49 protein-coding genes and 1 pseudogene (1 of these 50 running past the window's edge) are annotated in these 57,218 nt (G+C 65.5%); 21 read left to right on the forward strand and 29 right to left on the reverse strand.

The window, feature by feature from the left end:
• Window positions 1-164: 164 nt before the first annotated feature.
• A complete protein-coding gene (gene mrcB / locus B1C78_RS05495) occupies window positions 165-2,522 on the reverse strand; it encodes a penicillin-binding protein 1B (RefSeq protein WP_077278150.1) in 2,358 nt (785 codons plus the stop codon).
• Window positions 2,523-3,737: 1,215 nt separating this feature from the next.
• On the opposite strand from mrcB, the gene B1C78_RS18040 reads away from it, so the two are divergent.
• The 5 genes from B1C78_RS18040 to B1C78_RS05520 all read left to right on the forward strand — a co-directional run bounded on the left by B1C78_RS18040 (window position 3,738) and on the right by B1C78_RS05520 (window position 6,822).
• A complete protein-coding gene (locus tag B1C78_RS18040; protein ID WP_425443961.1) occupies window positions 3,738-4,406 on the forward strand; it encodes a P-loop nucleotide/nucleoside kinase family protein in 669 nt (222 codons plus the stop codon).
• 60 nt (window positions 4,407-4,466) lie between these two features.
• Window positions 4,467-4,775: a segregation and condensation protein A gene (locus tag B1C78_RS05505; RefSeq protein WP_077278152.1), complete on the forward strand. Its 309-nt coding sequence runs from the start codon at window positions 4,467-4,469 to the stop codon at window positions 4,773-4,775.
• Window positions 4,776-4,840: 65 nt separating this feature from the next.
• Entirely contained in the window at window positions 4,841-5,665 is an 825-nt protein-coding gene (locus tag B1C78_RS05510; RefSeq protein WP_077278153.1) for a hypothetical protein, read from the forward strand.
• Window positions 5,643-6,191 (forward strand): C40 family peptidase, encoded by a 549-nt coding sequence (locus tag B1C78_RS05515; protein WP_077278154.1) that lies wholly within the window; start codon window positions 5,643-5,645, stop codon window positions 6,189-6,191. Before B1C78_RS05510 ends, B1C78_RS05515 begins: the two co-directional genes overlap by 23 nt.
• A 136-nt stretch (window positions 6,192-6,327) precedes the next feature.
• Window positions 6,328-6,822 carry a DUF302 domain-containing protein gene (locus B1C78_RS05520; protein ID WP_077278196.1) on the forward strand — a complete coding sequence of 165 codons (495 nt, stop codon included), beginning with the start codon at window positions 6,328-6,330 and terminating at the stop codon, window positions 6,820-6,822.
• Between the two features lie 318 nt (window positions 6,823-7,140).
• Here the strand turns inward: B1C78_RS05520 and B1C78_RS05525 are convergent, their stop codons facing one another.
• Genes B1C78_RS05525 through B1C78_RS05535 form a run of 3 tightly spaced genes read right to left on the reverse strand, consistent with a single transcriptional unit; the run spans window position 7,141 to window position 10,270 of the window.
• Window positions 7,141-9,012 carry a thioredoxin domain-containing protein gene (locus B1C78_RS05525; RefSeq protein ID WP_245795325.1) on the reverse strand — a complete coding sequence of 624 codons (1,872 nt, stop codon included), beginning with the start codon at window positions 9,010-9,012 and terminating at the stop codon, window positions 7,141-7,143.
• A 56-nt stretch (window positions 9,013-9,068) separates the two neighbouring features.
• Window positions 9,069-9,521 carry a nuclear transport factor 2 family protein gene (locus B1C78_RS05530; RefSeq protein WP_077278156.1) on the reverse strand — a complete coding sequence of 151 codons (453 nt, stop codon included), beginning with the start codon at window positions 9,519-9,521 and terminating at the stop codon, window positions 9,069-9,071.
• Window positions 9,518-10,270: an SDR family NAD(P)-dependent oxidoreductase gene (locus B1C78_RS05535; protein ID WP_077278157.1), complete on the reverse strand. Its 753-nt coding sequence runs from the start codon at window positions 10,268-10,270 to the stop codon at window positions 9,518-9,520. The genes B1C78_RS05530 and B1C78_RS05535 overlap by 4 nt, the downstream gene beginning before the upstream one ends.
• Window positions 10,271-10,335: 65 nt before the next feature.
• Between B1C78_RS05535 and B1C78_RS05540 the strand changes: the two genes are divergently transcribed.
• Both B1C78_RS05540 and B1C78_RS05545 read left to right on the forward strand, forming a co-directional pair.
• Window positions 10,336-11,292 (forward strand): MerR family transcriptional regulator, encoded by a 957-nt coding sequence (locus B1C78_RS05540; RefSeq protein WP_245795326.1) that lies wholly within the window; start codon window positions 10,336-10,338, stop codon window positions 11,290-11,292.
• Window positions 11,289-12,719 (forward strand): cryptochrome/photolyase family protein, encoded by a 1,431-nt coding sequence (locus tag B1C78_RS05545; protein ID WP_077278159.1) that lies wholly within the window; start codon window positions 11,289-11,291, stop codon window positions 12,717-12,719. The genes B1C78_RS05540 and B1C78_RS05545 overlap by 4 nt, the downstream gene beginning before the upstream one ends.
• Window positions 12,720-12,911: 192 nt before the next feature.
• On the opposite strand, the gene dusA is transcribed toward B1C78_RS05545, so the two are convergent.
• On the reverse strand, window positions 12,912-13,925 hold the full coding sequence (gene dusA, locus B1C78_RS05550; RefSeq protein ID WP_077278197.1) for a tRNA dihydrouridine(20/20a) synthase DusA: 1,014 nt from the start codon (window positions 13,923-13,925) through the stop codon (window positions 12,912-12,914).
• 150 nt (window positions 13,926-14,075) lie between these two features.
• On the opposite strand from dusA, the gene B1C78_RS05555 reads away from it, so the two are divergent.
• Both B1C78_RS05555 and B1C78_RS05560 read left to right on the forward strand, forming a co-directional pair.
• A complete protein-coding gene (locus B1C78_RS05555; RefSeq protein WP_077278160.1) occupies window positions 14,076-15,248 on the forward strand; it encodes an MFS transporter in 1,173 nt (390 codons plus the stop codon).
• A 104-nt stretch (window positions 15,249-15,352) separates the two neighbouring features.
• Window positions 15,353-16,771: a Glu/Leu/Phe/Val family dehydrogenase gene (locus tag B1C78_RS05560; RefSeq protein ID WP_077278161.1), complete on the forward strand. Its 1,419-nt coding sequence runs from the start codon at window positions 15,353-15,355 to the stop codon at window positions 16,769-16,771.
• Window positions 16,772-17,026: 255 nt separating this feature from the next.
• Here the strand turns inward: B1C78_RS05560 and B1C78_RS05565 are convergent, their stop codons facing one another.
• The 5 genes from B1C78_RS05565 to B1C78_RS05585 form a co-directional block, all read right to left on the reverse strand.
• Entirely contained in the window at window positions 17,027-17,281 is a 255-nt protein-coding gene (locus tag B1C78_RS05565) for a hypothetical protein (RefSeq protein WP_139349817.1), read from the reverse strand.
• Window positions 17,282-17,332: 51 nt separating this feature from the next.
• The gene (locus B1C78_RS05570) at window positions 17,333-17,971 is read right to left on the reverse strand and encodes a TIGR04282 family arsenosugar biosynthesis glycosyltransferase (protein ID WP_077278162.1); all 639 of its coding nucleotides are present in this window, start codon (window positions 17,969-17,971) and stop codon (window positions 17,333-17,335) included.
• Complete coding sequence (locus B1C78_RS05575; RefSeq protein ID WP_077278199.1) at window positions 17,971-18,606, reverse strand: TIGR04283 family arsenosugar biosynthesis glycosyltransferase; 636 nt, start codon at window positions 18,604-18,606, stop codon at window positions 17,971-17,973. The genes B1C78_RS05570 and B1C78_RS05575 overlap by 1 nt, the downstream gene beginning before the upstream one ends.
• Before the next feature lie 236 nt (window positions 18,607-18,842).
• Window positions 18,843-19,817 carry a VTT domain-containing protein gene (locus B1C78_RS05580; RefSeq protein ID WP_139349818.1) on the reverse strand — a complete coding sequence of 325 codons (975 nt, stop codon included), beginning with the start codon at window positions 19,815-19,817 and terminating at the stop codon, window positions 18,843-18,845.
• A gap of 5 nt (window positions 19,818-19,822) precedes the next feature.
• Entirely contained in the window at window positions 19,823-20,665 is an 843-nt protein-coding gene (locus B1C78_RS05585; RefSeq protein WP_077278164.1) for a sterol desaturase family protein, read from the reverse strand.
• A 173-nt stretch (window positions 20,666-20,838) separates the two neighbouring features.
• Between B1C78_RS05585 and B1C78_RS05590 the strand changes: the two genes are divergently transcribed.
• Window positions 20,839-22,260 (forward strand): phospholipase D-like domain-containing protein, encoded by a 1,422-nt coding sequence (locus B1C78_RS05590; protein ID WP_077278165.1) that lies wholly within the window; start codon window positions 20,839-20,841, stop codon window positions 22,258-22,260.
• A gap of 230 nt (window positions 22,261-22,490) precedes the next feature.
• Here the strand turns inward: B1C78_RS05590 and B1C78_RS05595 are convergent, their stop codons facing one another.
• From B1C78_RS05595 to ald, 4 genes are all read right to left on the reverse strand, one after another.
• On the reverse strand, window positions 22,491-23,825 hold the full coding sequence (locus tag B1C78_RS05595; RefSeq protein ID WP_077278166.1) for a replication-associated recombination protein A: 1,335 nt from the start codon (window positions 23,823-23,825) through the stop codon (window positions 22,491-22,493).
• 201 nt (window positions 23,826-24,026) lie between these two features.
• Window positions 24,027-24,644, reverse strand: a complete 618-nt coding sequence (gene lolA, locus B1C78_RS05600; RefSeq protein WP_077278167.1) for an outer membrane lipoprotein periplasmic chaperone LolA — start codon at window positions 24,642-24,644, stop codon at window positions 24,027-24,029.
• A gap of 33 nt (window positions 24,645-24,677) precedes the next feature.
• Window positions 24,678-26,981 carry a DNA translocase FtsK gene (locus B1C78_RS05605; RefSeq protein WP_077278168.1) on the reverse strand — a complete coding sequence of 768 codons (2,304 nt, stop codon included), beginning with the start codon at window positions 26,979-26,981 and terminating at the stop codon, window positions 24,678-24,680.
• Between the two features lie 138 nt (window positions 26,982-27,119).
• Entirely contained in the window at window positions 27,120-28,193 is a 1,074-nt protein-coding gene (ald, locus tag B1C78_RS05610; protein ID WP_077278169.1) for an alanine dehydrogenase, read from the reverse strand.
• Window positions 28,194-28,374: 181 nt separating this feature from the next.
• Here ald and trxB point away from each other — a divergent pair, with 181 nt between their 5' ends.
• From trxB to B1C78_RS05630, 4 genes are all read left to right on the forward strand, one after another.
• Window positions 28,375-29,328 (forward strand): thioredoxin-disulfide reductase, encoded by a 954-nt coding sequence (gene trxB / locus B1C78_RS05615; RefSeq protein ID WP_077278170.1) that lies wholly within the window; start codon window positions 28,375-28,377, stop codon window positions 29,326-29,328.
• Between the two features lie 211 nt (window positions 29,329-29,539).
• The gene (locus tag B1C78_RS05620) at window positions 29,540-30,718 is read left to right on the forward strand and encodes a GNAT family N-acetyltransferase (protein ID WP_077278171.1); all 1,179 of its coding nucleotides are present in this window, start codon (window positions 29,540-29,542) and stop codon (window positions 30,716-30,718) included.
• Window positions 30,719-30,726: 8 nt separating this feature from the next.
• The gene (aat, locus tag B1C78_RS05625) at window positions 30,727-31,443 is read left to right on the forward strand and encodes a leucyl/phenylalanyl-tRNA--protein transferase (protein ID WP_077278200.1); all 717 of its coding nucleotides are present in this window, start codon (window positions 30,727-30,729) and stop codon (window positions 31,441-31,443) included.
• A 48-nt stretch (window positions 31,444-31,491) separates the two neighbouring features.
• A complete protein-coding gene (locus tag B1C78_RS05630) occupies window positions 31,492-33,873 on the forward strand; it encodes a serine/threonine protein kinase (protein WP_077278172.1) in 2,382 nt (793 codons plus the stop codon).
• 37 nt (window positions 33,874-33,910) lie between these two features.
• Here the strand turns inward: B1C78_RS05630 and B1C78_RS05635 are convergent, their stop codons facing one another.
• Both B1C78_RS05635 and rluB read right to left on the reverse strand, forming a co-directional pair.
• Window positions 33,911-34,579, reverse strand: coding sequence for an endonuclease III domain-containing protein (locus tag B1C78_RS05635; protein ID WP_077278173.1), 669 nt, complete (start codon window positions 34,577-34,579; stop codon window positions 33,911-33,913).
• A gap of 145 nt (window positions 34,580-34,724) precedes the next feature.
• Window positions 34,725-35,531 (reverse strand): 23S rRNA pseudouridine(2605) synthase RluB, encoded by an 807-nt coding sequence (rluB, locus tag B1C78_RS05640; protein ID WP_077278174.1) that lies wholly within the window; start codon window positions 35,529-35,531, stop codon window positions 34,725-34,727.
• 121 nt (window positions 35,532-35,652) lie between these two features.
• Between rluB and moaB the strand changes: the two genes are divergently transcribed.
• On the forward strand, window positions 35,653-36,201 hold the full coding sequence (gene moaB, locus B1C78_RS05645; RefSeq protein WP_217698006.1) for a molybdenum cofactor biosynthesis protein B: 549 nt from the start codon (window positions 35,653-35,655) through the stop codon (window positions 36,199-36,201).
• A gap of 100 nt (window positions 36,202-36,301) precedes the next feature.
• Here moaB and scpB read toward each other — a convergent pair whose 3' ends face one another.
• From scpB to B1C78_RS05675, 6 genes are all read right to left on the reverse strand, one after another.
• Complete coding sequence (gene scpB / locus B1C78_RS05650; RefSeq protein ID WP_077278176.1) at window positions 36,302-37,003, reverse strand: SMC-Scp complex subunit ScpB; 702 nt, start codon at window positions 37,001-37,003, stop codon at window positions 36,302-36,304.
• 120 nt (window positions 37,004-37,123) lie between these two features.
• On the reverse strand, window positions 37,124-37,987 hold the full coding sequence (locus B1C78_RS05655) for a segregation and condensation protein A (RefSeq protein ID WP_077278177.1): 864 nt from the start codon (window positions 37,985-37,987) through the stop codon (window positions 37,124-37,126).
• Window positions 37,984-39,201, reverse strand: coding sequence for a tryptophan--tRNA ligase (locus B1C78_RS05660; protein ID WP_077278178.1), 1,218 nt, complete (start codon window positions 39,199-39,201; stop codon window positions 37,984-37,986). The genes B1C78_RS05655 and B1C78_RS05660 overlap by 4 nt, the downstream gene beginning before the upstream one ends.
• A gap of 83 nt (window positions 39,202-39,284) precedes the next feature.
• Entirely contained in the window at window positions 39,285-40,661 is a 1,377-nt protein-coding gene (locus tag B1C78_RS05665; protein ID WP_139349819.1) for a DUF945 family protein, read from the reverse strand.
• 30 nt (window positions 40,662-40,691) lie between these two features.
• Window positions 40,692-41,390 (reverse strand): site-2 protease family protein, encoded by a 699-nt coding sequence (locus B1C78_RS05670; RefSeq protein WP_077278180.1) that lies wholly within the window; start codon window positions 41,388-41,390, stop codon window positions 40,692-40,694.
• A 73-nt stretch (window positions 41,391-41,463) separates the two neighbouring features.
• Window positions 41,464-42,087, reverse strand: coding sequence for an L-threonylcarbamoyladenylate synthase (locus B1C78_RS05675; RefSeq protein WP_077278181.1), 624 nt, complete (start codon window positions 42,085-42,087; stop codon window positions 41,464-41,466).
• A 127-nt stretch (window positions 42,088-42,214) separates the two neighbouring features.
• Here B1C78_RS05675 and B1C78_RS05680 point away from each other — a divergent pair, with 127 nt between their 5' ends.
• The 3 genes from B1C78_RS05680 to B1C78_RS05690 are packed head-to-tail and all read left to right on the forward strand — an operon-like array spanning window position 42,215 to window position 44,008.
• Window positions 42,215-42,853 (forward strand): septation protein A, encoded by a 639-nt coding sequence (locus B1C78_RS05680; RefSeq protein ID WP_077278182.1) that lies wholly within the window; start codon window positions 42,215-42,217, stop codon window positions 42,851-42,853.
• A complete protein-coding gene (locus tag B1C78_RS05685; RefSeq protein ID WP_077278183.1) occupies window positions 42,853-43,152 on the forward strand; it encodes a YciI family protein in 300 nt (99 codons plus the stop codon). Before B1C78_RS05680 ends, B1C78_RS05685 begins: the two co-directional genes overlap by 1 nt.
• A gap of 37 nt (window positions 43,153-43,189) precedes the next feature.
• Window positions 43,190-44,008 carry a peptidylprolyl isomerase gene (locus tag B1C78_RS05690; RefSeq protein WP_077278184.1) on the forward strand — a complete coding sequence of 273 codons (819 nt, stop codon included), beginning with the start codon at window positions 43,190-43,192 and terminating at the stop codon, window positions 44,006-44,008.
• Window positions 44,009-44,354: 346 nt separating this feature from the next.
• Here B1C78_RS05690 and B1C78_RS05695 read toward each other — a convergent pair whose 3' ends face one another.
• The 6 genes and pseudogenes from B1C78_RS05695 to smc all read right to left on the reverse strand — a co-directional run bounded on the left by B1C78_RS05695 (window position 44,355) and on the right by smc (window position 53,406).
• Entirely contained in the window at window positions 44,355-44,960 is a 606-nt protein-coding gene (locus tag B1C78_RS05695) for a DUF938 domain-containing protein (RefSeq protein ID WP_077278185.1), read from the reverse strand.
• Window positions 44,961-45,111: 151 nt separating this feature from the next.
• Complete coding sequence (locus B1C78_RS05700; RefSeq protein ID WP_077278186.1) at window positions 45,112-45,951, reverse strand: OmpA/MotB family protein; 840 nt, start codon at window positions 45,949-45,951, stop codon at window positions 45,112-45,114.
• Entirely contained in the window at window positions 45,911-46,702 is a 792-nt protein-coding gene (locus B1C78_RS05705) for a motility protein A (RefSeq protein ID WP_077278187.1), read from the reverse strand. Before B1C78_RS05705 ends, B1C78_RS05700 begins: the two co-directional genes overlap by 41 nt.
• Before the next feature lie 186 nt (window positions 46,703-46,888).
• Entirely contained in the window at window positions 46,889-48,916 is a 2,028-nt protein-coding gene (ligA, locus tag B1C78_RS05710) for an NAD-dependent DNA ligase LigA (protein ID WP_077278201.1), read from the reverse strand.
• A gap of 243 nt (window positions 48,917-49,159) precedes the next feature.
• Window positions 49,160-49,957, reverse strand: coding sequence for a cell division protein ZipA (zipA, locus tag B1C78_RS05715; RefSeq protein ID WP_077278188.1), 798 nt, complete (start codon window positions 49,955-49,957; stop codon window positions 49,160-49,162).
• Window positions 49,958-49,972: 15 nt separating this feature from the next.
• Window positions 49,973-53,406, reverse strand: a pseudogene (gene smc / locus B1C78_RS05720) (chromosome segregation protein SMC).
• Window positions 53,407-53,604: 198 nt separating this feature from the next.
• Between smc and queF the strand changes: the two are divergent.
• Both queF and B1C78_RS05730 read left to right on the forward strand, forming a co-directional pair.
• Window positions 53,605-53,994 (forward strand): preQ(1) synthase, encoded by a 390-nt coding sequence (gene queF, locus B1C78_RS05725; RefSeq protein ID WP_077278189.1) that lies wholly within the window; start codon window positions 53,605-53,607, stop codon window positions 53,992-53,994.
• 267 nt (window positions 53,995-54,261) lie between these two features.
• On the forward strand, window positions 54,262-55,542 hold the full coding sequence (locus B1C78_RS05730; protein ID WP_077278190.1) for an FGGY-family carbohydrate kinase: 1,281 nt from the start codon (window positions 54,262-54,264) through the stop codon (window positions 55,540-55,542).
• On the opposite strand, the gene B1C78_RS05735 is transcribed toward B1C78_RS05730, so the two are convergent.
• Complete coding sequence (locus B1C78_RS05735) at window positions 55,543-56,352, reverse strand: alpha/beta hydrolase (protein WP_077278191.1); 810 nt, start codon at window positions 56,350-56,352, stop codon at window positions 55,543-55,545.
• A 212-nt stretch (window positions 56,353-56,564) separates the two neighbouring features.
• On the opposite strand from B1C78_RS05735, the gene B1C78_RS05740 reads away from it, so the two are divergent.
• Window positions 56,565-57,218: the 5' portion of an AEC family transporter gene (locus B1C78_RS05740; protein ID WP_077278192.1), read on the forward strand. Its footprint extends 222 nt past the window's final position; the window shows 654 of its 876 coding nt (coding positions 1-654); it begins with the start codon at window positions 56,565-56,567; the stop codon falls past the right edge of the window.

The following is a 57,218-nucleotide window of genomic DNA, read 5'->3' on the forward strand; positions in this document are numbered from 1 at the left end:
GCAGCTCAGCCCGGATGAACAACGTATTGAGAGATCACAGCTAGCCTGTAGATACTCCGTTCCCGGTCAAGCCTTGTTGAGGTCGGGCTTCAGCCCGACAGGCGGTGCCTGACCTGGCGGCAGCTGTCGCCCTGAAGGGCGACCTACCCCGGCGGTGCATCGCTCTACTCGAACAGTTCCCGGAACCAGCGCAACGGGCCGCGCACGGCGGACGGGACATCATCCGCGCAGGGGGAAATCCCGGCCGGCGCGGAACCCGCCATGAAGGGCATCCACAGGGCACCCTCACAACCCTCCACCGCCCGCAGCCCGTTGGCCGGATCGATGAGCAGCCACTCCATCCCCTCGGGCCGGATCGGGTCCAGCCCGCGCCGGGAAATCCCCCGCATCAGGTCTGCCCACACGGGCAACGCACCGCTGGCCCCGGAGAGCCCCATGGGGATGTTGTCATCCCGCCCCACCCAGACCACGGACAGGACGTCGCCCGCATAGCCCGCAAACCACGCATCGCGGTTGTCGTCGGTGGTGCCGGTCTTGCCGGCCACCGGCAGGTCCGCCGGGAGCAGGCCGTTCAGCGCCGCACCGGTGCCGCGTCGCGTGACCTCGTGCAGGGCTGCAGTCACCAGGTACACGGCCGCGGGATCCGCCGCCTGGCGCAGATCCATGGGATAGCGATTCAGCAATCGCCCCTCGGCGTCCATCACCTCACGGATTGCCCGCGGCGGCGTTTCGAAACCGCCTGCAGCCAGGGACTGGTACATATGGGTCATTTCGAAGGGGGAGAACTCCACCGCGCCAAGCAACAGCGAGGGGTATGGCTGCAGCGAGCGCTTCACACCCAGGCGCTGCAGTTGCTCGATGACCGGCGCGAGTCCCAGGGACAGGCCCAGGCGGGCGGTGGCCACGTTGTAGGAATGTACCAACGCCTCCAGCGCGGGCACCAGCCCGTGGTGCTCGCGATCGTAATTGCGCGGTGTCCATTCGTCCCCGTTGTCCAGGCGCACGGTGAGTGGGCCGTCATCCAGGAGCGTCGCCAGGGTGTATTCCGACGGCCGGGACAGGGCCGCGAGGTACACGGCGGGCTTGAGGAGGGAACCCACCGGACGGCGCGCATTGATGGCGCGGTTGAAACCCGCATGGCGGGGATTGCGGTCCCCCACCACGGCCAGCACCTCGCCGCTGTCCACCGCACTCACCACCACGCCGGCCTGCAGCGTTCCCACCTCCAGGCCGCGCGTGCCCTCGATCCGGTTCAGGCGATCGGCCACCGCCCCTTCGCTGGCCAGCTGGATGCCCGGGTCCAGGGTGCTGAAGATGAGCAGGCCCTCGCTTTGCAGGTCCTGCTCCCGGTAATCCCGGCGCAGCTGGGCACGCACCAGATCCAGGAACGCCGGAAACGGCGTCACCCCCGAGGGTGGACGCACACTGACGCCCAGGGGACGTGTCCTGGCCCGGGCGGCCGCCTGTGGATTCAGGGCGCCCTGTCCTTCCAGGATCTCCAGGACCAGGTTACGGCGTGCCGTGGCCCGTTCAGCTCGCCGCCGGGGATCGTAGTAGGACGGACCGCGCACCATGGCCACCAGGAGGGCCAGCTGCTCCGGGTGCAGTTCGTCCAGGCGTCGCTGGAAATAGAACTGGCTGGCCAGCCCGAAACCGTGGATCGCCCGGTCCCCGTCCTGGCCCAGGTAGACCTCGTTGAGATAGGCCTCCAGGATCTCCGACTTTTCGTAGCGCCACTCCAGCAGCACCGCCATGATGGCCTCGTTGACCTTGCGCCTGAGCGTGCGGTCGTGGGTCAGGAAATAGTTCTTCACCAGCTGCTGCGTGATGGTGCTGCCCCCCTGCACGGTGCGTCCTGCGCGCAGGTTGGCCAGGGCCGCGCGGGCGATGGCGGAGAAATCCAGGCCGCGGTGCTCGTAGAACTTGCGGTCCTCCACCGCGATCAGGGCCTCCACCAGCAGTTCCGGTACCTCGTCGAGACGCACCAGCACACGGTCCTCACCGTGGCGCGGATAGATGTTGGCGATGAGCGCGGGCTCCAGGCGTGCCAGCGAAGCGGATTGGCCGGTCTCCAGCTCGGTAATGGCCCGGACGCGCCCGTCGCGCAGTTCCACGCTCAGCCGCCTGGGCGGTTCCGCTCCGTCCGCGAACGGGAAGCCCCGAGTGCTGATGAGAAAGCGGCCGCCTTGTTCCCGGAACTCGCCGCCGCGGATCGCGTCGCCGCGCCGATAGTGGATCAGTTCCAGTTCGCGGGTGAGTTGCGCGGGCTCCAGGGCGCGTCCGGGATAGAGTTCCAGCGGGCGGGCGAACACGCGAGCCGGGACGGCCCAGCGCTTGCCCTCGAACTGGCTGCGGATCTCGTAATCCAGGTAGACGGTGTAACCGCCAAGACCCAGGATACCCAGCAGCAGTCCAAGGAGCGCCCCGCGCCAGATACGCCGCGGCTGCCTTACCTTGCGGCGTCGGCGGGCTGCGGACTTGCGGCGTACGGGAGTCTTGCGGGCGGGTTTGCGGCGTGCCATGGCGCGGGCATTCTACATGGTTTGCAGGCCAATGATCCGTGCGCCCGGTCCCGGGACGTTCCGGTGAGCCCTGCTGTACCATGTTAGCGTCAATTCAAAGTCAAAAGCCGGAACGCAAAGGGCGCGAAGGGGTACGCAAAGGACGCAAGGGAAGTCATAGTTGAAAAAACCTTAGCGCCCTTCGCGCAACCCTTCGCGTTCCTTCGCGGTTGGCTTTTTGGCTTTTCAGCTTCATTCACCGATTCCACGGATTCCCGTTCCATCCAAACAGGCATTGTCCGCAGAAACATGACTGATCAGGAAGACCAACAGCGCCGGCTCATCGAGGCCCTGAAACAGCCGGAGGCCTATCCCCATCCGGCGGATTCGGTGGAGTGCATCGAGACGCACATCTCGTGGGTGTTCCTGGCGGGCGCGTACGCCTACAAGCTGAAGAAACCGCTGAACCTGGGGTTTCTCGATTTTTCCACCCTGGAGCGGCGGCGGTTCTTCTGCGAGGAGGAACTGCGCATCAATCGCCGGCTGGCCCCGGACCTGTACCAGGCCGTGGTCGGTTTCAGCGGTGAGCCGGAGGCACCGGACTTCGACGGGGCCGGCGAGCCATTCGAGTACGCGGTGCGCATGGCGCGTTTCGATCACACCCGTGAGATGGACAAACTGCTGGAACGCGGTGAACTGCCCCTGGCCTGGATGGACGAACTGGCCGAGTGCGTGGCGGATTTCCACGACCGCATTCCCCGTGCGCAACCGGACAGCAAGCTCGGGGCACCGGCGGCGGTCTGCGCCCCCATGAAGGACAACTTCGAGCAGCTGCGGCCGCGAATCCTGGTGCCGGAGAGACTCGAACAACTCCACCGACTCGGCCAGTGGACGCATGATGCCTGCAATCGACTGGAGACCACACTGGACGAACGCCACCGGCAGGGGTTCGTGCGCGAATGTCACGGCGACATGCACCTGGGCAACATGGCGCACGTGGACGGCAGGGTGCTGGTGTTCGACGGCATCGAGTTCAGTGAGGCCCTGCGCTGGATCGACATCATCAGCGAAGTGGCCTTCGTCACCATGGACCTGCTGGACCGGGACGCCACCCCCCATGCGCATCGCTTTCTCAATGCCTGGCTGGAACGCACCGGGGATTACGACGGCCTCAGGCTTCTGCGTTTCTACCAGGTCTATCGCGCCATGGTGCGAGCCAAGGTCTCCGGTATCCGCATGACCCAAGAGGGTCTGAGCGATGGCGAGCGCCGCCGCTCCGAGGAGAATTGCCACGACTACCTGGATCTCGCCGAGTCGCTCACGCGCCCCGGTTCGCCCGCCCTGTTCATCAACCACGGTCTGTCGGGTTCCGGCAAGACCACGCGCAGCCAGACCCTGGTCGAGGAACTGGGGCTGATCCGTGTCCGCTCCGACGTGGAGCGCAAGCGGCTCGCGGGGCTGGAAAGCGGGGATCGGGACCGAAGCGGAGTGGGCGCCGGCATCTACTCACGGGACATGGGCGAAAAAACCTACACGCATTTGCTCGACCTGGCCGGCAGACTCCTGGAGGCGGGCTTCGCGGTGGTGGTGGATGCCACTTTTCTGGAGCGCGGTCGGCGCGACCGCTTTGCCGGGCTTGCAGCGCGGCTCGGTGTGCCCTTCTGCATCCTGGATTACCGCGCCCCGGTGGAGGTGCTGCGAAAGCGCATCCGCGAGCGGGAATCCGAAGACAGAGATGCGTCCGACGCCGGCCTCGCCGTGCTGGAGCACCAGTTGCAGACCGCGGAGCCACCGGGTGCGGACGAGCCCGTGGTGGCCATCGATACGGAAAAGGACAGACTTCCGCTGGAGGACATCAAACGACGCATGGCGTCGCCGGATGCTATCATGGACCCTATTCCTTAACCGGCGCGTCCCGCGATCCCTCGCCTGACGTCGACGCCCAGCCCATACGGACACACCGCTATGACCGACCACGACCCCACCGAAGCCGAACTCACCAAGGAACAGCGCATCCTGCGCATCATGCAGACGGTGCTGACCGACGTCGCCCGGGATACGAACACGCCCCCGGGGATGAAGCACCCGCTCACGGACAAGACCATCCACAACATTCGCGACTGCCTGTCGCTGATCGTCGAGCGCCAGCAGGAACTGGCGGAGGCGCTGGGCCAGGAAATGAACATGCGGCCGCGTTACGTGGATGAGCCGAAGAAGGGCGATACCGTTGTGCACATCAACGTCGATACGCTGCGCAAAAATCCCAAATCCTGAGTTGAATGGTCCCGGCATCGCCCCACGGTGGACGTGTGGCGCGCGGCACAACATGGAGTGATCTCATGGCAGATAGGCGCCTGATTCCCGCAATGACACTCGTTCTGGCGCTTCTCCTTGCGCCCATCGCGCAGGCGGACATCGCGCTTCGCTACACCGACGAGGGCGGCGCGACGGGCAGCACGGTGATGATCAAGGGCAACATGGTGCGCATGGAGGAGCGGGAGGAGGACGGGTCCATGGTCTACAGCCTGTTCGACCGGGACGCCCGCACGTTGACCATGGTCATCGACGAAGAACGCAGTTACGCCCAGCTCACCGAGGACGGGCTGCGTTCGCAGGCGGGCGAGGTGCAGAGAATGCAGCAGGAGTTCCTGCAGCAGATGCGCCAGCAGATGGAACACATGCCGCCCGATCAGCGCCGCATGATGGAGCAGCAGATGCGGCAGATGGGCATTGACCCGGCGATGCTGTCCGGCGAGGACGTTCCGGTACCCGACATCGCCACCCTGGAGACCCGTCCCACGGGTGAGACGGACACCATTGGCGGCGTGCGCTGCGAGCGCCTGGACGTGTACCTGGAGGGAACGCGCACCAACGAACTGTGTGTGGCAAGGCCGGGCGACGTGGGCATGTCGGGCGGGGACTTTGCGACCATGCAGGTCCTGTTCGAATTCATGCACAGCCTCGCGGAGATCGCCATGTCCATGGGCGGTCCGTTTGCCGCCGACATGGGCACCGAGATGCTTCCCAAGGTGGACGGCGTGCCCGTCATGGTGCGCAACCTGGAGGACGGTACGGAGATCCAGCTGGAGTCCGTCTCGGGCGACACGCTGTCCGCTGACCTGTTCCGCATCCCGTCGGGCTATGAGCGCGTGGATCCGTTCTGATGCCCGTCAGGGCCGGACCCGCTCCGGCCTGGGCAACAGCCTCCGTCTGCTCGCCGCGACGGCGGCACTGGCCCTGCTGAATGCGTGTGCGACGCCCTCGGGACCTCCTGCCGCCTCGGCGCTGCAGGATCGCGCGGTAACGGCATCCGATGCCTCCCGTAACCAGGTGGTGGCCGTCGCGCTGGCACAGGTGGGCACGCCTTACCGCTTCGGGGGCGACACGCCCCGGGGGTTCGATTGCAGCGGGCTGGCGCGTTACGCGCACGGCGCGGCGGAGATCCGCATACCGCGCCAGACCCACGTCCAGTCCGAGCACGCGCGCCGCGTGGACATCAGCCGGCTGAAGCCCGGCGACCTCCTGTTCTTTCGTATCGACGACGACAAGCCTTCGCACGTGAGCATCTACGTGGGCGAGAACCGCTTCGTTCATGCGCCCTCCTCGGGCGGTCATGTGCACGTGGAACGGCTGGATCACCCTTACTGGGCCCCGCGACTGCTCCATGCCGGGCATTTCTTCGCGGAATAGCGATCTGTTCAGTCCCCGTTCATGGCCGTCGGGATAGGTTATTCTTGGCGGTCGACATTCCAACCCACAGTCCCCGTTCCGCGAGCACGGAGTTCATGGAACGCCTGGTGAAACCCGGAAACACATGGAGACCACAATGAAGCGCCTTATCGTCACCGTCCTCGTCCTGCTCGTCACGACCGCGTTCGTCCAGGCAACAGTGGCCAAAGAACCGGACCTGGAGACGGAGCACATGCGCGTGTACTCCATCGAAGGCGAGTTCGAGACCTACCGCGAGGCGCTGGAGATGGCCATCACCAACCGTGGCATCGTGGTCAACAACGTGGCCCACATCGCCGCGATGCTCCAGCGCACGGCCGCCGATGTGGGCGGTGAGTCCATTTACAAGGAAGGTCAGGCCTACGAGTTCTGCAGCGCCATCATCTCCCGCCGCACCATGGAAGCTGACGTGCACAACATCGTCTTCTGCCCGTACATCGTGGTGGTATACGTCACCGAGGCCGAACCAGATCGCGTGTACGTCTCCTACCGCCGCCCGCCCCTGGTGGGCGATGAGGCCTCGCAGAAATCCCTCCAGGCCGTCGAAGACCTCCTGGAAGAAATCACCCAGGAAACCCTGGACGCGTTCTAGTAATCGGGAGAAGTGGCGGGCTTCGAAAAGCGAACCGCGAAGGAACGCGAAGGCATGCGCGAAGGACGCAAAGTATTCTGGGGATGAGGCCATATGCAAACTCCCCATTGGACCCGGACATCGGGGCCATGGAAAGTCCGCCTTGATGACTCTCGCGAAGCCGCAAAGCACGCCAAGGAAATCATGGGTCTTAGAAACCCCTGGTCATGAAAGCATCAAGCTTTTCTTAGCGTACTTTGCGGCTTCGCGAGAGAACAATGTCTTTCTTCGCGTCCTTCGTGCATCCCTTCGCGTTCCTTCGCGGTTCGCTTTGTAAGGTTAGTTTTGGGACTCGTGGAGATAGAGGATCTGCGAGGCATGCACGAACGGTGACTCCAGAAGGTTGCGGGTGACGCGTCGTTCGGCGCGCTCGGCACGTTCGGCCAGTTCACGGTTTTCCGTGTGGCGGAGGATGCGCGCGGTGATTTCATGCATGGTCGCGCTGGTCGAGGGCAGCGGGGTGTCCTCCAGGTGCACCAGGCGGGGCGATCCGGGCAGCACCGGCACGCGGGTCGGGCGCCATCCATCCTCGTTGTGGAAGTATGTCCAGGCCGCGAGTGCCACTTCCGCGGCCTGTTCCCACACGTCGCGGTCATTCGTGTAGCTTGCCCAGTCGGCCAGACCCCGCGCCACGAAGGTATAGTCCTCCAGTTCGCCCTCGCCCACCGGCACGCCCTCGGCATCCAGGGCCCGCGGCAATTCACCGTCACGCCACATGGCCGCCATAACCCGTTCATGCAGGGCTGCGCCGGCGCGTGCCGCCGTTTCATCGTGGGGTGCCGCCCTGGCCAGAGCGGACAGGGTCAGACCGTTCCAGGCCACCACGACCTTGTCGTCCACCGGGAGCACGCGGGATGCCCGGGCTTCCAGCAAACGCGTGCGCGCCTCCTCCAGCAGCGCCTTCACCTGTGCTGTTTCGAGCCCCAGCATGTTCGCCACATCGCCAGGCTGACGTGCCTGAACGGGAAGGTAGCCATGCTCCAGGATGGGCGTGGTGTCGAAACCCCAGGCGGGCTCCACCACAGCCCAGGCCTCCTCGCCCACCCGTTCGCGGACTTCGTCTTTGTCCCACAGGTAATAGCCGCCCTCGACATCCTGGTCGTCCACGGCCGACAAACTGGACACGAAATCGCCCCGCCCTGTCGCCATGCGCTCAAGCATGAACTCAACCGTCTCGAGGCCAACGGCACGGTAGTCGTCCCGGTCGAGAGCCTCGGCCGCAAGGAGATAGAGTTCGGCCAGCAGGGCATTGTCATAGAGCATCTTCTCGAAGTGCGGCACCTGCCATTCCGGATCTTCCGTGTAGCGGTAGAAGCCGCCCCCGAGGTGATCCCGCAGGCCCCGGTGCATCATTTCGTCCAGCGTTACGGTGAGAAACTCCCGTACCCAGGGTTCATCACGGAGCCGCATCGATTCCACCAGCACGCGCAGTTGTGCCGCCTGGGGGAACTTGCTCTGGTTGCCGAAGCCGCCGCTCATCTTGTCCGCCATGCCCCGCTTGGCGTTGAGCATCCGGTCCAGCATCTCGTCCAGGCCCGCGTCCGGCACCGGCGCCTGACGCGTACGCTCCAGTTCGGCCAGTTCGCGGGCCGCCTCCCGGGTCACCACGCGCAGCTGGTCGCCTTCCTCCTGCCAGTGCCCATGAACCCGTTCCAGAAATCCGTCGAAGTCATCCGGTGTCATGTACACGGTGGCCACCAGCGGGTAGCCATCCGGCGTCAGGATGACGTTCAGGGGCCAGCCCCCGAAGCCGCGCGTCACGTGGATGAAGTTCATGAGGCGCCCGTCCAGCGCGGCATCCAGTTCGCGGTCCACCTTCACGGGCACGAAGTGCGTATTGATGCGGGCGGCGATCTCCTCGTTCTTGAAGCTCTCGCGTTGCATCACGTGACACCAGTGACAGGAGAAGTAACCCACAGACACCAGCAGCAGCCGGTTCGATTCACGTGCCAGCTCCAGCGTGGCGTCCTCCCATGCCTGCCAGAGCACCGGATCATCGTCGTGCAGCCTCAGGTAGGGCGAGGGGCTGTCACCCATGTTGTTGACCATGCCCAGGTCGTCAGCGACCAGCTTGGAGGGCGCCGCGAGGGCAAGCAGGAGAAAGGGCAGGAGAAGCCGAGACGTGGGAAGGCGCATGTTGATTCCTGTCATGTCTTTCTTTCTTGGGCTCTCGTGCAGGGACGCGATGGACCGCCGATTTCTTCCGTTCAGGCCCTTCCCGACGCCGAAAGGCGCCTGCGCAGCAGGCGCAGTATCCCGCCGAGCACGGGGATACGCTCGTACACCTGGGCCGCCGCATCCCAGTAATCCACGTGCTCCACCACGCGGCCCCGTGCGTCGAATTGGACACGACTGACCCCCTCGATGTTCAGGGCCATGCGACGGCCCGCGGCGGCGCCGTCCGTGAATCGCCAGCGTATCAGCGCGATGTTTCCGGTACGAGCCCGTTCCAGCACACGGAAGCGGGGTTCCGGACACACGCGGTACATGTGTTCGAACACCCCCCGGATATCGGGCACGCCACGCACATCGTTGAAGGGATCCCGAAACCGGGCATCCGGGGTGAAGTACGCGTCCAGTTCCCCGAGGCCCTCCGGGGTCAACGCCTCGAAGAAGCGAGCATAGTCCGCCAACCGACGGTCCAGGTCCGTGTCCGTCATGACGATGCCACCATGCGTCGCGTCAGGCGAAGGTAGAGGCCGTTCGGCAGGCAGCGCAGGAGCGACATGATCACGGCGAATCGCCAGGGAAACCGGATCTCGAAGCGGCGGTGCCTCAGGCCGCGCACGACGGCGTCTGCCGCCTGTTCGCTGGTCATCAGAAACGGCATGGAGAACCGGTTCCTGTCGGTGAGGGCCGTCCTCACGAACCCCGGGTTGATGAGACGCAGGGCCACCCCGTCCGCCGCCAGCTCCGGCTGCAGCGATTCCGCAAGGCTGATGAGCGCCGCCTTGGTCGCGCCGTAGGGCGCCGCACCGGGCAGACCGCGGTAGCCCGCGAGACTGGCGGTCACGAGAATCTGGCCCCTGCCCCGGGCCCGCATCGCGGGCATGATGGCCGCCAGGGCATGAACGACGCCCAGGTAGTTGACCTCCATGAGCTGTCGAAACAACGCCACGTCGAACTGGTCCAGCCGCATGGGCTGATAGTCGCCCGCATTCAGGATGCAGAGATCCACAGGACCCAGTGAGGTCTCCAGCGCCCGGACCAGCTCCCGGAGGCCTTGCGCATCGGTCACGTCGCCCGGCCAGGCGAAGAGCCGTTCGGGATGATCCGCACAAAGGGCCTCCAGTCGCTCCGCCCGCCGGGCGGTCACCGCCACCCGCCAGCCCGACCCGGCCAGCCGGCGCGCGGTCGCTGCGCCGATGCCGCTGCTCGCGCCCACGATCCAGGCCAGGGGTGTGTGCATAGGTGTTCCTCATGGGAGACAGCGCCGGGCGCCGCCAGGATGCTTGGACTGGATAGTTTATACAAATGTTGTACAATTCCGCTATGGCCGTCCCCATCGAACCCATCGACGACCTCCCGACGGAAGAGGGGTTGTTCCCCATCCGGACTGTCTGCAGCCTCACGGGCGTGCATCCGGTGACCCTGCGCGCCTGGGAGCGCCGCTACGGGTTGATTCGCCCGAAACGCACCCCCAAGGGCCACCGGCTCTACAGCGGCGAGGACATTGAGCTCATCCGGCACATCCTGCGCCTGCTGGACCAAGGCGTCTCCATCGGACAGGTCGGGCAGCTTCTGGATGCGCGCAAGGCCCCGGCCCCGCCCGAACCCGAAGCGAGCGGGCCGGGAGACCCGGCCTGGAACGCGTATCGCATGCGCCTTCGGGAAGCCGTGGGGATACTTGATGAGTCGGCCGTGTCTCAGGTTTGGGAGGACGCCCTGTCGCTGTTTTCCCTGGATACGATGATCCTGCAGCTGGCACTGCCGGTGCGGGACAGTCTGCGCGAGCGTCCGGCCAGCGACCAGGCGGCGGCAGCCGAACTGTCCTTTCTCAGCCGCTGGCTCCGGCAGACGCTGAACACCAGGCTCAGGCAGATGAGTCCGTCCATCGTCGGCCCCACCGTCGTCGTCGTGCCCCTGGACGAATCGCCGGATGACTTGTGCCTGTTGCGGTTTGCCCTCGCCTGCCGGCGCGAGGGCATCGGTGCGCGGTTGCTCGGTCCCGGCGTGCCGCTGGGTGGCTTGGGCACACTTGCGGGCAAGGCAAACGCCCGCGCCGTGATCCTCTACAGCGAGCGCACACCCGGCCACGCAACCCGCCTTTCTCGATTCTGCCAGTCATGGGACAGGGCCCACGGTGTGCTTTGCACCCTCGGCGGTGGCCTCGAGTCCCTGCCTCCAGGTCTGGGCGTTAAGGACATCGTGAGTCTGGGCACGGATCCCGACAAGGCCGCCGTCGCGCTCCATGAACACCTCGCACGATGAAAACTCTCCTCTGGTTCAGGCGCGACCTGCGCCTGACCGACAACCCGGCGCTGATTCGAGGTATCAGCGACGGCGACGTGATTCCCGTCTACATCCATGCACCGCAAGAGGAAGGCGACTGGGCACCGGGGGCGGCAAGCCGCTGGTGGCTGCATCACAGCCTGACGGCATTGAGGGCGGATCTGCGCAGCCGGGGTAGCGACCTGATCATTCGCCAGGGCGCGAGCCTCGCAATGCTGCAGTCCCTGATCCGCGAGACGGGTGCCGGACAGGTGCTCTGGAACCGGCTCTACGACCCGGCCCTGATCCGGCGGGACCAGGGCATCAAGGAGACCCTGCGAGCCGCCAGCGTCAGGGCCGAGAGTTTCAATGCCGCCCTGCTCTTCGAGCCGCGGACCGTGGCCAAACAGGACGGCGATCCCTACAAGGTCTTCACACCGTTCTGGAAGGCATGCCTCGCGCTGGGAGTCCCCGCTGACGTCAGATCGGCGCCGAAGCGGGTTCCGTCCCCGGCGGACCTCCCGGAGGGCGCCGATATCGACTCGATTGGACTGCTCCCTGATCTCGACTGGGATGCCGGATTTCCAGAACTCTGGACCCCCGGCGAGACCGGCGCCCTGGCGCGGCTTGCGGACTTCATGGACGAGGCGGTGGGGGATTACGACCACCTGCGCAACCGTCCCGACTGCGACGGCAGTTCCCGCCTTTCCCCTCACCTGCACTTCGGTGAGATCGGTCCGCGTCAGGTGGCGGCCGCCTGCCAGGTGGCCGGGGACCGACGTGACAGTAAGGGCGTCGACAGTTTTCTGCGGGAGATCGGCTGGCGGGAGTTCGCGCACCATCTTCTGTATCACTTCCCCGAAACAACGGACGAGCCCCTGGATCCGCGTTTCAGGGAGGTGCCGTGGACCGCGGTAGACAATAAGACACTCGCTGCGTGGCGGCGGGGCCGAACCGGGATCCCCCTGGTGGATGCAGCCATGCGCGCCCTCTGGGCCACAGGCTGGATGCACAACCGGGCACGCATGGTCGTCGCCTCACTGCTCACAAAGAACATTGGCGCGCACTGGTTGACGGGCGCTCAGTGGTTCTGGGACACCCTTGTGGACGCGGATCTAGCCAACAATACCCTCGGCTGGCAATGGACCGCCGGCTGCGGCGCCGACGCAGCACCCTACTTCCGGGTGTTCAACCCCGTGCTTCAGGGCGAGCGCTTCGATCCCAAGGGCGATTACGTGCGCAGGTGGGTACCGGAACTGGCCAGGCTCCCGGCCCGCTACATTCACAAACCCTGGGAGGCGCCGCAGGACGTACTGGAGGCGTCAGGCGTGCGCCTGGGGGACAGTTACCCGAGACCCCTGGTGGACCTTGCCGAAAGCCGCCGCCACGCGCTGGAACGGTGGGAAATGATCAAGTCGGCGGGATGAAATCTTGATTGCCACAGAGGCCACAGAGGTCACAGAGAAAAAACGACTGGATCGTTGGGGTGAGGAACGAACCCCAACGGACCATTACACGATGAGGGTCCTGTGCAATCAGGTCGGACTGCTTCACCACCGGTTTGCACGGGTAATGCTTTTCAAACTCTGTGACCTCTGTGCCCTCTGTGGCAAAAACAATCACGCACTTGCACTGAGCGTCTCGCCGTCGCCCGGGACGGGCACGCGAGCGGCGGCGGCCCGGATCACTTCGATGCCTGCACCGGTCCGGTGGGCGTTTTCGCTGAGATGGCGCCGCCAGGCGCGGGCGCCGGGACAGCCCTGGAACAGGCCGAGAATGTGGCGCGTCATGGCCTGCAACGGGACGCCTTCGTCCAGGCGCTCGGAGACATAGGGCAGCAGGTCCGCCACCACCTGGTGGCGCGTCGGCACCGGATGGTCGTCACCGAAGACGCGCCGGTCCACCTGCACCAGCATGTAGGGGTTGTGATAGGCCTCGCGCCCGAACATGACGCCGTCCAGGCGCCCGAGGTGTTCCGCTGCCGAGTCCAGATCCTGCAGGCCACCGTTGAGGATGATCTCCAGATCCGGGAAATCCGCCTTGAGCCGATGCACCACGTCGTAGCGCAGCGGTGGGATCTCGCGATTCTCCCTGGGGCTCAGGCCCTGAAGCCAGGCCTTGCGCGCATGGACGATGAACGTCCGGCAACCGGCGGCGCGGACCGTATCCACGAAGGACACCAGGTCCTCGTAGGCGTCGCGATCATCGATGCCGATGCGTGTCTTGACGGTGACGGGCACGGCGCAGGCCGCGTTCATCGCCGCCACGCAGTCCGCCACCAGTTGCGGCTCGGCCATGAGACAGGCACCGAAACGGCCGGACTGAACCCGGTCAGAGGGGCAGCCGACGTTCAGGTTCACCTGGTCATAACCCTGTGCCTCGGCGAGACGGGCACAGGCCGCAAGTTCCCCGGGCTCGCTGCCGCCCAATTGCAGGGCAACGGGATGCTCGTGCGGGTGATAAGCGAGCAGGCGCGAGGCATCGCCGTGCAACAGCGCACCCGTGGTCACCATCTCGGTGTACAGTAGCGTGTGACGGGTGATCAGGCGCAGAAAGTACCGGCAGTGCCGGTCCGTCCAGTCCATCATCGGCGCGACCGAAACCCTGTTGGGGGATGGCAATTTCCTGGGCATAAATACCAATAATAATAATATGATAAGCGACTTATTTAATGTACATTATTACTTAAGTGCGTGGCGCACACCTTCGTGACGCCCCCAAGGGTATCAGAACGGCCCTGCCGGCCGGGCCCGTGACTGTCCGGCACGCAGCGTGATGGTGCAATGACTCGGGCTGACTCACACACGGCCACAGTGCTTGCCCTGGGCAGCACCCAGACCCTGGCCTGGGGCACCACCTACTACCTGCCCGCGATCCTGGCCCTGCCCATGGCCCGTGAGTTCGACATCCCGGCCAGCTGGGTGTTCGGCGCGTTTTCCGCGGCATTGGTTCTTGCGGCCTTGTTCGGACCGCTTGCGGGACGCCGTATCGACCGCTACGGCGGCCGCCATGTGCTGGCCGGATCCAACGTGATATTCGCTTTTGGCCTGCTGGTCCTGGGCCTTGCCCAGGACCCTGCTTGGATGGTCACCGGCTGGCTCGTCATCGGGCTGGGCATGTCCATGGGGCTCTACGAGGGCGCCTTTTCCACTTTGGCCGCCATCTATGGACAGAAGGCACGCGGGGCCATCGTCGGCGTCACCCTCATGGCTGGCTTCGCGAGCACCGTCTTCTGGCCGATTACCGCCTGGATCGAGGCCGGGGCCGGGTGGCGGACGGCATGCCTCGTCTGGGCCGCCGCACACCTGTTCGTGGGGCTGCCGATCAACCGGTTTCTCCTGCCCCGCAAGGTCCAGCCCCCTGCGCCCCCGCGCGAACTGCATACCACGGGTTCCGTGGTGCTCGACCGCTCCCTGCTCCTGATCGCCTTCGTGTTCGCCATCGCCTGGTTCATCGGCACCGCCATGGCCGCCCACCTGCCGCGGCTGCTTCAGGATGCGGGCCTGACGCCCGCCGCAGCCGTGGGCGTCGCCGCGCTGATAGGGCCCGCCCAGGTCGCGGCCCGGCTGTTCGACTACCTGGTGCTGCGCCGTTTTCACCCTCTGCTTGCCAGCAAGCTGGCCAGTCTTGCGCATCCCTTGGGCGCCGCGGCCATCATGGTGCTCGGTGCGCCGGCCTCCGTGTTTTTCACCCTGCTCCACGGCGCCGGTCACGGCATCCTCTCCATCGCCAAGGGGACCGTGCCGCTGGCCATCTTCGGCCCCCGGGACTACGGCCATCGCATGGGGCTCCTGAGCGCGCCGGCGCGATTCGCCCAGGCCGGGGCGCCGTTCGTGTTCGCGCTGCTCATCGAGCGTTTCAACATGGGCGTGCTGGTGATCTCGTCCGCGCTCGGCCTGTGCGCGTTTGCGGCCCTGTGGATACTGGGCAGAACCGCGCAAACTCCGTCAAATTGACGGCTGCGATGTCAGACACCGGGGCGGTGCGGTCACGCACTGCCTGCACCGGCGATCTGCTAGGCTGTAGACACCCGAAGCCATACCACCCAGGAGGCAAGCACATGGCAGGAGATTCAGCGCCGTCCCCCAACTTCATGCAAAGCGTGGCCCTGATGGTGGACAAGGCGCTGGACGGCCTGGACCTACCTCCCGGTGTAGATCGGGCCCTGAAATCCTGCAACGCGATCCTGCAGGTCTCCTTCCCGCTGAAGATCCGGGGTGAGGTGCGCGTATTCACCGGCTGGCGCGCAGTGCACAGCACGCACCGCCTGCCCGCCAAGGGCGGTCTGCGCTACTCCCCCACCCTGGACCAGGAGACCACCGAGGCGCTGGCCGCGCTCATGACCTACAAGTGCGCGCTGGTGGACGTGCCCTTTGGGGGTTCCAAGGGGGGGCTGTGCATCGATCCCGGCCAGTATGACCGGGACGAGATGGAGCGCATCACCCGCCGATTCGCCCAGGAGATGGCCCGCAAGGGCTTCCTCAGCCCCGCCACCAACGTCCCTGCCCCCGACGTGGGCACCGGCCAGCGGGAAATGGCCTGGATCATGGATGCCTACAAGAACCTCTACCCCGAGGATCTGAATTACGCCGCCTGTGTCACCGGCAAGCCATTGCACTTCGGGGGCATCCGCGGCCGGCTGGAGGCCACCGGGCGCGGCATCCAGTTTGCGCTGCGCGAGTTTTTCCGGCATCCGTCCGCCATCCGTGACGCCGGGCTGACGGGTTCCCTGGAAGGCAAGCGCGTGGTCATCCAGGGCCTTGGCAACGTGGGTTATCACCTGGGCAAGTTCCTCCAGGAGGAGGACGGCGCCCTGATCACGGGGATCATCGAGCAGGACGGTGCCCTCGTCAGCGAGGCGGGTCTGCCGGTGGAGGATGTCCGACAGTTCATGACCAAGACCGGCGGCGTGAAAGGATTCCCCGGCGTGGAGTTCGTGGAGCCCGGTTCCATCGTGCTTGAACACGACTGCGACATCCTCGTGCCTGCCGCGCTCGAAGGGGTCATCCACGGCAACAATGCGCCGCGTATCAAGGCGCGGGTCATCGCCGAGGGCGCCAACGGCCCCATCACCTTTGACGCGGATCAGATCCTGCGCGAGAAAGGCGTCTCTGTCCTGCCCGATGTCTACATGAATGCCGGGGGCGTGGTGGTGTCCTATTTCGAGTGGATCCGCAACCTGTCCCACATCCGCCTCGGCCGGCTGCAGCGCCGCTTTGACGAGATGCGCGGCCAGCACATGGTCTCCGCACTGGAGCTGATGACCGGCGAGCAGGTCCCCGACTGGATGCACACCGCCCTGGTCCGCGGCGCGCGCGAAACCGACCTGGTCCATTCCGGCCTGGACGACACCATGCGCACCGCCTTCCAGGAGATCCTCGAGGCCAGCAACGACGGCGAATACGACTACCGCACCGCCGCCTACCGCATCGCCCTGCAAAAGATCGTACGCGGCAGTCTGGAACTGGCGGGAGTTTAGGTCTTATTAACCACGAAGCGCACGAAGGACACGAAGCTTTTTCTGGAAAAAAATGGATTGGGGGCCATTGGTGACATGGGCACCTGCCTCGCATATCTGCGACATGGAGAGGCCGCCTATAGGACTCTCGCGAAGGCGCGAAGCCCGCCAAGAAGACCGCAGTCTCAGAAACCCCTTCTCATAAGAGCACCAAGCCTTTCTTGGCGGGCTTCGCGCCTTTGCGAGAGAAAATGTCTTTCTTCGTGTCCTTCGTGGTTACATGGACCTTGTGGTCTGCTGTTGACGCCAGCGCATGCGCCAGAGCTTGAGGGCAAGCAGCACGATGGGGGCGGCGTGCATGAGCAGATCGAAGATGTCCAGGGGGCGGGTGAGCGTGCCCTGGAAGAGCATGCGCAGCTTTTCCGTCAGGTGCGGCTCCGGATAGAACGGTGACAGACCCAGCAATACGGCAAGAATGATCAGCGGCGTGAGCGACGCCGTGTCGATGATGGCAAGCAGTCGTTTTTTCATGGCGCGGCATTGTACCTGAGAAACCAAGGGGTCAGAGTTGTTGAAAGGTTTTCAACGACTCTGACCCCTTGGTTTCCTTGGCGGATCGGCCAGGTCCGGGAAGCGCTCCAGATCCAGATCCTCCGGGCGATCCAGGTCGGGGAGCACCTCCAGACAACGGACATCCAGCCCGAGATCCTCGGCCCGCTTGCATGTCTCGACGAACACCCGGTCCGTGCCCCAGGGCATGTCCCTGAACAGTTCGGCCTCGGCCCGTCCGGCGCCGATCAGCACGTAACCGCCGTCCTCGGCCGGTCCGAGCACCAGGTCGGCCCCGGCGTCCAGCCAGGTCATGGCCCGGCGCAGATGATCAGCTGTCAGTGCCGGGCAATCCGTACCCGCGAGCACGGCATGTGTGCCGGCGCCGCGGGCATCGTTCAGGGCGCCATGCATGCGTGCCCCCAGGTCCCCGCCCGCCTGCAGGCGAAGGCGCACGTTGTAGCGCCTGGCACACTCGGTGAAGAAATCATCGCTCATGTCCGGCGTGCACCAAAGCTCCACCTCCGCCGGCGCCGCACTCCGGGCGGTCTCCAGGGTCCGGTGGATCAGGCGTTCGTGCAGGAGCGCCGCGCCCGCCGGACCGAGCGCGGGAATCAGGCGGGTCTTGGTCTCTCCCGGCCGGGGGGCCCGCGCAAACACCTGGATACGCATCAGCGGTACCAACGGGCCAGTGTTTCCGGGCTCGCACCCAGCGCATAGGCGCCGCGCAGCCACCACATGAGCACGATGGTGCGCAGGATGCCTCGCGTTTCCCAGCGTCGGCTGGACGTGATCAGGCGCCGCCTCAGGCAGGCCGGGCGCCCGGCGTGGCGCTTGAGGCGCCGGCTCATGTCGATGTCCTCCATGAGCGGGATCTCCGCAAATCCCTTCACGGCATGAAAGACCTCGGCATGCATGAACAACCCCTGGTCACCGGTGGCAATGCCGGTCAGGCGCGAGCGCAGGTTCATGAGGGTTTCAACCACGCGCAACAGCGGATGGGCGCCGGACAATCGGACGTCGAACCGGCCCCAGGCCCGTCTGGCCAGGGCGGCCTCCATGAGCCGGTCGGCATCGGCGGGAACGCCGGAATCGGCGTGCAGGAACCACAATGCCCGACCGCGCGCCAGCCGGGCACCCGCATTCATCTGTAGGGCACGCCCGCGTGCGTGCTCCAGTATCCGGTCCACGCGGCCCTCTGCCCGTTTCAGCGTGTCGTCGCTGCTGCCGCCGTCCACCAGGATCACTTCACAGCCCCTTGAACGCAGGGGTTCAAGGGCGTCCAGCAACGCATCTAGCCCGCATATCTCACCACCGTTCGTAGCGAGGGCGTCGAGATGCCGCTGTGACGGGGCGCGCGGACCGGAAGACGGCGCAGGCGTAGCCGACACTACGTCAAGCCGGCTGGAGGGAGCACGCCCCGTCACAGCGAGCAGATCGGCGGCCGCAGTAGAAGGGCGGTGAGATATGCGGGCCAGGTTATGCCCTTCATTCAGGACCGGAATGATGACGGACAGCCACGGCGGCTCCTCGATCGCTGCACTCACACGCCCTTCCCACCTGTCACCGGCAGACCCGCCCGGGTCCAGGCCTCCATGCCACCCTGCACCACTCTCGCCTCGGACACACCGGCTGCCGCCAGGGCCCGCTGGGCTTTCGCCGAACGCCGGTCGGTGCGGCAGATCAGCGCCACCGGCCCGGCATGGGCCTCGGCGACGCGTTGCGGGTCGGCCAGCAGCTCGTCCAGGGGCAGTAAAACCGCGCGGTCCACGTGGCCCTCGGCGAACTCGGCGGGGCTGCGCACGTCCAGGAGGGTCACACGTTCCTGCGCCAATGCCTCGTGGAGTTCAGTGACCGTGAGATCCCGGCCCCTGCGAAGGCGCGTGACCAGGCGCGGCAGGAACAACGCCACGGCCAGCAGGGCCAGCGCGATCAGGATCGTGCGGATGAGGTTCTCGCCACCGGCAATCGCTTCGCGCCCCGCATACCCAAGGTAGGTATAGGCGATGGCGCCCGGCGCCATGCACACGAAGGTGGCCAGCACGTAGGGAACGATGGGAATGCGGGTCAGGCCCAGGGCATAGTTCAGGAGATTGTAGGGAAACAGCGGCACCAGGCGCGTGAAGGCAACGAAACGCCAGCCCTCCTGTTCCACGCCCCGGATGAGCGTGGCGAGCCGCCCGCCCGCGCGCCGGCTCACCCAGTCCGAGGCCGCATAGCGGGACACGAGAAAGGCCAGGATGGCGCCCACCGTGGCCCCGGTGAGGCTGTAGAGGCTGCCCCACACCGGGCCGAACAGGGCACCGCCTGCCAGCGTCAGCACGGAACCCGGCAGAAAGAAAACCGCGGCCAGCGCATAGATGCCCATGAAGAGCCAGGGCGCCCCGGGCCCGAGCCCCCCGATCCAGACCTCCAGCGCGTCCACCGTGAGCCGGTCCCGGAAGGTCACGGCCACCGCGATCCCCGCGATGACCACCGCCACCAGCGCGATGCGAAGCCCGAAACGTCGCCTGTCCACGCGCGTCACTCCCAGCGCCGCCGGTTGATGGCGTAGTCGGTGACCTTGCCCACAAACGGCATGAGCAGCATTCCCTTCAGGCCATCGCACTGTCGGGGGTCACGGAAGGTGGAGATGCCGATGGTCATGCCGTCGTGCCCTTGCCGGGGCTGTGCACGGTAGGTTCCGAACAGTCGATCCCACCAGGGCAGGTTGAAGCCAAAATTGGAGTTGGTCTCGTCATCCTCCACGGAATGATGTACCCGGTGCATGTCCGGTGTCACGACGATCAGCCGCAGCCAGCGGTCCAGCCCGATGGGCAGGCGAAGGTTGCTGTGGTTGAACATGGAGGTGGCATTGAGCGCGATCTCGAAGATGATCACGGCCAGCACCGGTGCACCCAGCACGGCGATCACGCCGAACTTGATGATCATGGACAGGATGATCTCCAGGGGGTGAAAACGAAGCCCCGTGGTGACGTCGAAATCCAGGTCCGCATGGTGCACGCGATGCAGCCGCCACAGGGCCGGCACCGCGTGCACCATCACGTGCTGCAGCCAGATCATGAAGTCCAGCACGATCACCGAAACCAGCACCGCAACCCAGTAGGGAAACTCAAAGGTGTTGAATATCCCCCACCCCGCCGACTGGGCGAACAGCGCCATGCCCACGGCGGCGGCGGGGAACAGCAGACGCAGCAGGACGGTGTTGATCACCACGATGCCCAGATTGCTTGTCCAGCGCTGAAGTCGCGACAGGGAGCGCCCCCGTCGAGGCCACCACGCCTCGGACAGCGCCAGCAGCAGAAGGATGCCGAGAAAGAACCCGAGCCGCAGCGTGGCCTCATGGTTCATGACCCATTCACTCATGATCCGGTGTCTCCCGTCACTGATCAGCCGATTCGTGAGCCGATTGTAGTTTTAAACCAAGTCTTATTCAAGAGATCGTTTGACGATTTCATGTACACGCATAATCCACCCGGGATCGCGCCTGATTGCGTACCTTCCCAATTCACGATTCCCACTTCAAACTTCAAACGGTGTTGCCGGAGACCCTACAGGCCATCATCGCCAGCGTAAGCGCCCTGCTCGTGCTGGCCTTCGCGCTGTTCAGTGCCGCCCATGCGGTGCTCAACAAGCGTGACACCCGTGCCGTCATCGCCTGGGTGGGGCTGATCATGCTGCTGCCACTGGGCGGCTCCATTCTCTACTGGTTGCTGGGCGTCAACCGCATCAAGCGCAAGGCCCGGGCACTTCGCGAATCCGCCGGCCGGGGCGTCCTGCCCCTCGTCGTTGAACCGGCCCGCGTGGGCGAACGCTGGCGCGCGCTGGCGTCCGTGGGTGATGCCCTGGGGCTTTTTCCGCTGTGTGCCGGCAACCGCCTCGCTCCGCTGGTCAACGGCGACGAGGCCTATCCGCAGATGCTGGAGGCCATCGACGCCGCCGAACACAGCATCTCGCTCGCCACATACATCTTCGACCACGATGCCGCCGGCATCCACTTCAGGGACGCGCTGGCCCGGGCGCGGGCGCGCGGTGTGCAGGTACGGGTGCTCATCGACGGGGTGGGTGCGCGCTACAGCCGGCGCAGCATGGTGCGAGAGCTGCGGCGCGTCGGTGTCCCGACCCGGCTCTTCCTGCCCATGCACCTGCCCAGGAGCCTGGCCGCCTTCAACCTGCGCAATCACCGCAAGCTGCTTATCGTGGACGGCCGGCTCGGGTTCACGGGCGGCATGAACATACGCGCCGGCAACCTCCTGGCTGACCCCGGCCGCCATCCCATCCAGGATCTACAGTTTCGTGTGGAGGGGCCTGTGGTTGCGCAGATGCAGCGGGTCTTTGCCGGCGACTGGCATTTCTCCTCCGGTGAGTACTTGCAGGGCGATGCCTGGTTTCCGCATCTGGGGGTGGCCGGCGATGTCTTCGCCCGGGGCGTGCCGGACGGACCCGACGAGCATTTCGAGACGCTTCGCCTGATCATCCATGCCGCCATCGCCGAGGCCCGCCAGCGGGTCACGGTCATGACGCCCTATTTCCTGCCGGACGATGCGCTGATCGCGGCCCTCAACGGTGCCGCGTTGCGTGGCCTGCGCGTGGATATCCTGCTGCCCGAGCGCAACAACCTGCGCCTGGTGCAGTGGGCCTCACAGGCCCTCTACTGGCAACTCCTGGAACGGGGCTGCCGCATCTGGCTCACGCCACCGCCCTTCGACCACACGAAACTCATGCTGGTGGACGGCGAGTGGATCCTGCTGGGCACGGCCAACTGGGACCCGCGCAGCCTGCGCCTGAACTTCGAGTTCAACGTGGAATGCCTGAATCCGGCGTTGGGGGGACACCTGGAACGGTGGGTCGAACAGCGCCGCGCCGCCGCCCGCGAGATCACCCTGGAAGAGGCCGACGCCCGTTCCCTGCCCGTTCAACTCCGCGACGGCGCGGCCCGCTTGCTGACGCCGTATCTTTGAGCTTATTGCTTTTTGGGAGACCAAAAGCGAACCGCGAAGGACGCGAGGGTATGCGCGAAGGGCGCAAAGGAAAACTCCTGTCGAAAACCCTTGCGGCCTTTGCGCATACCTTCGTGTTCCTTCGCGGTCCGCTTTTCAGGCGCACGTGTCAGGACCCGCACCGCACTCGCCACCCCGCAGAATGGCGGGAAGCAAGGAGTCGCCACTTCCCACTTCCCAATTCACCCTTCTCACTTCATACGGGCCTGCCGGTTGCGCCGCCGGAAGTCCTCCAGCTTTTCGCGGATACGCGTCTCCAGCCCGCGATCCACCGGTTGGTAGTAATGCCGCTCCGGCATGTCATCGGGGAAATAGCGCTCGCCCGCCGCAAAACCGTCAGGCTCGTCGTGCGCGTAACGGTAGTCCTTGCCGTAGTCCAGTTCCTTCATGAGTTTCGTGGGCGCGTTGCGAAGGTGCAGGGGCACCTCCAGACTGCCCAGCTCGCGCACGTCGGCCATGGCCCGGCCGTAGGCGGTGTACACGGCGTTGCTCTTGGGTGCGCAGGCGAGATACACCACGGCCTGCGCCAGTGCCAGCTCACCTTCCGGCGAGCCCAGGCGCTCATAGACGTCCCATGCCTGCAGGGCGAGCGTGAGTCCCCGGGGGTCGGCGTTGCCGATGTCCTCGCTTGCCATGCGCACGATACGCCGCGACAGGTACACCAGGTCACAGCCGCCGTCGATCATGCGGCACAGCCAGTAAAGCGACGCGTCCGGATCGGATCCGCGCACCGCCTTGTGCAGGGCCGAGATCTGGTCGTAGAACATCTCACCGCCCTTGTCGAAGCGGCGCAGCCCCTGGCTGGTGACCTCGTCCAGCGTGGCCTCGGTGATCTGCGCCCCCTCGTCGCCTTCTTCCGCCAGATCGGCCGCGATCTCCAGAAGGTTCAGGGCCCGGCGGGCATCGCCGTCAGCGGCCTTCGCCAGGCGATCGCGCAGTTCGTCGGCCATGTGCAGATGGCGCCCGCCCAGGCCCCGCTCGGTGTCGCTCAGCGCGGCGTCGATGATGGCGCGGATATCCGCCTCGGTGAGCGCCTTCAGCACGTAGGTGCGTACACGCGAAAGCAGCGCGTTGTTCAGCTCGAAGGAGGGGTTCTCGGTGGTGGCGCCCACGAAGGCGATGGTGCCGTCCTCCACGTGGGGCAGAAAGGCATCCTGCTGCGCCTTGTTGAAGCGATGCACCTCGTCCACGAACAGCACGGTGGGTTGGCCGCGCATCTGACGGTGTTCTCGCGCCCTGTCCACCGCCGCGCGGATGTCCTTCACGCCTGAGAGCACGGCGGAAAGCGTCAGGAACTGCGCGCCGCAGTAATGGGCGATCATGCGCGCCAGGGTGGTCTTGCCAGTGCCCGGCGGACCCCAGAAGAGCATGGAGTGCAGCCGATCCTCCTCGATGGCCCGACGCAACGGCTTGCCCGGCGCCAGCAGGTGCCCCTGCCCCGCGAACTCGTCCAGCGTCCGCGGCCGCATCCGGTCCGCCAGCGGACGACCCGTCTCCACGGCAACGGCATCAAAAAGATCGGTCATGGTTCAATCATAGCCGCCCCGGGCGCGGCGGGGTCGGAATCAACGGTCAGGCTTTTAAAGCCGACCGCGAAGGAACGCGAAGGTATGCGCGAAGGACGCGAGGAAAAATCATTCGCAAGAAAACCTTGTGCCCTTGGCGCATACCTTTGCGTCCTTCGCGGTGGGCTTTTTCATTTTTTCCCACTTCCCAATTCCCACTTCTCAATTCCGTATCACGTCCACCCCTTCCGGGGCCTCGAAGCGGAAGGTGCGGGAGGGAAATCCGGGGTTGAGGCGCATGTCGGAGAAGCGGATGCGGGTCTGCTGTCCGAACTGGTCGTACAGCACCATCATGCCGATACGCCGATCGTCCATGCCGATGAGGATGCGGGTGAAGTCGGCATCCCGGTCGTGGGGTTCGAGTTCCACCCAGTTCAGGCCGGCGCGTTCACCCACCACCTCGATGTGAAACGATTCGTGCAGCGGGCGTTCCTCCGAGAGCAGGGCGATGGGCGCGCCCGCCAGCACCTGTTCCATGGGCCGCGCCGTGGCCTGGGCGAGGTCCTCGTCATAGGTCCAGAGGAACTGGCCGTCCGCGACGATGAGCTGCCGGTACGGCGTCTCGTAGTCCCAGCGGAACCGGCCGGGGCGCTGCAGCTGCACCTGGCCCTCGGATTTCTGCAGTACCTCGTCCTGTTCGTTGATCACCAGCTGTTCGAATCGCGCCTCGAAACCGGTCACGTCGTTGAAGAAACGATCCAGCTGGGCGCGGGCGTCATCGGCCATGGCCGGTGCGACCACGGACAGCGCCAACAGGAACGTCGTCAGGTATCGGAGCATGCGTGTTGTCTCGAATTGAAAGGATTGAACGTCTCAGTCGTCGCGTCCACCGGGCGCCAGCACCTCGCGGTTACCGTTGGACTGCAGCGCGCTGACCACGCCGGCGGCCTCCATGTCCTCGATCATGCGCGCGGCGCGGTTGTAGCCGATCTTGAGGCGCCGCTGCACATAGGAGATGGACGCCTTGCGGGATTCCAGCACGATGGCCACGGCCTGGTCGTAGAGCGGATCGCTCTCCGGGCCGCCTTCCACCGGTTCCAGCCCCGGGATCGCTGCGGCGCCCGACTCCGGTTCCTCTAGGACCTCGTCCAGGTATTCCGGTTCACCCTGGCTGCGCAGGTGGTCCACCACCTGGTGCACCTCGTGGTCGGCCACGAATGCCCCGTGCACACGCACGGGGTGGGCAGTGCCGGGGGGCAGATAGAGCATGTCGCCGTGGCCGAGCAGCTGTTCCGCACCCATCTGGTCCAGGATGGTGCGCGAATCCACCCGGGAGGAGACCTGGAAAGCCACGCGGGTCGGGATGTTGGCCTTGATCAGGCCGGTGATGACGTCCACGGAGGGCCGCTGTGTGGCCAGGATGAGGTGAATGCCGGCGGCGCGCGCCTTCTGGGCGAGACGGGCAATCAATTCCTCCACCTTCTTGCCCACCACCATCATCATGTCGGCGAACTCGTCCACCACCACCACGACGAACGGCAACGGCCTGAGCTCCGGGGCCGGCGCCTCCTCGTCGAATTCCAGCTGCGGCTTGTGGAAGGGATCGCGCAGGGGTTCGCCCTTTTCCGCCGCCTCCTTCACCTTGCGGTTGTAGCCGGCGATGTTGCGCACGCCCAGGTGCGACATGAGGCGGTAACGGCGTTCCATCTCCGCCACGCTCCAGCGAAGGGCGTTCGAGGCGTCCTTCATATCCGTCACCACCGGCGCGAGCAGATGTGGAATGCCCTCGTACACCGAGAGCTCCAGCATCTTGGGATCGATCAGGATCAGGCGTACCTGGTCCGGTCGCGCCTTGTAGAGCAGCGACAACAGCATGGCGTTGATGGCCACGGACTTGCCGGAGCCCGTGGTGCCCGCCACCAGCAGGTGCGGCATGCGCGCCAGGTCCGCGACAATGGGCACACCGCCGATGTCCTTGCCCAGCGCCAGCGTCAGGGGCGAGGCCGAGTTCTCGAACACCTGTGACTGAAGGATCTCCGAGAGCACCACCAGCTCGCGCTGCTCGTTGGGGATCTCCAGCCCCACCGTGGATTTGCCGGGAATCACCTCCACGATGCGCACACTGATCACCGACAGTGCGCGCGCCAGGTCCTTGGCCAGCCCGCTGATGCGGCTCACCTTCACACCCGCCGCCGGCTGCAGTTCGAAGCGCGTGATCACGGGCCCCGGGTGCACGGCCACCACCTCCACATCCACGCCGAAATCCTTGAGCTTGATCTCCACCTGGCGTGACATGGCCTCCAGGCTGGCCTCGGAATAACCACCCTCGTGGGGCGTTGCCTGATCCAGCAGCGCAAGGGGCGGCAGCGCGTCCGAGCGTGCCCCCTTGAACAGCGGAATCTGCTTCTCCCGCTGGACCCGTTCGCTGGGCGGCAGCTTGCTGACCACCGGTTCGATGCGTGGTTTCGGCCGGGCGCGTACCTTCTCGGTCTCCGCCCGGACAACGGTCTCCCGGGCCTCTCGCGCCTTGCGCCCTGCCCGGCGCTCCAGGGCCTCGACGACGCGCTCACGCACGGTGTTCATGAACACCAGGGTGTAATGACCGACGGTGTCCATGACGGCAAACCACGACAAGCCCGTGAAGAGCGTGACACCGGCCAGGAACAGGGCCAGCAGCAGCAGCGTGGTGCCTACCATGCCGAAGCCCGAGATCAGCAGAACGCTCAGAACCTCTCCGAGAATGCCACCGGCATTGAGCGGCAGCACGCCGGGTCCGAAATGCATGGTGGCAAGGCCGCAGCCGGAGGCCAGGGTCAGCACGAACCCGGCCCAGCGAATGCCCAGCGTGCGCAGGTCCAGTTCCCCCGTGTCCGCTCGCCCCCGGTAAAGCAGCCAACCGCTGTAGCCGACGATCACCGGCGCCAGATACGCCAGGTAACCAAACAGGTAGAAGAACACATCCGCAAACCAGGCCCCCACCCGGCCGCCCAGATTGGTCACCCGAAGCCCGCTGCCGGTGTGGGACCAGCCGGGATCCGCCGGGTTGAACGTGATCAGGGCGATGAGCAGGTACGCGGCTGCCGCGCCAAGCACCAGCAGTGCCCCTTCCCGCAGCCCACGCCCCACATGCGCCGAAAGCGGCCTGCCGCCGGTCTTCTTCTGAGTCGCCTGGGCCAAGATTCAGTATCCGCGTGAGGAATAAATCGTAATTCTATGAATTAAATTACAAATTTGGAAGCATGAAATGACTGGTACGGAGCGATTGTCCCATGTTCACAAGTCCTGCCTGCCACTTCATCCTTCAACCTTCTTCCTTCATCCTTGATCTTCCAACTCCGCCTTCACCGCCGGATTCACGTACGCCCCCGCGCGCACGTTGACGCCTTCCATCAGCGCCGGATCCTCATCCCAGTCCGGCGAGGCCAGGCGCAGGACGTGCGGGATCAGGCTCGCCGACAGGGCCTGGGAGGCGGTGCGGGGTACGGCACCGGGCATGTTGGTCACACAGAAATGACTCACGCCTTCCTCCACGTAGACCGGATCTTCGTAGGTGGTGGGCCGCGTGGTCTCCATGCAGCCGCCCTGATCGACGGAGATGTCGATGGCCACGCTGCCGGGCGCCATGCACCGGATCATTTCGCGGCTGACCAGGTGCGGTGCGCGTCGCCCCGGCAACAGCACCGCCCCGATCAGCAGGTCCGCCGAGGGCAGAGTCTCCCCGATGGCCTGCTGGTAGGCGTAGAGGGCGGTCACATTGTGGCCCACGGCCCGCATGGCGTTCATGCGCTCCCGGTCGATGTCGAACACGGTCACCCGCGCCCCGAGGGCGACGGCCGTGTGCACCGCCGCGCCGCCTGCCACACCGGCCCCGAGCACCACCACATGCCCGCGGTGTGCCCCGGCCAGCCCGCCCAGCAACAGCCCTCTGCCGCCGTGGGGCTGGTGCAGGAGGTATGTACCCACCTGGAGCGCCAGGCGCCCCGCGATCTCACTCATGGGGGCGAGCAGCGGAAGGATGCCACCCGCGCGCACCGTTTCGAAGGCCACCGCGGTCAGCCCGACCTCCTTCAGCCGTGCCCCCAGGTCCCGATTGGCCGCCAGGTGCAGGTAACAGAAAAGGCGATGGTGGGCCCGAAGATGCGCCAGGTCGGCCTCCTGGGGCTCCTTGACCTTGACGATCAGTTCCGCAGCCTCATACACGCTGGCCGCATCCGCCAGGACCTGTGCGCCGGCCGCCTGGTAGTCCGCATTCCGGTAGCCGCTGTTGTGGCCGGCGCCGGCCTGCACAAGCACCTCGTGGCCGTGGCGGATCAGTTCGGCACAGGCCGCGGGCACCAGCCCCACACGGCCTTCCAATGGCTTGATTTCAGTGGGTATTCCGACCTTCATAGGGCGTCCTTGAGGCATGTGCTCGGGGAGACGGGGCGTGACTTGCCGGGGTGGCGCCGGGATAATACGGGCCCCGCGCGTCGCCGAACCCGGGTGGGCGGATCATGTCCCATCCGTTGCCGCCCGATGCGCCACAGGATCACACCCTACCAGACCGACAAGAAATCAGGAGTCAGTATACATGAGCGAATCCAAGCACTGCCGGCTGCTCATCCTGGGATCCGGCCCCGCCGGGTACACGGCTGCCGTCTATGCCGCGCGGGCGAATCTCAACCCGGTGCTGATCACGGGCCTCGAACAGGGCGGCCAGCTGACCACCACCACGGACGTGGACAACTGGCCCGGCGACGACCAGGGGGTCCAGGGCCCGGAGCTGATGGAGCGCATGAAGCGCCACGCGGAAAGATTCGATACCGAAGTGATTTTCGATCACGTCAACGAGGTGGATCTCTCGGAGCGCCCCTTCCGGCTCAAGGGAGACGTGGGCGGCTACACTTGCGATGCCCTGATCATCGCCACCGGGGCCTCGGCCATGTACCTGGGTCTGCCCTCCGAGGAGGCGTTCAAGGGCAAGGGTGTTTCCGCCTGCGCCACCTGTGACGGCTTTTTTTACCGCAACCAGAAGGTGGCCGTGATCGGCGGCGGCAACACGGCGGTGGAGGAAGCCCTGTACCTCTCCAACATCGCCGAGCATGTGACGCTGGTGCATCGTCGCGACAAGCTGCGCAGCGAGAAGATCCTGCAGGACCACCTGTTCGCCAGGGAGAAGGAAGGCAAGGTCACCATCGAATGGGACCATGTGCTCGACGAGGTGCTGGGTGATGACTCGGGCGTGACCGGCATGCGCATCAAGCACGTCAAATCCGGCGAGACCCGCGACATCGACCTGATGGGCGTATTCATCGCCATCGGCCACAAGCCCAACACCGGCATCTTCGAGGGTCAGCTGGAGATGCACAACGGCTACATCAAGGTGCAGAGCGGCACCGCAGGCAACGCCACCGCCACCAGCGTGCCGGGGGTGTTTGCGGCCGGCGACGTGATGGACCACGTGTACCGCCAGGCGGTCACCTCCGCCGGCACCGGCTGCATGGCCGCCCTGGATGCCGAGCGTTTCCTGGAGGAAAACGGTTGAATCCCATCCGGAGACCGGACATCAACGACAGGACGGTGACCTGAATCCGTGCCGCCGTGTTCGACGCGTTCCTGCGAGCGGAGGGAATTTGCGGCGGGGTCGCCGCTCCTGGAAGGTTCTGGTCATGAGCATTCGCACTTCCCGACTCACACCTCCCACTTTAGCCCGGATATCTCACCGGGACCGGTGAGATATGCGGGTTAATCCTGGCATGAACATCCGGATCGTCGAGCGACTTGACCAGGTGCCGGCACAGGCGTGGGACGCCCTGGGCGGCGATCGCAATCCCCTCGTCAGCCACGCCTTCCTGGCCGGGCTCGAACGCTATGATTGCCTGGGCCCGCGCTACGGCTGGCTGCCCCGGCACGTGCTGATCGAGGATGACGCGGGTGGGCTGCAGGCCGCCATGCCCATGTATGCCAAGACCAACGGCTACGGGGAATTCGTGTTCGACTGGGCCTGGCAATCCGCCTGGGAGCGTTCCGGACTGGCCTACTATCCCAAACTGGTGGTGTCCGTCCCCTATACGCCGGCCACGGGGCCGCGCCTGCTGGTGCGCTCCGGGGCCGACGGGCCGATGCTGCGTCAGGCGTTGATCCGCGCGGGTATCCGGTTCGCTCGCGACCATCGGGTCTCCGGTCTGCACTGGCTGTTCCCCGATGACGCGGACCTGGAGAGCCTGCGCGCAGAGGGGCTCTCCCTGCGTATGGGCTGCCAGTACCACTGGCGCAACGACGGCTACCGGGATTTCGACGATTTCCTTGACCGCTTCAGTTCAAAGAAGCGCAAGAACGTGCGCCGCGAACGACGCAGGGTCAGCGAACAGGGCATTGCCCTGCGCATCCTCCACGGAAACGAGGTGCCGGACGGCCTGTGGGAGACCTTTCATGGCTTCTACATGGACACCTTCGAGAAGAAGATGGGCATTCCCACGCTGAGCCTGGACTTCTTTCGCGAGACCGGCCGGGCACTGGGGCGCGGCGTGGTCATGGTGCTCGCGGAGCATGACGGCGCGCCCGTGGCTGCCGCCCTGTGCTACCGCGGCAGCGACAGCCTCTATGGACGCTACTGGGGATGCGCCCGTGACTACGACGGCCTGCATTTCGAGGCCTGCTACTATCAGGGCATCGAGTACTGCATTCGGGAGGGACTGGCCCGCTTCGAACCCGGTGCCCAGGGGGAACACAAGATCCCCCGCGGTTTCCTGCCCACGCCCACCTGGTCGGCCCACTGGCTGGCCCACGAGGAACTGGGTGCGGCCGTGGCCGACTTCTGCCACAGGGAACAACAGGTCATGGGGCGCCACTGTCGCCAGCTCATGGCGCATTCCCCGTTCCGCGACGGTCAGGGGCCCGCGGACGTGGGAGCCGTCGGATCATGGAGAGGCTGAGCACGGTCATGTATCCCCTCACCTGGCTTCATCCCGGGCAGGCGGACGAACCCTTCCCCCATCCGGACCGTGCGCTCACAGAGCCCAACGGGCTGCTCGCGGCGGGCGGCGATCTGAGCCTGCCCCGGCTCCTGCGTGCCTATCGCGAGGGCATCTTCCCCTGGTACGAGGCCGGCCAGCCGATCCTGTGGTGGTCGCCCGATCCTCGCACCGTGCTGGTCCCTTCCGAGGTTCACGTCAGCCGCAGCCTGCGCAAGGTGCTGCGCAGCGGACGCTTTCGGATCAGCTTTGACGAGGCCTTCGCCCAGGTGATCCGCGGATGCGCGGAACCGCGCCGCGGGGTGCATGGCACCTGGATCACCTACGGGATGCAGCAGGCGTTCAACCAGCTGTACGAGGCCGGTTACGCCCACTCGGTGGAGGTCTGGCAGGACGAGGCACTGGTGGGCGGGCTGTACGGTGTCTCCCTGGGCCGCATGTTCTACGGCGAGTCGATGTTCAGCCGGGTCAGTGATGGTTCCAAGGTGGCATTGGTGGTGCTTTGCAGACATCTGGAACACTGGGGATATCCGCTCGTGGACAGCCAGACACCCTCGGGCCATCTGACCCGCATGGGCGCCCGCTCCATGCCGCGGCGCGAGTTCCGTCAGTGGCTCGATCGCCTGTGCGCCCTGCCCCCCCACAGCGACCGTTGGTCGGCTGATCCGGAACTTGTACGTCGCTGAGCCCGCGTTCAAATGGACGCCCTCCCGGGTGCCCGGTAATCTTGCGCCATGATCGACACAGCGGAGAGGCCGATCCCCCCGTCCATTGAACGCTTTCGGGTACTTCGGCTACTCGGGACGGGCGCGCAAGGCGCGGTCTACCTGGCCCACGATCCGGTGCTGGACCGCCGCGTGGCCATCAAGACCTTCACGGACGAACCGCTCAGCGACGCGGCGGCGCAGGAAGCGCTCATGAACGAAGCGCGCATCGTCAGTCGCTTCAAGCATCCGCACATCGTTCCCATCTATGAGGCCGGGCATTATGAGCACGGCGTCTACCTGGTGTTCGAATACGTGGAGGGCGATACGCTCGCCCAACTGCTGGAACGCGGACCGTTGCCCATCGAGCGGGCACTGGCGGTCATGCGTGATGTGCTGGACGCCGTGGCGGCCGCCCATGAACAGCACATCCTGCACCGGGACCTGAAACCCGCCAATGTACTGATCGGCAGTGACGGCCGGGCGCGCATCGCCGATTTCGGCATCGCCATGCCGGTGGAAGCGGTCAGCGAAGCCAACCGCCTGTGGGGCACGCCCCGCTATCTGTCGCCGGAGCAGCTGGACGGCCGCCCGGTGACCGAACGCGCCGACGTGTTCGCCCTTGGTGTTCTGCTCTACGAGATGCTCACCGGCCGAAAGGCGTTCGACGGCAGTACTACCCAAGAGGTCCTTGAACAGGTCACCGCGCGTGAACTGAAACCGCCATCACTGGTATGCGACGGTGGGGACGAGCGCTTTGATGCCCTGATCCTGCGCGCCACGCGCAAGGCGCCGGACGAACGCTTCGCCAGCGCCGTGGAGTTCCGCGAGGCCTTCGCCGAGGCCGTCCATACCGGCGGCGACGGCAATGGCGGCGGTTCCCTGGACTTCGTCATGCGGCGCATCCGCAGGAAGCCGGACTTCCCCGGCATTTCGAGCCACATCCGGGAGATCACGCAATGCTCCGGTGACGCCTCCCGGCGTTCCGTGGGCGAACTCTCCAACGCGGTGCTGAAGGACTACGCCACCACCCAGAAGCTCCTGCGTCTTGCCAACTCCTCCTACTACGGCAATTTCGGAGGCAACATCCACACGGTGTCGCGCGCCATCGTGGTGCTGGGTTTCGAACAGGTGCGCACCACCGCCCTCGGGCTGGTGCTGTTTGAAAACCTCAAGAGCGGCCGACACTCCAGCCGCCTCATGGAGGCCCTGCTCGGCAGCCTGTTCAGCGCCATGCTGGCGCGCAATCTTGCCAGGGATCTGCGCGAAGTGGACAGCGAGCAGGCCTTCGTGTGCACGCTGTTCCACGATCTGGGCCGGATGCTGGTGTTGTACTACTTTCCCGAGGAAGCGGACGAGATTCGCATCCTCACCGAGCAGGACGTGGCGCAGGACACCGCGGCGAAGCAGGTCCTGGGCGTTTCCTATGAACGGCTCGCACGCACCGTGCTCGAGGACTGGAACTTCCCCAGGGAGATCGTGACGGCCGTGGAACGGGCGCCGGCGGGCACACTGCCGGCGGCGCCTGATCCTGCCCGCAAACTGCACCGCATCACCACCCTGGCCTCCGAGATGGCCCAAACGATCATGCAGGCCAATCCGGATCTGCAGGACGCCCGTCTGGCCGCCCTGCAGAAACGCTACAAGCAGGCGCTTTCCATCGATTCCAGGCGCACCCGCAAGGTCATGCAGGACGCACGGGAGGATCTGGAACGGTTCCTGAGCGTGGTGAAGCTGCCAAAGGAGGGCCAGGCTCAACTGATCCGGCTTCAGGCGAATCTGGGTGTCGGCCAGGTGGATGACGACACCGTGGTGGGGATGATCGACGAAGCGGAGACGCCGACCGCGACGGAACAACCCGTGCAGAACCCGGAGCAGCAGGTGGCCACCCTCATGGAGGGTCTGACCGAGATGCTCGGTGCCATGGTGGGCGATTTCGAGCTCAATGCCCTCCTTCAGTCCGCCCTGGAGAACGTCTACCGCACGCTGAACCTGCGCCGGATCCTGCTGATGCTCTCCGACGCCGAGCGCACCACGCTGGTCGCGCACACTGCCTTCGGCCACGACGCCGAGACACTGGCGGGTCGCTTGCGACTGAACATCACGGGCGGACGCGACATCCTCTCTCTGGTCATGCACCAGGGCAAGGACCTGGTGATCACCGACAGCCGCGACGCGAAGATCAGCAAGTATATCCCGAAGGATTTCAGCGACGTGCTCGACGCCCGGAGTTTCCTGTTGCTGCCCCTGCTGATCCGCGATCGCAGCATCGGCATGCTGTACCTGGAGTTGCGCGGCAGCCAGGTGCTGGACGACAAGGTGGTCAACGCCGTCAAGGCCCTGCGCAATCAGACGGCGCTGGCGATCCGGGAAGCACGGGGGAGTTTGGGAAGGATGAAGGATGAAGGATGAATAGGAGCCGTCCGAATCAGGATTATGCTCGAAACGTTCAGAAGTCGGATGAACCTTTGCCCTTTTGAAACGCACACCCTCGCTTGAGTTCGCATTGCCCGCACAAGGGTTTTGGGCGGCACACGTGTTTGGCGTGGGTGACGATCAGGGCGTGGTACTCGTTGTAGAGGGTCGTGTCGGGACCCAGGGCGGTCTCGATGGCGGTTCTCAGGTCGTCATAGGGTGCCTGCGCGCGGGTATGTCCCAGACGGCCCAGCAGGCGGCGCGTGTAGGCGTCCACCACGAACACGGGGCGTTCGAAGGCGTACAGGATGATGTCGTCGGCGGTCTCGGGACCGATGCCGTGCACCGACAGCAGGGCCTCACGCAGGCGCCCCGTGGGCCAGTGCCGCAGCTTCTGCCATCCGCCCTTTGCCACGTACCATCGGCACAGGGACTTGAGTCGCGCGGCCTTCACGTTGAAGTAACCCGAAGGCCGGATCAGGCGCGCGAGCCGGGCATCGGACAGGTCCAGTATAGCGTGCGGATCCAGCGCCCCTGCCCGCTCCAGCGCCTCGATGGCCCGCTCCACGTTCACCCACGCGGTGTTCTGCGTGAGCACCGCCCCCACCATCACCTCGAACCGATCCCTCGCCGGCCACCAGTGCTGGGGACCGTGGGTCTTGTAGAGGCTGCGGAAGATCTCATGCAGACGCTGTTTGTTCATGCGAAAAGCAGATTGGCCACAGAGGTCACAGAGGTCACAGAGAAACCAAGGGCGCACTGGAATCGTAGGTCGGGCTTATCAGCCCGATCCACGTCGAGATCCCGCTTCTCTGTGACCTCTGTGACCTCTGTGGCAAGAGAAGTCCTTACTTCCTGGGACGACGGGCCGTGCGCGGCGGCTTGGGCGGGCGCCGGTCCTCACGGCGGACCTTGGGCGGAGTCCAGGAGAGACCGGCGGCGGCATACAGGGCGCCCATCTCGGCGGGTTCCAGGTCGCGCCAGCGTCCGGCGCGCAGGGCGCGTCCCAGCGCCACGGGGCCATAGCGCACACGGGTGAGACGACTCACCGTAAGCCCCACGGCCTCCCACAGGCGGCGCACCTCACGGTTGCGCCCTTCCCGCAGTGTCACGTGGTACCAGTGGTTGGCGCCGGCTCCGCCGGCATCCCGCAGGGTCTCGAAACGCGCGGGCCCATCCTCCAGTTCCACGCCCGTGGTGAGCTGGCGCAGGGCTTCGGGCGGCACCTCGCCGAGGATACGCACCGCATATTCGCGCTCCACCTCGGTGGAGGGATGCATGAGCTTCGCCGCCAGTTCGCCGTCGGTGGTGAACAGCAGCAGGCCCGAGGTGTTGTAATCGAGCCGCCCCACCGCAATCCAGCGTCCGTTGCGCAACCGCGGCAGATGGTCGAATACCGTGGGCCGTCCTTCCGGGTCCTTGCGGGTCGTGAGTTCGCCGTCGGGCTTGTGATAGGCGATGACACGGGGTTTGGGTTCCGCCTTCAGCGGCACCGCCTTCCCGCGGACGGCCACCTTGTCGTCCGGACCGGCCTGGTCGCCCAGGGTGGCGACCCGCCCGTTGACGGTCACCAGCCCCTGTTCGATCCAGCGTTCGATCTCGCGGCGGGACCCGTGGCCGAGGCGGGCGAGGAGTTTTTGCAATCTTTCAGCCATGATTCGCCTCCCGGCAATCAGGATTCAAAATTCAAAATTCAAGATTCAAAGGAAACCCGGTGTGTCCCCCTGAACTTTGAATCTTGAATTTTGAATCTTGAATACGAAATCATCCGCTACAATGCCTTCTCACAGTCCGGAGCCCTCCATGTCCGAAACCCGCGCCTTCATCCCGCTCAACATCGCAGTCCTGACCGTGTCCGACACCCGCACCGAGGCCGACGACACCTCCGGCGGCTACCTGGCGAAGGCCGTCGAGGAGACGGGGCACCGGGTGGCGGAAAAAAGGATCGTGCCCGACGACATCTACCGGATCCGGGCCGAGGTCAGCCGCTGGATTGCCGATCCGGATGTCCACGCCGTGATCACCACCGGCGGCACCGGCATCACCGGCCGCGACGGCACACCCGAGGCGGTGGCGCCGCTGCTGGACAAGGAGATCGAAGGTTTCGGGGAACTCTTCCGGGCCATCTCCTTCCAGGAGATCCGCACCTCCAGCCTTCAGTCCCGGGCCGTGGCTGGCGTGGCCAATGCCACCTTCATCTTCTGCCTGCCGGGTTCGTCGGGCGCCTGCCGGACGGGCTGGGAATCGCTCATCCGCGAGCAGCTCGACAACCGCCACATGCCCTGCAACCTCGTCATGCTCATGCCGCGCCTCAACGAAAAATAAAGCGCAGATCCAAGTGGCAAGTGACCAGAGACAAGACGCGATCGATACCTCTCATCACTTGAATCTTGAATCTTGAATATTGAATCTTGAACCTCGAGCCTCACTGCAGCGTGCGGCCGTCCGGCGTTCGCGGCAACTCCACCACGGTGTCTGACGCCTCGCCCTCGCCCGCTTCGTCGGTCTCCGCGGCGGGAAGCGAGTCTTCCTCAGCCGCCTCCGGCGCCGATGAGTCGCCCTCGTCCGGGCCATTGAAGTCCAGCTCGGGGTGCATCTTGTCCAGGTCGCGCAACTCGGCCAGGGTGGGCAGGTCGTCCAGGGACTGGAGATTGAAGTAGTCCAGGAACTGGCGCGTGGTGCCGAACAGGGCGGGTCGCCCGGGTACGTCCCGGTGGCCCACCACGCGGATCCACTCCCGCTCCGATAGTGTGCGCACGATATGGGTGCTGACGGCCACCCCCCGGATCTCCTCGATCTCGGCCCGGGTGATGGGCTGACGGTAGGCGATCAGCGCCAGCGTCTCCAGCAGGGCGCGGGTGTAGCGCGGCGGCTTCTCCTCCCAGAGCCGGGACACCCAGGGCGCCACCGTCTCCCGCACCTGGAAGCGATAACCGCTGGCCACCTCCTTGAGTTCGTAGCCCCGCGATTCGCAGTCTTCACCCAGTGCCTTCAGGGCTGCCCGAATGGCGGCACGCTCGGGGTGTTGATCGCCGTCGAACAGCCGTTCCAGCTGATCGATGGACAGGGGTCGGTTGGCAGCCAGCAGGGCCCCTTCTATGATTCTCTTCAGCAGATCCGGATCCATAAAACCATTCTTGCCCAATAAGTTATGAGATATTTCTAAACTGTCAGACTATCTATAAAGCTTCCTTTTCTGCCCTCTCCAGAACTGTTCCACGCTAACACCGGACGCGAACTTAATTCATTAAAAGTCTGTTTCCAATATATTTTCGTAAAGCTCGTCATCTGGCGCCTTGCCCGCGAGGCTGACATAGATCGGCGCATAGGGCTCCTGCTGAACCAGGTCGATCAGGTGGCCCTTGAGCATTTCCAGAACGGCCAGAAAGGTGACCACCACGCCCCGACGTCCCTCCTCCGGGGTGAACAGTTTCTGGAACTCCACAAAGGGGGCTTCGTTCAGCGCCTCCAGCACCTGGGACATGCGTTCGCGCACCGACAGGGGTTCGCGCTGGATGTGATGGTGGCTGAACATCTCGGCACGGCGGAGGACTTCCCGGAAGGCCAGCAGCAGTTCCGTGAGCTCCACGTCCGGCAACTTCGGCTTGCGCTCCATGGGCGGCGGTTCGGCCGCCACGGGGAAGATATCCCGCTCTACCCGGGGCAGCGCGTCGATGTCCAGGGCAGCCTTCTTGAAGCGTTCATACTCCTGCAGGCGACGTACCAGCTCGGCGCGGGGATCCTCCTCCTCGTCCGCGGATGCCGGGCGCGGCAGCAGCATCCGGGACTTGATCTCCGCCAGCATGGCCGCCATGACCAGGTATTCCGCGGCCAGCTCCAGGCGCAGATCCTTCATGAGATCGATGTAGCCCATGTATTGCCGCGTGATCTCGGCAATGGGGATGTCGAGGATATCCAGGTTCTGCCGCTTGATCAGATACAGGAGCAGGTCCAGCGGACCCTCGAAGGCCTCCAGAAACACCTCCAGGGCATCCGGGGGGATGTAGAGGTCCTTCGGGGGCATGCTCAGGGGCTCGCCGCGCACGATGGCAAACGGCATCTCCTCCTGGGCATGGGCGTTCGGGGGCGGTCCGTGAATCTCGGTGCTCATCGGTAGGCCAGCCCCATGGCGCGGCGCACCTCATCCAGGGTGTCCCGGGCCATGTCGCGGGCCGCCTCGCAACCCTCGTTGACGATGGTGCGTACCGCGGTGGGATCGGCCTCGTATTCCCGGGCGCGCTCCTGGATCGGCCGCAGTTCGGCGCGGACAGCGTCGACGATCGGCTGCTTGCATTCCAGGCAGCCGATACCCGCGGTCCGGCAACCCTCCTGAACCCACTGGCAGGTGCTGTCGTCCGAATAGACCTGGTGCAGTGGCCACACCGGGCATTTTTCCGGCTCCCCCGGATCGGTGCGGCGCACCCGCGCCGGGTCGGTGGGCATGGTGCGGATCTTCTTTTCCACCTCCGCCGGGTCCTCCCTCAGCGCGATGGTGTTGTTGTAGGACTTGGACATCTTCTGGCCGTCCAGGCCCGGCATCTTGGCGGTCCTGGTCAGGAGGGCCTGCGGCTCGGGCAGGATGATCTTGCCGGAACCTTCCAGGTAACCGAACAGCCGCTCCCGGTCGCCCAGGGAGATGTTCTGCTGGGTTTCCAGCATGGCGCGGGCCACGTCCAGGGCCTGATCGTCTCCCTGTTCCTGGTAGCGGCGGCGAAGGTCCCGGTAGAGACGGGCGTTCTTCTTGCCCATCTTGTCCACGGCGGCCTCGGCCTTCTCCTCGAAGCCGGGCTCCCGTCCATAGAGATGATTGAAGCGCCGGGCGATCTCCCGGGTCATCTCGATGTGGGCCACCTGATCCTCGCCCACGGGCACCAGGCCTGCCTTGTAGATCAGCACGTCTGCGCCCTGCAACAAGGGATAACCCAGGAAGCCATAGGTGGCCAGGTCCATTTCGCGCAGCCGTTCCTGCTGGTCCTTGTAGCTGGGTACGCGCTCGAGCCAGCCCAGGGGCGTGATCATGGACAGGAGCAGGTGGAGTTCCGCGTGCTCGGGGACCCGCGACTGAATGAATAGCTTGGCCGCGCCGGGGCTGACACCCGCCGCGAGCCAGTCCACCACCATGTCCCACACGCTCTCCCCGAGCACCCGCGGATCCTCGTAATGGGTCGTCAGGGCATGCCAGTCCGCAACGAAGAACATGCACTCATAGGCATGCTGCAGTTCCACCCAGTTCTTCAGGACGCCGTGATAGTGCCCCAGATGGAGGCGCCCCGTGGGCCGCATGCCGGACACAACGCGCTGGTTCTGCGCAGGAAGGGAACTCAAGGCTGCTCCTGTTGGCTGTGGGTCATGGGATCGGCGGGAGGCCGATGCTCAGGGGAAGGCGACATTATGGTGGCTCGGGCGGCTCAGTTGAACCCACCGGGTATGAACAGGCCCGTCAGCAGCAGCAACAGCCATTCGCTGCGATCCTCGCCGTTGATGAGCAGGCGGCCCTCCTCGATGCTCAGGTCCGTGCGATAGCCGTCCCCCTCTTCCCGGACATAGCCCTCTTCCGCCAGGCCCTTCAGGACACCGCGCCCCAGGGGCATTGCCAGCAGTCGGCGCGCCTCCGGATCCACGTTGGCACCGGCCTCGCCGCCCATGGTCTGCAGGCTGATGAGGCCGGCCAGTTCCTCGGCCAGTGCCCGGGTGGCCTGGATGCGCCCGCTCAGCCGCAGACGCTCCACCAGGTCCAACGTGTCCGGCTCCATGTCCCGTCCGTCAAACCCGGCGCCCAGGGCCAGTTCCACCGTGCCCCGAGACATCTGCGCACGCAGGGGATCCAGGCGCAGTTCCGGTGAATGGGCCAACAGCCCGGGCAGATGCTCCAGCAGCACGGCCCCCGGTCCCCGGTCCGGGAATCCCTCTTCGGTTCGTGCCTGCAAGCGCTCCAGTTCCAGCAGCAGGGCCTCGTAACGGGCCGCGTGCAAGGGACCCAGCCGCAGGTGCATCTCGCCCTGCGTGGCTTCCCACCCTGCGGCCTGCATGGCGCCAAAACCGGACTGGAGGCTCAGATCCACAAAATCCCCCTGCCGGGTTTGCACGGAACGCACACGTACACGCTCCATGCGCACAGGTTCCGTGTCGCCGTCCGCCAGGTCCAGTGCATCCAGCCGGTACTCCAGCCAGCCATCGGCGACCCGGCTGGACGGATCCGAGAGGTCCAGTTCCAGCACCTGCCCTGTAACGACCAGCGTGCTCTCCGGATCCTCAAGCACCAGTTCGGGCACATTCAGCTGGCCGCGCAGCCGGTGGCCTTCAACGCGAAACTCGCCTTCCAGGCCTGCCGAACGCACCCGCAGGTCGGGGTCGTCCGGGAGCGTCATGACGAACGACGGGGAGTGCAACCCGATATCGGCGCTGTCCCCGCGTGCGCCAAGCCGGGTCGTGACCGTGAGGGGTGCAGCCTCACCGAAGGCCTCCGCCAAGAGGGCCTCCAGTTCCGGGGGGATGAGGGGTATGGATTCCACCACCACGGCGCCAAAGCCGTGACTGATCCGATGGCGCACGTCGAACTCCACCGCCTCGGCGCCCGTGCTCAGGCGCACCCGGCTGAGCGCCGTGGACTCCATCCACCCGCGGTCGAAGGATTCCAGCCGGTGCGCAAGCGTCATTTCGCCGGCACGACCGCCCTCGTACGCCGAAAGCTGGCGATCGGCCTGCCAACCCAGCCAAGCGGGCCATGCCGGGACCGCGACCGCCACCAGGAGTATCAACACAAGCAGGAGTCGTCTTCCGTTCATGATGTCCACACACTCCCTTGGAACAGGACTTCAGCCTGCGAACAGCGGGGCCAGGAAGTTGCCTGGCAGACCGAACACCGTGCCGATCAGATCAATGAAGAAACCGAGAAACGGTCGCAGGATCGTCCACAGCAGTCCGGTGAACAGCAGGCCGAGAATGATGAACAGCCCGTAGGGTTCCAGCCGGTCATAGGTGTCGGACATGCGCGGCGGAAGCAGACCGGAGACGACCCGCCCGCCGTCCAGGGGCGGCACCGGCAGCAGGTTGAGCACCATGAGCAGCAGGTTGATGAACACGCCCGCCGCACCCATCAATACCAGCGGCACCGCCATCCAGCTGAATGTCTCGAGCATCCCGAGGCCCAGCTTGATCATCAGCGCCCAGAAGAAGGCCATGACCAGGTTGGACAGCGGGCCGGCCACCGCGACGATGGCCATGTCGCGCTGGGGATTTTTCAGGTTGCGGGTGTTGACCGGCACGGGCTTGGCCCAGCCGAACACGAACGGCGGCCCCGGTGTGACCATGGTGATCACCAGCAGCCCCAGGGGCACCAGCACCGTGCCCACCGGGTCGATGTGCTTCAGGGGATTGACCGTGAGCCGGCCCAGCATCTGAGCCGTGGTGTCACCCAGCAGGCGGGCCACCCAACCGTGGGCGACCTCGTGCAGGGTGATGGCGAAGAGAACGGGAATCGCCCAGATGGCGATGTTCTGAATGATGGTTTCCATGCGGGGGACATTATACCTGATACCTGCGGGCCCGGGCCTCGCGTAACGGCGTTCCGGAAGGCCCGAGGCCGCGTCACGCCTCCAGACCCGCGGTGTCCCCCTTCCCCCGCCTGATCACCTGCGGGTACCCGGCCTCCATGTCGATGACCGTGGTGGGCTGGACGCCGCAGGCACCGCCGTCGATGACGAGGTCCACGCGGCCGTGGAGGCGCTCGGCGATCTCGTAGGGGTCGGCCATGGGCAGGTCGTCCCCGGGCATCTGCAGCGTGGTGCTCATGAGCGGCTCCCCCAGATCCGCGAGCAGGGCCTGGGTGATGGCGTGGTCCGGGACGCGCAGGCCGATGGTCTTGCGCTTGGCATGCTGGAGGCGCCGGGGCACCTCGTGGGTGGCCCGCAGCAGGAACGCGTAGGGGCCCGGCGTGTAGGCCTTGAGCAGCCGGTAGGCGGTGTTGTCCACCCTGGCGTAGTTGGAGATCTCCGAAAGGTCGCGGCAGACCAGCGTCAGGTGGTGGGTGTCGTCCAGTTGGCGGATGCGCCGGATCCGCTCCATGGCCCCCTTGTCGCCGATGGCGCATCCAAGGGCGTAGCACGAATCGGTCGGATAGACGATCACCCCACCGGCGCGCACGACATCCGCCACCTGGCGAATCAGGCGAGCCTGGGGATTTACCGGATGGATCTCGAGAACCTGGGTCATTTTCAGATTTCAGATTTCAGATTTCAGATTTCAGATTTCAGATTTCAGAAGCATAACAGCACGCGCCATCCGATATCTGACATCTGACATCTGACATCTGACATCTGTTCTGCGACACTATTCAGTGATGAAACTCCTCTACGACCTGCTGCCGGTCATTCTCTTCTTCCTGGCGTACAAGTTTTACGGGGCGATCCCCGATCACTGGGTGCTGGGTGTGAGTGCGTGGCTGCCCGTGGCCCTGGATCCGGCCGACGCTGGTCACGCTATTTACCTGGCCACGGCGGTGGCGATGGTGGTGATGGTGCTGCAGCTGGCCGGCGGTTTCGCGATCAAGCGCAAGCTGGAAGCGATGCCGCTGTTCACGGGTCTGCTGATCGTGGTCCTGGGTGCGGCCACGCTGCTGCTCCACGACCCGGTCTTCATACTCTGGAAACCCACTCTGGTAAACTGGTTGTTTGCTGCGGTGTTCCTGGCCCCACCGCTGCTGGGCAGGGCCACGTTGGTGGAGTCGCTCATGGGCCATGCCCTGAACGTGCCGAAACGAATATGGGCGATCACCAACCATGCCTGGGTGCTGTTCTTCGTGGTCTCGGGGCTCGTCAACCTGTTCGTTGCCTACACCTTCAGCGAGGCGTTCTGGGTCGACTTCAAACTCTTCGGCATGCTCGGCATGACCATCGTCTTCATCCTGGGCCAGGCGGCCTATCTGGCCATGCACCACACCGAACCGGATCAACATACCTCCAGCGGAGATTCGCCCTGATGCTCTACGCCATCCTCGGACACGACACGCCGGACAGCCTCGAGAAACGCAAGCAGGTCCGTCCGGCCCACCTGGCCCGACTGGAGTCGTTACGGGACGAAGGCCGACTCGTACTGGCGGGCCCGCTGCCGGCCATCGACAGCGAGGATCCGGGCCCAGCCGGCTTCTCCGGCAGCCTGATCGTGGCCGAGTTCGACTCCCTGGACGACGCCAGGGCCTGGGCGGATGCCGATCCCTACGTGGATGCCGGTGTCTATGCCGAGGTCATGGTCAGGCCCTTCCGCAAGGTCCTGCCCTGAGCGTCTCCCCATTTTTCGATCGTAAGGAAACCATTGCATGTTCACCAGCACGCGCCGCCGCGCTCTATTCGCCCTCCTTGTTGTCCTCGCCCTGCTCGGTGGTTGCGAGCGTGCCGAGGAACCACGCACACAGGTCAGCGATGCGGATGCGGTCGCCGTCGTCAACGACGTGGTCATCACGCGGGAAGAGTTCGAGGAGTTTCTCGCCCTGCAGCGCATGTCCCGCCCGGCGGAAGACCTGCAGCGCGAACAGGTCCTTGACGAAATGATCAGTCTGGAACTCTTGCGCCAGGCCGCCGTGGAGCGCGGCCTGGACCGCGATCCGGAAATCCTTCGCCAGGTGGAACGCAGCAAGACCAACCTGATGGTCGGCGCACTGCTGGAGGACTGGCTGGGCCCGGAGTACACCGAGGAGCAGCTGCGCGCGGAATACGACCGCCAGGTGCGGGACATTGATCGTGAGGAGTTCAAGGCCCGTCACATCCTCCTGGACACGGAGGAGGATGCCGAAGCCGTGATCCGGGAACTCGAGGAGGGCGCGGATTTCGAGGCGATGGCCCGTGAGCATTCCACGGGACCGTCGGGCCCCATGGGCGGAGACCTGGGTTGGTTCACGGCCAATCAGATGGTGTCCGAGTTCTCCGATGCCGTCCGTGCCCTGGAACCCGGCACCTTCACCCGCGAGCCCGTACAGAGCGACTTCGGATGGCACGTGATCCTGCTGGAGGACACACGCACCGCCGAACCGCCACCCTTCGAGGCGGTCCGGAGCCGCCTGGAGGAGATTCTCGACAACCGCATCATCCAGGAAAACATCGAGGACCTGCGCCAGCGTGCCGACATCGAGATCCGGTAGGTGCCTTGGGTTGGCATCGGCTGGGTTTAACCACGAAGCTCACGAAGAGCACGAAGGAAAGGATATTTCTCTCGCAAAGGCCGCCAAGCTCGCCAAGAAAAGCGGATCATAGGGCGGGCCATACCCGCCATCCCCAACTGACCCGCATCTCCGCGGCATGGGGAGTCCGCAGTTATGACTCTCGCGAAGCCGCGAAGCGCGCCAAGAAAACCGCAAGCTTCAGAAACCCCTTCTCAAGAATCTCAAAGCCTTTCTTGGCGGGCTTCGCGCCTTTGCGAGAGAACATTTTTTTGTCTTTCTTCGTGTCCTTCGTGAGCTTCGTGGTTATCACGAACCCGGCACAGGCCTAACACTTGCGCCATACCAACGTGAAGTTGTTGACGGGCATGACCACGTCGTCGATGCGTTCGAGTCCGGCGGCAGTGGCAAGTCGGTCCAGGTCGGCCTTGTCGCGGATGCCCATGCCGGGGTCGCGCATCTGCAGGCTCATGTGAAAGCGCGCGTTGCTCTCGCTGGTGAATTTGCCGTTTTCGTTGAACGGACCATACAGGCAGAAGCAACCGCCGCGCCGGAGTACCCGCCCTACCCCGGCGAACATGGCCTCCACCGCCGGCCAGTGCATGATATGGGCCGTGTTGGCCGAGAAGATGCCGTCGGCCTCGCTCAACGGCCACGATGACGCGCGCACGTCCAGCTCCAGCGGCTCGGCCACGTTGGGCAAGGCCGCCTCCGCCAGCCACAGGCGGATCCCCGGAAGATGCTCGGGCACATCCGAGGGTTGCCACCGCAGGTGTGGAAGCGCCGCCGCGAAGTAGACCGCATGCTGCCCGGTCCCGCTGCCGATCTCCAGTATCGTTCCGGGTTCGGTGAAATAGCGTTCGAGTACCCCGAGGATCGGATCCTTGTTCTGCTCGCAGGCCTCGGAAAAGGGTTTGGCGAAATGAGTGGGCATGACGTGTTGTTGTGACTTGGATAAGGTTCTTGTGTTTCAACGCGGAGATCGCAGAGACGCAGAGGACGCAAAGAGGTTGTAATCAAGATCTCTGCGTCCTCTGCGTCTCTGCGATCTCCGCGTTCTCAGCCCAGTCAAGCCGAAACACATCTCAGCGAGACGTCTGGTCAGTCTGGATCACCAGGGAAACGCGCCGGTTTTCGGCGCGGCCCTCGGCGGTGTCGTTGCCGGCCACCGGGCGGGTGTCGGCGAAGCCCACCGCCTGCAGGCGCTCCGGCTCGAGACCCTGAGCGATCAACTGGCGTACCACCCCGCTGGCCCGGGCGGCGGACAGCTCCCAGTTGGACGGAAACACGGGGGTATCGATGGGCACGTTGTCGGTATGGCCCTCCACCGTGATCTGCCCGTGCGCCGCCGAGAGGATGGGCATGAGTCGTTCCAGCAGCTCGCGGCCGTCGGCGCGCAACACCGCACTGCCACTGGGGAACAGGATACCTTCGCGAATGCGCAGTTCCACCTGCCCGATGGTGCTGAAGACCTCCACGCCGTCGAGGCCCCCTTCCCTGCCGAGCGCCTCCTCCAGCGCCGACACGGCGGCCTCTTCCCGGGCCAGGGGTTCGGCCATGGGCACCTCCCCCGGATAGGTGGCCGGCGCCTCTTCCAGGATAGGCGGGACGATGGACTGGCGGTGCGGATAACCCAGTTCGATGCCGAAGCCGTCCACCCAGCGCCACGCCTGGTCCTCCTCCGGCCGCGTGTAGGCGAGCAACACCACGAACAGCACCAGCACCAGCGTGAGCATGTCCAGGTAGGTGAGGATCCAGGCATGCTCATCCTCCCGCCTGGCATCGTCGCCGGGCCCCTGGGGCGCTACCGTCCAGGGCGGCGGATAATGGGGTGCCGCGGCGAGCTCGGCCTCCAGGACATCGGCGTCGACGTTCCTTTGGTGACTATCCTGGTGCACCGGGCGTCTCCTGGCGGATCTCGTCATGGTGATGTTCCATGAACGATTTCAGCGTCTCCCGGATGTAGGCCGGGGAACGGCCCTTGCGCATCAGGGTCACGCCTTCCAGCACCATGTTCATCAGGACCACGCGCTCCTCGGTACGCCGCTCCAGCTTGATGGCGATGGGCCGGAACACGAGGTTGGCCAGCACGATGCCGTAGAACGTGGTGATGAGCGCCACACCGAGGTTCACGGCGATCACCTGAAAGTCGCGGGTCTCGGTGGCGAACAGCATGTTGATGAGCCCCACCAACGTCCCCAGCATGCCGAACGCAGGTGCATAGGTGGCCATGGATCGAAACACCTGGGCTTCAGCCAATTCCCTGGCCCGCAGGCGCGACAACCGCCATTGCAGCAGATCGCTGATGTCCTCCATGGGGGTATCGTCGATCACCAGCTGCACGCCGGTACGCAGGTAGGGATTGCGCACGGTGTCCAGCTTGCGCTGCACGGCCGCCAGGTTGCCGTTGAACCACAACCGCGCCATGTCGACGATTTCGTCCATGTCCTCGCGGAAGTAGTAGCGCTCGTTGCGCAGCACCACGATGAAGACGCGCCAGACGTGCAGCACCTCGTGCAGCGGATAGCTCATCAGGGTGGCCGCCAGCGTCCCGCCCAGCACGATGGCCAGGCCCGGCAGGTTCACGAACACCGACAGATCCTGGGACGTGACGGCCAGGACGATCACCAGCAGCAGAACGCCGCCGATCATGCCGAGTGCAGTGGAGGGATTCATGGTGATTCAGTCTACACGCGGCGGCGCGTGAGGCGTGAGGAGAAAGGCATGGGGCGTCGTGCAGATTCCCCCTCTCGTCGGGAGAACGCTTTGTGGAGAGGTATTAGGGGTTAGGTGTTAGGGGAGAGGGGTTAGGTGTTAGGCGTCCAATGCCCCCCTTACGCCTTACGCCTTACGCCTTACGCCTTACGCCTCACCAATAAGCTCAAGGAACCGTGCCTCGTCAAGCACGGGGATGCCGAGCTTCTCCGCCTTGGCCAGCTTGGAACCCGCGGCCTCGCCGGCGATCACCGCGGTGGTCTTCTTCGACACGCTGCCGGTCACTTTCGCACCCAGCGCCATGAGCCGCTCGCCGGCCTCCTCGCGGGTCATGGACTCCAGTGCGCCCGTGAGCACGTAGGTATTCCCGCTCAGAGGCAAGGCGTCCTTTTTGGTCCTGGGCTCCGTCTCCTCCCAGTGCACGCCGGCCTTGCGCAGCGCCTGGATCACCTCACGGTTATGCGGCTGCTGGAAAAAGGTGGCCACGTGATGGGCCACGACCGGGCCCACGTCAGGGACTTCCATGAGAGCCTCCTCGTCGGCGGCCATGAGCGCATCGAGACTGCCGAAATGGGCTGCGAGCGCCCGGGCGGTGGCTTCGCCCACCTCGCGGATGCCCAGCGCGAAGATAAACCGCGCCAACTGCGTGTGCCTGCTCTTCTCGAGTGCATCCACCAGGTTCTGGGCGGACTTCTCGGCCATGCGCTCCAGTCCCGCGAGTTGCCCCGTGTTGAGCCGATAGAGATCGTCCACGTGATCCACCAGTCCCGCATCGACGAGTTGCTCCACCAGCTTGTCGCCCAGACCCTCGATGTCCATGGCACGCCGCGAGGCAAAATGCTTGATGGCCTCGCGGCGCTGGGCGGCGCAGTACAGTCCGCCGGAACAACGCGCGACGGCCTCGCCTTCCGAACGCACCACCTCGGATCCGCAGACCGGGCAGGCAGTCGGCATCTCGACGGGCCGTGCATCCGGCGGGCGTTGGGCGGGCACCACGGCCACCACCTCGGGGATGACATCGCCGGCACGACGCACAATCACCGTGTCACCGATACGCACATCCTTGCGCTCCACCTCGTCCATGTTGTGCAGCGTGGCGTTGCTGACGGTCACGCCGCCCACGAACACGGGCTCCAGCCGCGCCACCGGCGTCAGTGCGCCCGTCCGTCCCACCTGGAACTCCACGTCGCGCAGCACCGTCATCTGCTCCTGCGCCGGGTACTTGTGCGCCACCGCCCAACGCGGCGCGCGCGACACGAACCCCAGGTGCTGCTGCAGATCAAAGCGGTTCACCTTGTAGACGACGCCGTCGATCTCGTAGGCAAGACCGTCCCGCCGCGCCCCGATGCGACGGTAATAATCCAGGCACCCTCGCGCCCCAGTCACCACGTCACGTTCCGGGCAGACGCGCTGGCCCCATTCCATGAGAAGGTCCAGGACCGCCGAGTGCGTGTCCGGCAGCTCACCGCCCTCCACATGCCCGGCACCGTAGACAAAGAACGTCAGCGGTCGGCGTGCGGTGATGCGCGGATCCAGCTGGCGCAGGCTGCCCGCCGCCGCGTTGCGCGGGTTGACGAACACCTTTTCGCCGCGCTCCGCGGCTTCACGATTGAAGGCCTCGAAGCGGACCTTTTCCATATACACTTCGCCGCGCACTTCCAGCAGCCGGGGATGGCCGCCGCCATGGAGCTTGAGGGGTATTGCGCGAATGGTGCGTACATTGCCCGTGACATCCTCGCCCGTGGTGCCGTCCCCGCGTGTGGCGCCGCGCACCAGATGCCCGTTTTCATAGAGCAGGCTGATGGCCAGTCCGTCCAGCTTGGGTTCAACGGCAAATTCGACCGGCGTATCGTCACCCAGCCGATCATGGATGCGCTTCTCAAAGGCCAGCACCTCGTCTTCCTCGAAGGCGTTGTCCAGCGAGAGCATGGGCAGCAGATGCCGGGCCTCGGCAAACGCCCTGGCAGGTTCCGCGCCCACCCGCTGCGTGGGCGAATCCGGAGTCACCAGATCCGGATATTCGGCCTCCAATGCCTGAAGCTCACCCATGAGCGCGTCATAGGCCGCATCGGGAATCTCCGGATCATCCAGCACGTAATAACGGTAGTTATGGTGCTCCAGCTGCTCACGCAGGGAATTGACCCGCTGACGGACCTTTTCGGGGATCTGTGACATGGCGCTCATCGGGGATCTTTCTTGTTTCAGCTTCCGGGGATGGAAGATCAAAAGCCTTCAACGCAAAGGCGCAAAGACGCAGAGGGCGCAAAGAGAATACTTTCTTGAAAAAGAACATTACTCGGACAGGCCCCTGGGCCTCTGCTTGGCCTCGTGTCCCTGATTCTTTGCTTCTAATTAACGATTCGTGTTTTTTGCGTCTTTGCGCCTTTGCGTTGAAGGCTTTTGATGCTTCCCAACAACTCACCGCCGCGCCGGCACGCGCGCCTTGAGGGACCACTCGCGGATGCTTTCGCGGATGTGTTCGATGCCCTGGGGCGTGAGGGCACTGCGCGAGGCGTCCAGCACCTGGCCGTCAAGGCGTTCCGCCAGGGATTGCGCGCACTTGAGCATCGCCTCGAAGGATTCCATGGCATCGCGCGGACCGGGCAACTGCAGAAACAGCGCGACACCCACTGTCGAGAGTTCATCCATGGTGGCGGGATCGAGCGTACCCGGGTTGAGCATGTTGGCCACACTGAACTGCGGCACGTGCCCGTTCGACGTGTTCACCAGCCGGTGGTAGATGTCCATCACGCCGAACTCGAGGCCCTCGGATTCCAGGGCTGCCTTGAGCTGCACGCCGAGGATGTGCCCCGAGGGACCCGCGGCCACGTGCAGGACGATCAACTTGTCGGGTGCGGGTTGCGGCGGTGCCTCGGTCCGCGGTGTCGGTGGGGCGGGTGCCTTCTCAGGAGCGCTGCTTCGAGGGCGGGGCGGCACCGGCTGCACAGGCCGGTCCCGGGCCTCTTCCACCACCCGGGCCTTGAGGCTCTCGATGTCGTTCAGGGCGTCGGGATCGTCTTCGGCTGCCGCTCGCAGCGGTGGAATGTCCCGCTCGCTGTCGGCTCGGATATGGATCTGCTCCAGCGCCTCGCGCTCCACGGCCTCGTCCACCAGATCCCTGGGCCGGCGCCCGGCGTTGCGCATGCGCCCCGCCACGTAGATGCCCACCAGCACCAGCAGTGCGAGAATCAGCAGTATCCAGCGCAAGGCGTCCACCTCCGTCGCTTCTCCTCAACCGGCGGCCATCTGGGCGGCTTCGTCCACGTCCACGGCCACGAGACGCGATACGCCCGCCTCGCGCATGGTGACGCCCACCAGCTGGTCGGCCAGTTCCATGGTGGTCTTGTTGTGGGTGATGAAGATGAACTGGACGCGCTCGGACATCTCCTTGACCAGGTTGCAGAAGCGCCCCACGTTGGCCTCGTCCAGGGGTGCGTCCACCTCGTCGAGCATGCAGAACGGCGCCGGGTTCAGCTCGAAGATGGCGAATACCAGGGCCACGGCCGTGAGCGCCTTCTCACCGCCGGACATGAGATGAATGGTGGACAACCGCTTGCCCGGCGGACGTGCCATGACGGCCACGCCGGTGGACAGCAGATCGTCGCCTGTCATCTCCAGGTGTGCCTGGCCGCCGCCGAACAGGCGCGGGAACATTTCCCCGAGGCGCCCGTTGACCCGCTCGAAGGTATCCCGGAAGCGCTGGCGCGTTTCCTTGTCGATCTTCTGGATCGCGTTCTCCAGCGTTTCCAGCGCCTCCATGAGGTCCGCGTGCTGGGCGTCCAGATACTCCTTGCGCTGGCTCTGTTCCCTGAACTCATCGATGGCCGCCAGGTTGATGGGCCCCAGGCGCTGGATGCGCTGTGCCAGTGACTCCACCTTCTCCTGCCACGCGGCCACCGTGGCGTCCTCCTCCAGGCCCTCCAGGAGCGCCTCCGCGGTAAACGGCGTCTCGGCCAGCTGCTCGCGAATGGTCTGGCGGCGCACGTTTATCTCCTGCCAGGCCATGCGCAGGCCGTCCAGGTTTGCCCGGATCTCCTCTGCCTGACGCTCCACGGCGACACGACGCTGATCGTGTTCGCGCATCTCCGACTCGATGCCCTGCACCCGTGCGCGGGCCTCGGCCAGTGCGCGTTCCACTTCCACGCGCCGGGCCAGCAGGTCCTCCAGTTCGGTGGACAATTCGCGGATCGGTGCATCGCCGTCCTGCATGGCGGCGTTGAGTCCGTCCAGGCGCTCGGTGAACTGCGCCGCCTGGGCCTCCATGCGGGCCAGGCTGTGGGCCGTTGACTCGCGGGTGCTGCGCAGGGTCTGCAGCCGCAGGTCGATCTCGTGCAGGGCATCCCGGCGAGCCTGGGCCTCGCGGCGGGCGGCATCCAGTTGCTCGCGCAGCCCGTCGCGCTCGGCTGTCAGGCCTTCCCGCTCGCGTGCCAGTGTCTCCATGCGGGCCACCGCCTCGTTGCGGGCGTTGGTAGCCGCCTGCAGGGCCTCGGCATCGCGCCCGTGCGCCGCCTCGATTTCCGAGATCTCCTCGTTGATGCGCGCAAAACGCGACTCCACCTGCTCCAGGCGCGTGCGCCGGTTGCTCAGCTGGGCATCCAGGTCCGCGGCCGCGCGATGAGCCCGGTTGACCAGGACCTGCAGTTCCTCGCGTCGCGCCTCCAGTTCGGCCACTGTGGCGCGATCCGCCTCCAGGGCCTTCTGCTGGGTCTCCTGCTCGCTGTTGAGCCGGGCCAGCTCGTCGTGCAGGGACTTGATCTCCTGCTCGCGTCCCAGAACGCCGGAATGCTCGTCCGGATCCCGGGCCACCCGTAGCCAGGCGCGGCCCAGCCACACGCCCTCGGGCGTAATGACCGATTCCCCGGGGCCGNCGGCCCCGGGCCGCGCACGCGCCCGATCAGTCGATCGCCCTCACCGGATGCGGCGCCTTCAGCCGAGACATCCAGCGCCAGCAGGTCGCCGTGGGTCAGGCTGTCCAGGACCCCGGCCACGCCGTCCAGGTCATTGACGCAGACCGCCTCAAGGTACTGGCCCAGCACGGCCTCCACGGCCCGCTCCCAGCCCGGCTCTACCTGAAGCTGCTCAGCCAGCCGCGGGGCATCGGCCAGCCCCTGCCCTTCCAGCCACTGCACCACGGATTGCTCGCCCTTGCCCAGGGCAGCCTGTTGCAGGGCCTCCAGGGAGGACAGGCGTCCGGCCCGGGTCTGAATGGCCCGGCGCAGTTCATCCAGCTGTGAGGATCGCGACCGTGCCGACTCCCGGGCCTCGCGGATGGCATCCAGCGTACGGGTCAGCTCCGCCTGCTGCTGTTCAGCGCTCTGGTGAGCCTCGGCGGCCTGGGCGGTCAAGGCTTCCATCTCGGTGCGCAGGGCCTCGGAGGAGAGCTGACCGCGCTCGGCCTGCAGGCGCTCCAGGCGCGTTTGCAGATGCTGAATCTGGCGCTCCAGGTGTTCCATGCGGGTGCGTTCCACCTGGGCCGTCTGGGCCGGCTCGGCGGCACGCTGGTTGAAGTCCTCCCACCGCCCCTGCCATTCGCTCATGGCCTGTTCCGCCGCACCCAGGGCATCCTGGGCGGCCTGGCGGGCCTCGTCGGCTTCCCGGTGCCGCGGCAGCAACGCCTCCAGCTCCCGGTCGAGATCGCGGAGCCGGTTGCCGTCCAGTTCCATGTGCTCGCGGGTCTCCCTGAGCCCCGCCTCGGCCTGCTGCAGTTCACGCGTCTGGCGCTCGCGCAACTCCCGGGCATGCTGGATGGACTGTTCCACCCGGGAGATGTCACTGCCCAGACCGTAGTAGCGCCCCTGCACCTCGTTGAAGGCCTCGTTGGCCTCCACGAGCTGTTCGCGGTTCTTCTCGATGGCGGCTTCCAGGTGGCGCAGTTCCGCGATGACGCCCTGCAGGCGGGTTTCCTCCTCGCGCAGGCCCCGTTCGCGCCCGGCCGCGTCGCTGTCCATCTCCCGCAGGCGCAGGGCCAGCAGTTCGGCACGGCTCCGGCGTTCCTCCTCCTTGAGCGTCTTGTAGCGTTCGGCGGTGTTGGCCTGGCGCTGGAGGTGATTGATGTGCTTTTCGATTTCCTCGCGCAGATCGTCCAGGCGCTCGATGTTCTCTCGGGTGTGGCGGATGCGTGTCTCGGTCTCCCGGCGCCGTTCCTTGTACCGGGAGATGCCGGCGGCCTCCTCCAGATAGACGCGCAGTTCCTCGGGCTTGGCCTCGATGAGCCGGGAGATCATGCCCTGTTCGATGATGGCGTAGCTGCGCGGCCCGAGGCCGGTGCCGAGAAAGATGTCCGTGATGTCCTTGCGCCGGCAGCGCGTCCCGTTGAGGAAATACTGCGACTGGCCATCGCGGCTCACCTGGCGCTTCACCGAGATCTCGCTGTACTCGGCGTACTGGCCGCCCAGGGTGCCCTCGCTGTTGTCGAACACCAGTTCGATGAAGGCCTGTCCCACGGGCTTGCGGCTGGAGGAGCCGTTGAAGATGACGTCCTCCATGGAGTCGCCGCGCAGGTGCTTGGCGGACGATTCCCCCATCACCCAGCGCACCGCGTCGATGACATTGGACTTGCCGCAGCCGTTGGGTCCGACGATGCCGACCAGGCTGCTGGGAAAGCGAATGGTGGTGGGGTCCACGAAGGACTTGAATCCGGCCAGTTTGATCTTGCTGAGTCGCATCGGGACCTGCGGGCAAATGTTCAGGGAAACGGATTGGGCCGATTGCCGCGACGACGGGGCCGGGGTCGGCCTGCCCGTTGTGGCGATGGGCGGCGCCCATTATTACAATAATGCCGCCCTTTGGGGGAAGCCGATCGCCCCCGTGTGCCGCGGGTCCCGATTTGCGGGCCATCCCACCCCTGCCGAAACACGATCACCATGCCCAGCCAGCCCAGCAAGGACCTTGAGACCTTTGAAAACCCCCGGCCGGGCCGGGATTATACCATCCGGATCCGGATCCCCGAGTTCACCTGCCTGTGCCCCAAGACGGGCCAGCCGGACTTCGCCACCCTGCACCTGGAGTACGTCCCCCGGGCGCGCTGCGTGGAGCTCAAGGCCCTGAAGCTCTATGTCTGGAGCTTCCGGGAGGAAGGCGCCTTCCACGAGGCAGTGACCAACCGCATCCTGGACGACCTGGTGGCCGCCACCGACCCCCACTTCATGCGCCTGACAGCCGAGTTCAATGTCCGCGGCGGCATCTACACCACGGTGGTGGCCGAACACCGCCACCCCGAGTGGCAGGCCCCGGCGCCGGTTTCCCTGCCCTGACGTGGCTTGAAGGCTGTCTTACCACGAAGCTCACGAAGGGCACGAAGAAACAAAGAACAGAAAGTCCTCTCGCAAAGCCGCGAAGCCCGCAAAGAAAGGCATATACAGGGCGGGCCATGCCCGCCGTCCCGACACGGTTCAGCATCCGGCGGCACCCACGGGGCGCCCTATCGTCAAAGACTTTCTTTGCGGGCTTCGCGCCTTTGCGAGAGAACATGCCTTTGCCTTTTTCGTGCCCTTCGTGAGCTTCGTGGTAAAACCGCCTCCATGATCTGCCTCGGAATCGATATGGGCACCTCCGGGTGCCGGTTGATCGCCATCGATGACGGCGGTGCGGAGGTGGCGCGGGAGACGGTTGCACTCGCCCCGCCGCACAGGGACGGCGCGTGTGTGGAGCAGGACGCGGAGGTCTGGTGGGAGGCACTCGGCACGGTGCTCCGCGCGGTAGTACGCAAACTGCCGGAGCCCCCGGCGGGGCTGGCCATCGATGGCACCTCGGGCACATTGGTGGTCACCGACGACCGGGGCCACCCACTCGGCACGGCACTCCTGTACAACGACGCCCGCGCACAGGCGCAGGCACAGCGGATTGCCGGGCTCGCGCCGCGCGAAAGCGGGGCCCATGGCCCCACCTCCAGTCTCGCCAAGCTGCTGTGGTGGCTGGGGTACCGGGACGCGGGGCGGGCCCGTCATGCGCTGCACCAGGCGGACTGGCTGGCGGGGCGGCTCACGGAACGATGGGGCCTGAGCGACGAGAACAATGCCCTGAAAATGGGTTATGACCCGGCAAGCCGCGCCTGGCCAGCCTGGATGGACGCGCTGGAGTTGCCGGCCGGCCTGTTGCCGCGCGTGGTGGCGCCGGGGGATCTGCTGGGTCACGTGACACCCGGCGCCGCCGAAGCGTGTGGCATTCCCGAAGGCCTTCCGGTGTTCGCCGGCACCACCGACAGCGTGGCGGGTTTTCTCGCCACCGGCGCTGCCCTGCCCGGCGAGGCGGTCACGTCTCTGGGCAGCACGCTGGTGCTCAAGATTGTCTCGCCCGAACCGGTGTTCGCGCCCGAGTACGGGGTGTACAGCCACCGCATCGGGGACCGCTGGGTGGCCGGGGGCGCATCCAACAGCGGCGGTGCGGCCCTGCTTCAGTTCTTCACCCCGGAGCAGATGCGGGCACTGACCCCCACACTGGATCCCGACCGACCCACTGGCCTGGATTACTATCCCCTGCCGGCGCCCGGCGAGCGCTTTCCCCACTGCGATCCCGGGTTCACGCCGCGCCTGGAACCGCGTCCCGATGACGATGCGACGTTCTTCCAGGGTCTGCTGGAGGGCATTGCCGCCATCGAGGCGGAAGGCTACCGGCTGCTGGCGAAACTAGGGGCACCCGGGCCCCGGAGCATCCGCACCGTCGGGGGTGGCGCGGCGAACCCCGCATGGCGGCGGATCCGGGAACGCACGTTGCCCGCACCACTGGTGGAGGCGGACCACAGCGAGGCAGCCTACGGTGCGGCCCTGCTGGCCCGTCAGGGTGCGCGGCGATCGCGGACCTAGCTAGAGATACCGGTCGAGAAACTCCCTGATCTCACGCCCGTAGCGGGCACCCGTGCGCAGGAATCCGTCGTTGTGCCCGCCATCCATCTCCAGCAGTTCGGCTTCTCCACCGGCCGCCTCCAGCAGTCGCCGGGCATGTTCGAAGGAGACGATCTCGTCGTCACGACTGTGGGCGATCAGTACGGGTGCGGTGATCTCATGCATGATCCCGAGCACCTCGTGGCGATGTCGAAGGAGTGTGCGCACGGGCAGCCAGGGATAGACCTCCGCGCCCAGGTCTGCCGCGCTTGTGAAGGCCGATTCGAGGATCACCGCCCCCGGCGCCTTGCGGGTGGCCAGATCCGCCGCCACCGCCGCTCCCAGGGAACGACCGAAGAGGACGATATCGCCGGAAGGAACCTCGCGTTCGTCGCGCAGGTGACGCCAGGCCGCGCGGGCATCCCGGCGGATACCGGCCTCCCCCGGACGACCCTCGCTCCGGCCATACCCCCGATAGTCGATGATGAACACCGACAGACCGAGATCCCTGAAGATGCGGATCGAGTCCATGCGATGGGAGATATTGCCCGCATTGCCGTGGAAGAACAGCAGGACGCCCCGGGGCTCCGGCGCCGGCACGTACCAGCCGTGCAGACGCACGTCGTCCTCCGTGACCAGATCGACGTCCTCATAGTCGAAGCCATGGTCGGCGGGTGTCATGACCAGGTCTCGCATGGGCATGTAGATCAGACGTTCCTGTCCCACGTAGACCAGGCCCACCAGAAGGGCATATGCGCCGACCACCGTGAGGAGAATCTTCATTACAGTCATCTCCAGCCTCCGTGATGTTCAGGCTATCCGACCCGGACCCGGGCACGCCACACCCCCGTGCGGCAGAGAACCTGAACAGCGGCACACATCGCGTAATCTGCCGCCGCACGCGTTAGACTGGATCCTCAGATCAGGCCCCGGCCTGCGCCCCGGGGGATTGCCCTTGCCCGGAGATCCGGGTGTAGAACAAGAATTCAGCTCACCACACTTGAATGAATCCTCTTCCGGTCATCCAGATCGTCCTGCCCGTGTTCCTGGTCATCGCACTGGGTTACTTCTACGGTCGGCGCCATCCCACGGACATCGACACCGCGAACCGGCTGAACATGGACGTGTTTACACCGGCGCTGATTTTCAGCGCGCTCTCCGCCCAGGGCTTCCAGATCGCCGATTACTCCACCCTGGCACTGGCGGGCATCCTCGTGGTGCTGGGCTCGGGGCTGGTGGTGCTACCCTTCGTGCGGCTGCTCAAGGTGCATTGGAAGACCTTCGTGCCGCCCATGATGTTCACCAACAGCGGCAATATGGGCATCCCCATCCTGCTGCTGGCCTTCGGCGAAGCGGCGCTGCCTGCCGCCATCGTGCTGTTCCTGGTGGAGAATACGCTGCACTTCAGTGTCGGCATCTACATGCTCAACCACAAGCTGAGTCTGTGGCAGCTCCTGCGTATTCCCATCATCGCAGCCAGCATCGCCGGCATCGCGGTGAGCCTGAGCGGTCTGGTGGTGCCACAGGTCCTGGCGGTGCCCATCGAGATGGTGGGGCAGATCGCGATCCCGCTGATGCTCTTCACCCTGGGCGTGCGTATGGTGGATGCGGACTTCTCGGACTGGCGGCTCGGTCTGTGGGGTGCCTTTCTGGCGCCT

This window comes from Thioalkalivibrio denitrificans, assembly GCF_002000365.1.
GTDB lineage: Bacteria > Pseudomonadota > Gammaproteobacteria > Ectothiorhodospirales > Ectothiorhodospiraceae > Thioalkalivibrio_A > Thioalkalivibrio_A denitrificans.

Bases quoted from the DNA above. Each gene is read 5' to 3' on its own strand.
- mrcB (WP_077278150.1), bottom strand. From the start codon at position 2,522: ATGGCACGCCGCAAACCCGCCCGCAAGACTCCCGTACGCCGCAAGTCC.
- B1C78_RS18040 (WP_425443961.1), top strand. From the start codon at position 3,738: ATGACCCAAGAGGGTCTGAGCGATGGCGAGCGCCGCCGCTCCGAGGAG.
- B1C78_RS05505 (WP_077278152.1), top strand. From the start codon at position 4,467: ATGACCGACCACGACCCCACCGAAGCCGAACTCACCAAGGAACAGCGC.
- B1C78_RS05510 (WP_077278153.1), top strand. From the start codon at position 4,841: ATGGCAGATAGGCGCCTGATTCCCGCAATGACACTCGTTCTGGCGCTT.
- B1C78_RS05515 (WP_077278154.1), top strand. From the start codon at position 5,643: ATGAGCGCGTGGATCCGTTCTGATGCCCGTCAGGGCCGGACCCGCTCC.
- B1C78_RS05520 (WP_077278196.1), top strand. From the start codon at position 6,328: ATGAAGCGCCTTATCGTCACCGTCCTCGTCCTGCTCGTCACGACCGCG.
- B1C78_RS05525 (WP_245795325.1), bottom strand. From the start codon at position 9,012: ATGACAGGAATCAACATGCGCCTTCCCACGTCTCGGCTTCTCCTGCCC.
- B1C78_RS05530 (WP_077278156.1), bottom strand. From the start codon at position 9,521: ATGACGGACACGGACCTGGACCGTCGGTTGGCGGACTATGCTCGCTTC.
- B1C78_RS05535 (WP_077278157.1), bottom strand. From the start codon at position 10,270: ATGCACACACCCCTGGCCTGGATCGTGGGCGCGAGCAGCGGCATCGGC.
- B1C78_RS05540 (WP_245795326.1), top strand. From the start codon at position 10,336: ATGTTGTACAATTCCGCTATGGCCGTCCCCATCGAACCCATCGACGAC.
- B1C78_RS05545 (WP_077278159.1), top strand. From the start codon at position 11,289: ATGAAAACTCTCCTCTGGTTCAGGCGCGACCTGCGCCTGACCGACAAC.
- dusA (WP_077278197.1), bottom strand. From the start codon at position 13,925: ATGCCCAGGAAATTGCCATCCCCCAACAGGGTTTCGGTCGCGCCGATG.
- B1C78_RS05555 (WP_077278160.1), top strand. From the start codon at position 14,076: ATGACTCGGGCTGACTCACACACGGCCACAGTGCTTGCCCTGGGCAGC.
- B1C78_RS05560 (WP_077278161.1), top strand. From the start codon at position 15,353: ATGGCAGGAGATTCAGCGCCGTCCCCCAACTTCATGCAAAGCGTGGCC.
- B1C78_RS05565 (WP_139349817.1), bottom strand. From the start codon at position 17,281: ATGAAAAAACGACTGCTTGCCATCATCGACACGGCGTCGCTCACGCCG.
- B1C78_RS05570 (WP_077278162.1), bottom strand. From the start codon at position 17,971: ATGCGTATCCAGGTGTTTGCGCGGGCCCCCCGGCCGGGAGAGACCAAG.
- B1C78_RS05585 (WP_077278164.1), bottom strand. From the start codon at position 20,665: ATGAGTGAATGGGTCATGAACCATGAGGCCACGCTGCGGCTCGGGTTC.
- B1C78_RS05595 (WP_077278166.1), bottom strand. From the start codon at position 23,825: ATGACCGATCTTTTTGATGCCGTTGCCGTGGAGACGGGTCGTCCGCTG.
- lolA (WP_077278167.1), bottom strand. From the start codon at position 24,644: ATGCTCCGATACCTGACGACGTTCCTGTTGGCGCTGTCCGTGGTCGCA.
- ald (WP_077278169.1), bottom strand. From the start codon at position 28,193: ATGAAGGTCGGAATACCCACTGAAATCAAGCCATTGGAAGGCCGTGTG.
- trxB (WP_077278170.1), top strand. From the start codon at position 28,375: ATGAGCGAATCCAAGCACTGCCGGCTGCTCATCCTGGGATCCGGCCCC.
- B1C78_RS05620 (WP_077278171.1), top strand. From the start codon at position 29,540: ATGAACATCCGGATCGTCGAGCGACTTGACCAGGTGCCGGCACAGGCG.
- aat (WP_077278200.1), top strand. From the start codon at position 30,727: ATGTATCCCCTCACCTGGCTTCATCCCGGGCAGGCGGACGAACCCTTC.
- B1C78_RS05630 (WP_077278172.1), top strand. From the start codon at position 31,492: ATGATCGACACAGCGGAGAGGCCGATCCCCCCGTCCATTGAACGCTTT.
- B1C78_RS05635 (WP_077278173.1), bottom strand. From the start codon at position 34,579: ATGAACAAACAGCGTCTGCATGAGATCTTCCGCAGCCTCTACAAGACC.
- rluB (WP_077278174.1), bottom strand. From the start codon at position 35,531: ATGGCTGAAAGATTGCAAAAACTCCTCGCCCGCCTCGGCCACGGGTCC.
- moaB (WP_217698006.1), top strand. From the start codon at position 35,653: ATGCCTTCTCACAGTCCGGAGCCCTCCATGTCCGAAACCCGCGCCTTC.
- scpB (WP_077278176.1), bottom strand. From the start codon at position 37,003: ATGGATCCGGATCTGCTGAAGAGAATCATAGAAGGGGCCCTGCTGGCT.
- B1C78_RS05655 (WP_077278177.1), bottom strand. From the start codon at position 37,987: ATGAGCACCGAGATTCACGGACCGCCCCCGAACGCCCATGCCCAGGAG.
- B1C78_RS05665 (WP_139349819.1), bottom strand. From the start codon at position 40,661: ATGAACGGAAGACGACTCCTGCTTGTGTTGATACTCCTGGTGGCGGTC.
- B1C78_RS05670 (WP_077278180.1), bottom strand. From the start codon at position 41,390: ATGGAAACCATCATTCAGAACATCGCCATCTGGGCGATTCCCGTTCTC.
- B1C78_RS05675 (WP_077278181.1), bottom strand. From the start codon at position 42,087: ATGACCCAGGTTCTCGAGATCCATCCGGTAAATCCCCAGGCTCGCCTG.
- B1C78_RS05680 (WP_077278182.1), top strand. From the start codon at position 42,215: ATGAAACTCCTCTACGACCTGCTGCCGGTCATTCTCTTCTTCCTGGCG.
- B1C78_RS05685 (WP_077278183.1), top strand. From the start codon at position 42,853: ATGCTCTACGCCATCCTCGGACACGACACGCCGGACAGCCTCGAGAAA.
- B1C78_RS05690 (WP_077278184.1), top strand. From the start codon at position 43,190: ATGTTCACCAGCACGCGCCGCCGCGCTCTATTCGCCCTCCTTGTTGTC.
- B1C78_RS05695 (WP_077278185.1), bottom strand. From the start codon at position 44,960: ATGCCCACTCATTTCGCCAAACCCTTTTCCGAGGCCTGCGAGCAGAAC.
- B1C78_RS05700 (WP_077278186.1), bottom strand. From the start codon at position 45,951: ATGACGAGATCCGCCAGGAGACGCCCGGTGCACCAGGATAGTCACCAA.
- B1C78_RS05705 (WP_077278187.1), bottom strand. From the start codon at position 46,702: ATGAATCCCTCCACTGCACTCGGCATGATCGGCGGCGTTCTGCTGCTG.
- ligA (WP_077278201.1), bottom strand. From the start codon at position 48,916: ATGTCACAGATCCCCGAAAAGGTCCGTCAGCGGGTCAATTCCCTGCGT.
- queF (WP_077278189.1), top strand. From the start codon at position 53,605: ATGCCCAGCCAGCCCAGCAAGGACCTTGAGACCTTTGAAAACCCCCGG.
- B1C78_RS05730 (WP_077278190.1), top strand. From the start codon at position 54,262: ATGATCTGCCTCGGAATCGATATGGGCACCTCCGGGTGCCGGTTGATC.
- B1C78_RS05735 (WP_077278191.1), bottom strand. From the start codon at position 56,352: ATGACTGTAATGAAGATTCTCCTCACGGTGGTCGGCGCATATGCCCTT.